The sequence below is a fragment of the Cupriavidus sp. FW305-F7 genome, from assembly GCF_058782875.1.
Genome location: NZ_JBYSYC010000017.1, coordinates 1 through 57,245, shown reverse-complemented (window position 1 = coordinate 57,245; position 57,245 = coordinate 1). Strand labels below are relative to the sequence as shown.

50 protein-coding genes and 4 pseudogenes (1 of these 54 running past the window's edge) are annotated in these 57,245 nt (G+C 65.1%); 33 read left to right on the top strand and 21 right to left on the bottom strand.

All coding sequences use genetic code 11. The features are described 5' to 3' along the window. The 4 genes in view from smc to def are tightly spaced (at most 14 nt apart) and all read left to right on the top strand, a layout consistent with a single transcriptional unit that may run on beyond the window. Positions 1-881, top strand: partial view of a chromosome segregation protein SMC gene (gene smc / locus AC3WL8_RS17535; RefSeq protein ID WP_041227949.1) — the 3' end only. The gene continues 2,635 nt to the left of window position 1, outside the view; only the last 881 of its 3,516 coding nucleotides appear in the window; the start codon falls outside the window, past its left edge; the stop codon is at positions 879-881. Beyond that, positions 878-2,209, top strand: a complete 1,332-nt coding sequence (locus AC3WL8_RS17530) for a cell division protein ZipA C-terminal FtsZ-binding domain-containing protein (RefSeq protein WP_492378493.1) — start codon at positions 878-880, stop codon at positions 2,207-2,209. Before smc ends, AC3WL8_RS17530 begins: the two co-directional genes overlap by 4 nt. A gap of 12 nt (positions 2,210-2,221) precedes the next feature. After that, a complete protein-coding gene (ligA, locus tag AC3WL8_RS17525; RefSeq protein ID WP_492378492.1) occupies positions 2,222-4,351 on the top strand; it encodes an NAD-dependent DNA ligase LigA in 2,130 nt (709 codons plus the stop codon). Positions 4,352-4,365: 14 nt separating this feature from the next. Then, entirely contained in the window at positions 4,366-4,899 is a 534-nt protein-coding gene (def, locus tag AC3WL8_RS17520; protein ID WP_013956965.1) for a peptide deformylase, read from the top strand. 89 nt (positions 4,900-4,988) lie between these two features. Here the strand turns inward: def and AC3WL8_RS17515 are convergent, their stop codons facing one another. The 3 genes from AC3WL8_RS17515 to map all read right to left on the bottom strand — a co-directional run bounded on the left by AC3WL8_RS17515 (position 4,989) and on the right by map (position 10,434). Then, positions 4,989-6,923: a pseudouridine synthase gene (locus AC3WL8_RS17515; protein WP_492378491.1), complete on the bottom strand. Its 1,935-nt coding sequence runs from the start codon at positions 6,921-6,923 to the stop codon at positions 4,989-4,991. 22 nt (positions 6,924-6,945) lie between these two features. Next, complete coding sequence (locus tag AC3WL8_RS17510; RefSeq protein WP_041227946.1) at positions 6,946-9,528, bottom strand: [protein-PII] uridylyltransferase; 2,583 nt, start codon at positions 9,526-9,528, stop codon at positions 6,946-6,948. Positions 9,529-9,615: 87 nt separating this feature from the next. Further along, positions 9,616-10,434, bottom strand: coding sequence for a type I methionyl aminopeptidase (gene map, locus AC3WL8_RS17505; RefSeq protein ID WP_013956962.1), 819 nt, complete (start codon positions 10,432-10,434; stop codon positions 9,616-9,618). Positions 10,435-10,769: 335 nt separating this feature from the next. Here map and rpsB point away from each other — a divergent pair, with 335 nt between their 5' ends. The 16 genes from rpsB (at position 10,770) to AC3WL8_RS17425 (ending at position 26,996) form a co-directional block, all read left to right on the top strand. After that, positions 10,770-11,516 (top strand): 30S ribosomal protein S2, encoded by a 747-nt coding sequence (gene rpsB, locus AC3WL8_RS17500; RefSeq protein ID WP_013956961.1) that lies wholly within the window; start codon positions 10,770-10,772, stop codon positions 11,514-11,516. 296 nt (positions 11,517-11,812) lie between these two features. Further along, positions 11,813-12,691, top strand: a complete 879-nt coding sequence (gene tsf / locus AC3WL8_RS17495; protein ID WP_013956960.1) for a translation elongation factor Ts — start codon at positions 11,813-11,815, stop codon at positions 12,689-12,691. Positions 12,692-12,962: 271 nt separating this feature from the next. Beyond that, positions 12,963-13,673, top strand: a complete 711-nt coding sequence (pyrH, locus tag AC3WL8_RS17490; RefSeq protein ID WP_013956959.1) for a UMP kinase — start codon at positions 12,963-12,965, stop codon at positions 13,671-13,673. 114 nt (positions 13,674-13,787) lie between these two features. After that, entirely contained in the window at positions 13,788-14,348 is a 561-nt protein-coding gene (gene frr, locus AC3WL8_RS17485) for a ribosome recycling factor (RefSeq protein ID WP_013956958.1), read from the top strand. Between the two features lie 44 nt (positions 14,349-14,392). Next, positions 14,393-15,163 carry an undecaprenyl pyrophosphate synthase gene (uppS, locus tag AC3WL8_RS17480; protein WP_013956957.1) on the top strand — a complete coding sequence of 257 codons (771 nt, stop codon included), beginning with the start codon at positions 14,393-14,395 and terminating at the stop codon, positions 15,161-15,163. 36 nt (positions 15,164-15,199) lie between these two features. Next, positions 15,200-16,021, top strand: coding sequence for a phosphatidate cytidylyltransferase (locus tag AC3WL8_RS17475; protein ID WP_013956956.1), 822 nt, complete (start codon positions 15,200-15,202; stop codon positions 16,019-16,021). Positions 16,022-16,032: 11 nt separating this feature from the next. Then, positions 16,033-17,214 (top strand): 1-deoxy-D-xylulose-5-phosphate reductoisomerase, encoded by a 1,182-nt coding sequence (gene ispC, locus AC3WL8_RS17470; protein WP_013956955.1) that lies wholly within the window; start codon positions 16,033-16,035, stop codon positions 17,212-17,214. Positions 17,215-17,321: 107 nt separating this feature from the next. Next, positions 17,322-18,725, top strand: coding sequence for an RIP metalloprotease RseP (rseP, locus tag AC3WL8_RS17465; RefSeq protein ID WP_211979782.1), 1,404 nt, complete (start codon positions 17,322-17,324; stop codon positions 18,723-18,725). A gap of 100 nt (positions 18,726-18,825) precedes the next feature. Then, positions 18,826-21,159, top strand: coding sequence for an outer membrane protein assembly factor BamA (gene bamA, locus AC3WL8_RS17460; RefSeq protein ID WP_013956953.1), 2,334 nt, complete (start codon positions 18,826-18,828; stop codon positions 21,157-21,159). Positions 21,160-21,182: 23 nt separating this feature from the next. Next, positions 21,183-21,710, top strand: a complete 528-nt coding sequence (locus AC3WL8_RS17455; RefSeq protein ID WP_013956952.1) for an OmpH/Skp family outer membrane protein — start codon at positions 21,183-21,185, stop codon at positions 21,708-21,710. A gap of 52 nt (positions 21,711-21,762) precedes the next feature. Further along, on the top strand, positions 21,763-22,854 hold the full coding sequence (gene lpxD / locus AC3WL8_RS17450; RefSeq protein ID WP_153956064.1) for a UDP-3-O-(3-hydroxymyristoyl)glucosamine N-acyltransferase: 1,092 nt from the start codon (positions 21,763-21,765) through the stop codon (positions 22,852-22,854). Positions 22,855-22,865: 11 nt separating this feature from the next. Beyond that, entirely contained in the window at positions 22,866-23,315 is a 450-nt protein-coding gene (gene fabZ / locus AC3WL8_RS17445; protein WP_013956950.1) for a 3-hydroxyacyl-ACP dehydratase FabZ, read from the top strand. A 132-nt stretch (positions 23,316-23,447) separates the two neighbouring features. Next, a complete protein-coding gene (gene lpxA, locus AC3WL8_RS17440; protein WP_013956949.1) occupies positions 23,448-24,251 on the top strand; it encodes an acyl-ACP--UDP-N-acetylglucosamine O-acyltransferase in 804 nt (267 codons plus the stop codon). 12 nt (positions 24,252-24,263) lie between these two features. Beyond that, a complete protein-coding gene (gene lpxB, locus AC3WL8_RS17435) occupies positions 24,264-25,472 on the top strand; it encodes a lipid-A-disaccharide synthase (RefSeq protein WP_013956948.1) in 1,209 nt (402 codons plus the stop codon). Beyond that, the gene (gene rnhB, locus AC3WL8_RS17430) at positions 25,472-26,188 is read left to right on the top strand and encodes a ribonuclease HII (RefSeq protein WP_013956947.1); all 717 of its coding nucleotides are present in this window, start codon (positions 25,472-25,474) and stop codon (positions 26,186-26,188) included. Before lpxB ends, rnhB begins: the two co-directional genes overlap by 1 nt. Before the next feature lie 25 nt (positions 26,189-26,213). Then, positions 26,214-26,996 carry a TrmH family RNA methyltransferase gene (locus AC3WL8_RS17425; RefSeq protein WP_013956946.1) on the top strand — a complete coding sequence of 261 codons (783 nt, stop codon included), beginning with the start codon at positions 26,214-26,216 and terminating at the stop codon, positions 26,994-26,996. A 51-nt stretch (positions 26,997-27,047) separates the two neighbouring features. Here the strand turns inward: AC3WL8_RS17425 and ppsR are convergent, their stop codons facing one another. Then, complete coding sequence (gene ppsR, locus AC3WL8_RS17420) at positions 27,048-27,851, bottom strand: posphoenolpyruvate synthetase regulatory kinase/phosphorylase PpsR (protein ID WP_010809585.1); 804 nt, start codon at positions 27,849-27,851, stop codon at positions 27,048-27,050. 413 nt (positions 27,852-28,264) lie between these two features. On the opposite strand from ppsR, the gene ppsA reads away from it, so the two are divergent. From ppsA to AC3WL8_RS17405, 3 genes are all read left to right on the top strand, one after another. After that, positions 28,265-30,649, top strand: a complete 2,385-nt coding sequence (gene ppsA / locus AC3WL8_RS17415) for a phosphoenolpyruvate synthase (RefSeq protein ID WP_153956063.1) — start codon at positions 28,265-28,267, stop codon at positions 30,647-30,649. Positions 30,650-30,801: 152 nt separating this feature from the next. Beyond that, positions 30,802-31,224: an NfeD family protein gene (locus tag AC3WL8_RS17410; protein WP_013956944.1), complete on the top strand. Its 423-nt coding sequence runs from the start codon at positions 30,802-30,804 to the stop codon at positions 31,222-31,224. 100 nt (positions 31,225-31,324) lie between these two features. After that, positions 31,325-32,257 carry an SPFH domain-containing protein gene (locus AC3WL8_RS17405; protein ID WP_013956943.1) on the top strand — a complete coding sequence of 311 codons (933 nt, stop codon included), beginning with the start codon at positions 31,325-31,327 and terminating at the stop codon, positions 32,255-32,257. A 40-nt stretch (positions 32,258-32,297) separates the two neighbouring features. On the opposite strand, the gene smpB is transcribed toward AC3WL8_RS17405, so the two are convergent. Beyond that, on the bottom strand, positions 32,298-32,750 hold the full coding sequence (smpB, locus tag AC3WL8_RS17400; protein WP_013956942.1) for an SsrA-binding protein SmpB: 453 nt from the start codon (positions 32,748-32,750) through the stop codon (positions 32,298-32,300). Between the two features lie 177 nt (positions 32,751-32,927). Between smpB and AC3WL8_RS17395 the strand changes: the two genes are divergently transcribed. Next, complete coding sequence (locus tag AC3WL8_RS17395) at positions 32,928-33,365, top strand: type II toxin-antitoxin system RatA family toxin (protein ID WP_010809580.1); 438 nt, start codon at positions 32,928-32,930, stop codon at positions 33,363-33,365. Beyond that, a complete protein-coding gene (locus tag AC3WL8_RS17390; RefSeq protein WP_013956940.1) occupies positions 33,352-33,699 on the top strand; it encodes an RnfH family protein in 348 nt (115 codons plus the stop codon). The genes AC3WL8_RS17395 and AC3WL8_RS17390 overlap by 14 nt, the downstream gene beginning before the upstream one ends. A gap of 54 nt (positions 33,700-33,753) precedes the next feature. Here the strand turns inward: AC3WL8_RS17390 and AC3WL8_RS17385 are convergent, their stop codons facing one another. Next, positions 33,754-34,275: a DUF4124 domain-containing protein gene (locus AC3WL8_RS17385; RefSeq protein WP_013956939.1), complete on the bottom strand. Its 522-nt coding sequence runs from the start codon at positions 34,273-34,275 to the stop codon at positions 33,754-33,756. A 203-nt stretch (positions 34,276-34,478) separates the two neighbouring features. Further along, on the bottom strand, positions 34,479-35,438 hold the full coding sequence (locus AC3WL8_RS17380; RefSeq protein WP_013956938.1) for a DMT family transporter: 960 nt from the start codon (positions 35,436-35,438) through the stop codon (positions 34,479-34,481). Between the two features lie 134 nt (positions 35,439-35,572). Between AC3WL8_RS17380 and guaB the strand changes: the two genes are divergently transcribed. The 3 genes from guaB to guaA all read left to right on the top strand — a co-directional run bounded on the left by guaB (position 35,573) and on the right by guaA (position 39,450). Then, entirely contained in the window at positions 35,573-37,036 is a 1,464-nt protein-coding gene (gene guaB, locus AC3WL8_RS17375; protein ID WP_013956937.1) for an IMP dehydrogenase, read from the top strand. 196 nt (positions 37,037-37,232) lie between these two features. Beyond that, entirely contained in the window at positions 37,233-37,856 is a 624-nt protein-coding gene (locus tag AC3WL8_RS17370; RefSeq protein WP_013956936.1) for a hypothetical protein, read from the top strand. Then, the gene (gene guaA, locus AC3WL8_RS17365) at positions 37,831-39,450 is read left to right on the top strand and encodes a glutamine-hydrolyzing GMP synthase (RefSeq protein WP_153956061.1); all 1,620 of its coding nucleotides are present in this window, start codon (positions 37,831-37,833) and stop codon (positions 39,448-39,450) included. The genes AC3WL8_RS17370 and guaA overlap by 26 nt, the downstream gene beginning before the upstream one ends. Before the next feature lie 183 nt (positions 39,451-39,633). Here the strand turns inward: guaA and AC3WL8_RS17360 are convergent. Both AC3WL8_RS17360 and AC3WL8_RS17355 read right to left on the bottom strand, forming a co-directional pair. After that, positions 39,634-41,255 (bottom strand): annotated as a pseudogene (locus tag AC3WL8_RS17360) (rhodanese-like domain-containing protein). A 17-nt stretch (positions 41,256-41,272) separates the two neighbouring features. Beyond that, positions 41,273-41,783 (bottom strand): annotated as a pseudogene (locus tag AC3WL8_RS17355) (tripartite tricarboxylate transporter substrate-binding protein); the annotation flags it as partial. A gap of 264 nt (positions 41,784-42,047) precedes the next feature. On the opposite strand from AC3WL8_RS17355, the pseudogene AC3WL8_RS17350 reads away from it, so the two are divergent. The 3 genes and pseudogenes from AC3WL8_RS17350 to AC3WL8_RS17340 form a co-directional block, all read left to right on the top strand. After that, positions 42,048-42,170, top strand: a pseudogene (locus AC3WL8_RS17350) (Bug family tripartite tricarboxylate transporter substrate binding protein); the annotation flags it as partial. Next, positions 42,115-42,519: a tripartite tricarboxylate transporter substrate-binding protein gene (locus AC3WL8_RS17345; protein ID WP_371827422.1), complete on the top strand. Its 405-nt coding sequence runs from the start codon at positions 42,115-42,117 to the stop codon at positions 42,517-42,519. The pseudogene AC3WL8_RS17350 and the gene AC3WL8_RS17345, both read left to right, overlap by 56 nt. A 76-nt stretch (positions 42,520-42,595) precedes the next feature. Further along, positions 42,596-42,811 carry a tripartite tricarboxylate transporter substrate-binding protein gene (locus tag AC3WL8_RS17340; RefSeq protein WP_492378490.1) on the top strand — a complete coding sequence of 72 codons (216 nt, stop codon included), beginning with the start codon at positions 42,596-42,598 and terminating at the stop codon, positions 42,809-42,811. Between the two features lie 197 nt (positions 42,812-43,008). On the opposite strand, the gene aspA is transcribed toward AC3WL8_RS17340, so the two are convergent. Next, positions 43,009-44,442, bottom strand: a complete 1,434-nt coding sequence (aspA, locus tag AC3WL8_RS17335; protein WP_013956928.1) for an aspartate ammonia-lyase — start codon at positions 44,440-44,442, stop codon at positions 43,009-43,011. 285 nt (positions 44,443-44,727) lie between these two features. On the opposite strand from aspA, the pseudogene AC3WL8_RS17330 reads away from it, so the two are divergent. Next, a pseudogene (locus AC3WL8_RS17330) lies at positions 44,728-45,773 on the top strand (PDDEXK nuclease domain-containing protein). Between the two features lie 422 nt (positions 45,774-46,195). Here the strand turns inward: AC3WL8_RS17330 and AC3WL8_RS17325 are convergent. From AC3WL8_RS17325 to AC3WL8_RS17285, 9 genes are all read right to left on the bottom strand, one after another. Beyond that, positions 46,196-47,212, bottom strand: a complete 1,017-nt coding sequence (locus AC3WL8_RS17325) for a D-cysteine desulfhydrase (protein WP_153956058.1) — start codon at positions 47,210-47,212, stop codon at positions 46,196-46,198. Between the two features lie 107 nt (positions 47,213-47,319). Continuing rightward, positions 47,320-48,045, bottom strand: coding sequence for an amino acid ABC transporter ATP-binding protein (locus AC3WL8_RS17320; RefSeq protein ID WP_013956924.1), 726 nt, complete (start codon positions 48,043-48,045; stop codon positions 47,320-47,322). Between the two features lie 52 nt (positions 48,046-48,097). Then, positions 48,098-48,757, bottom strand: a complete 660-nt coding sequence (locus tag AC3WL8_RS17315) for an amino acid ABC transporter permease (protein WP_013956923.1) — start codon at positions 48,755-48,757, stop codon at positions 48,098-48,100. Positions 48,758-48,838: 81 nt separating this feature from the next. After that, positions 48,839-49,639: a transporter substrate-binding domain-containing protein gene (locus AC3WL8_RS17310; protein WP_013956922.1), complete on the bottom strand. Its 801-nt coding sequence runs from the start codon at positions 49,637-49,639 to the stop codon at positions 48,839-48,841. Positions 49,640-49,686: 47 nt separating this feature from the next. Then, on the bottom strand, positions 49,687-50,865 hold the full coding sequence (metC, locus tag AC3WL8_RS17305; RefSeq protein WP_013956921.1) for a cystathionine beta-lyase: 1,179 nt from the start codon (positions 50,863-50,865) through the stop codon (positions 49,687-49,689). Positions 50,866-50,870: 5 nt separating this feature from the next. Next, positions 50,871-52,097, bottom strand: a complete 1,227-nt coding sequence (locus AC3WL8_RS17300) for a pyridoxal phosphate-dependent aminotransferase (protein ID WP_211979780.1) — start codon at positions 52,095-52,097, stop codon at positions 50,871-50,873. 69 nt (positions 52,098-52,166) lie between these two features. Continuing rightward, positions 52,167-52,400: a DUF6356 family protein gene (locus AC3WL8_RS17295; protein ID WP_013956919.1), complete on the bottom strand. Its 234-nt coding sequence runs from the start codon at positions 52,398-52,400 to the stop codon at positions 52,167-52,169. Positions 52,401-52,530: 130 nt separating this feature from the next. After that, the gene (gene trxB, locus AC3WL8_RS17290) at positions 52,531-53,532 is read right to left on the bottom strand and encodes a thioredoxin-disulfide reductase (protein ID WP_211979779.1); all 1,002 of its coding nucleotides are present in this window, start codon (positions 53,530-53,532) and stop codon (positions 52,531-52,533) included. A gap of 195 nt (positions 53,533-53,727) precedes the next feature. Beyond that, positions 53,728-54,075: a DUF3088 domain-containing protein gene (locus tag AC3WL8_RS17285; RefSeq protein ID WP_211982265.1), complete on the bottom strand. Its 348-nt coding sequence runs from the start codon at positions 54,073-54,075 to the stop codon at positions 53,728-53,730. Between the two features lie 244 nt (positions 54,076-54,319). Here AC3WL8_RS17285 and ftrA point away from each other — a divergent pair, with 244 nt between their 5' ends. Beyond that, on the top strand, positions 54,320-55,330 hold the full coding sequence (ftrA, locus tag AC3WL8_RS17280; RefSeq protein ID WP_153956069.1) for a transcriptional regulator FtrA: 1,011 nt from the start codon (positions 54,320-54,322) through the stop codon (positions 55,328-55,330). A 163-nt stretch (positions 55,331-55,493) separates the two neighbouring features. Here the strand turns inward: ftrA and AC3WL8_RS17275 are convergent, their stop codons facing one another. After that, positions 55,494-56,390 (bottom strand): hydroxymethylglutaryl-CoA lyase, encoded by an 897-nt coding sequence (locus AC3WL8_RS17275; protein WP_153956055.1) that lies wholly within the window; start codon positions 56,388-56,390, stop codon positions 55,494-55,496. Between the two features lie 22 nt (positions 56,391-56,412). Beyond that, on the bottom strand, positions 56,413-57,245 hold an 833-nt coding region (locus tag AC3WL8_RS17270), incomplete at its 5' end, for an acyl-CoA carboxylase biotin carboxyl carrier protein subunit (RefSeq protein ID WP_492378489.1).

The window sequence follows — 57,245 nt, the reverse complement described above, 5'->3', positions numbered from 1 at the left end:
CCGAACTCGATGCGCTGTCGGCACAGCTGCGCCAGCACGACGAGCAGCGCCTGGCCGCCGAGCGCAGCCTGCAGCCGCTGCGCGACCGCATTACCGAGTTGCAGCTCAAGGAACAGGCCGCGCGCCTGAACCAGGAGCAGTTCAGCGAGCAGCTGACCGCGGCCGAGGTGGACGAGGCCGCGCTGGCCGACAAGCTGACCGGCGACCTGAAGCCGTCGTACCTGCAGGGCGAAGTCACGCGCATCAACAACGCCATCAACGCGCTCGGCCCGGTCAACATGGCCGCGCTCGACGAGCTGGCCGCGGCGCGCGAGCGCAAGACCTTTCTCGATGCGCAGTCGGCCGACCTGAACGACGCCATCAACACGCTGGAAGACGCGATCGCCAAGATCGACCAGGAAACCCGCGCGCTGTTGCAGGGCACCTTCGACCAGGTCAACCATCATTTCGGCGAGCTGTTCCCGTCGCTGTTCGGTGGCGGCCAGGCGCGCCTGATCATGACCGGCGAGGAGATCCTCGACGCCGGCGTGCAGGTGATGGCGCAGCCCCCGGGCAAGAAGAACTCGACCATCCACCTGCTGTCGGGCGGCGAGAAGGCGCTGACCGCGATCGCGCTGGTGTTTGCCATGTTCCAGCTCAACCCGGCACCGTTCTGCCTGCTGGACGAGGTGGACGCGCCGCTGGACGACGCCAACACCGAACGCTACGCCAATATGGTGGCGCGCATGTCGGACAAGACTCAATTCGTTTTCATCTCACATAACAAGATTGCCATGGAAATGGCTCATCAACTCATTGGCGTGACCATGCAGGAGCAGGGCGTTTCGCGTATCGTGGCCGTGGATATGGACGCGGCGGTTTCGATGGCGGAGGCAGCATGAAACTGAACATGGACCTGCAGACCGCACTGATCGTCGCGGGCCTGGTTTTCGTGGTACTGGTGTTCGGCTACAACCAGTGGCAGATCCGCAAGGCGCGCCGCCCGCGCGAGCTCAGCCCCGAAGACGACCTGCCGCCGATGCGCGAGCCGGTGGTCGGCCAGAGCACCGCGCCGGAAACCGCCGCGCGCCTGCACGAAGCCGCTGCCGAGCAGGCACCGCGGCGTGAGCCGACGCTTTCCCCGGCGCCGGCCACGGCCGGTGCCGCGGTGGCGACGGGCAACAACCACGCGGCTGCGGCGGCTGCGGCCGCAGCAAGCACCGCGGACGCCGACGATGTCGTCGCCGAGGAAGTGTCCGTCGCGGCCGCCGCGACGCATGCCGAGACCACCGAGGACGAGGCCGAAGCCGAGGCCACTCCGGCCCCGGTACCCGCGCCGGCTCCGGCTCCGGCTCCGGCTCCGGCTCCGCTTGCCGCCGTGCCCGATGGCCAGCCCACGCCGGCCCTGATCGATCCGCTGATCGACTGCATCGTGCCCCTGCACCTGGAGCGCAAGGCCTCCGGTGACCGCATCCTGCCCCTGACCGGCCGGCTGCGCCGCGCCGGCACCAAGCAGGTCCATATCGAGGGCCTGCGCACCGAAGCCAATGCATGGGAGCCGGTCACCGCCGGCCACCAGTACGAAGACCTGCAGGTCGGCGTGCAGCTGGCCAACCGCGGCGGCCCGCTCAACGCGCTGGAGTTCTCGGAATTCATCACCGCGGTAGAGTCGCTGGCCGAGTCGCTCGATGCCTCGGCCGACCTGCCGGACATGAGCGAGACCGTCGCCAATGCGCGCGAGCTGGATGGCTTTGCCGCCGGCTGCGACGTGCAGCTGGGCGTCAACGTGATTTCGGATGGCGCGCCGTGGTCGGCGGCGTACGTGCAGAACGTGGCCACGCAGGACGGGCTGGTGCTGTCGCGCGACGGCACCCGCTTTATCCGCTACCAGGCCAACGCCGAAGGCGTGCAGCGTCCGCTGTTCACGCTGCAGTTCGGCGACACCAACTTCCTGCGCGACGACCTGACCGTCAAGGCCGGCCGCCAGATCACGCTGCTGCTCGACGTGCCGGTGGCCGACCAGGCCGCCAAGCCGTTCAAGACCGTGTGCGAGTACGGCCACACGCTGGCCCAGCGCATGGGCGCGCAACTGGTCGACGACAATATGCGGCCGCTGACCGAGGCCTCGTTCGTCGCGATCTTCAGCCAGCTTGAAACGCTGTACAACAAGCTGGAAGCGCGCGGCATGCCGGCCGGTTCGTTGGTGGCGCAGCGCCTGTTCAGCATCTAGCCGGAGCCTGCCATGACCGCAACACACCGCGGCGCGCAGGCAGATGCCTCCGCGCCCGCCGGCCCCTTGCCGGCCGAAGCTGCCGCCAAGCGCGTGGCCTGGCTGCGCGACGAGCTGGATCGCCACAACTACCAGTACTACGTGCTGGACGCGCCGACCATTCCCGACGCCGAGTACGACGCGCTGTTCAGCGAGTTGCAGGCGCTGGAGCTTGAGCATCCCGAACTGCAGACGCCGGACTCGCCCACCCAGCGCGTGGGCGGCGAGCCGCTGTCGGCCTTCGACTCGGTGCGCCACCGCGTGCCGATGCTGTCGCTCAACAACGGCTTCGCCGACGACGACGTGCTGAACTTCGACCGCCGCTGCGCGCAGGGCCTGGGCCGCACCGCGCCCGCCGCCGGCGAGCAGGACCTGTTCAGCGCCGCCGACGCGGTCGAGTACGCCTGCGAGCTGAAGTTCGACGGCCTGGCCATGTCGCTGCGCTATGAGGACGGCCGCCTGGTGCAGGCCGCCACCCGCGGCGACGGAGAGACCGGCGAAGATGTCACGGTCAACGTGCGCACCATAAAGGCGATTCCGCTGAAGCTGCGAGGCCAGGCTCCCGCCGTGCTTGAAGTGCGGGGCGAAGTCTTCATGTACCGCGGCGACTTCGACAAGCTCAACGAACGCCAGGCCGAGGCCGGCGAGAAGACCTTCGTCAACCCGCGCAACGCCGCCGCGGGCAGCCTGCGCCAGCTCGATCCGCGCATCACCGCCAAGCGGCCGCTGTCGTTCTTCGCCTACGGCCTGGGCGAGCTGCAGGGCGTGGACCGTCCGCCCACCCACAGCGTGATGCTCGACGGCTTTGCCGCGCTGGGCCTGCCGGTGTGCAAGGACCGCGCGGTGGTGAAGGGCGCGCAGGGCCTGCTGGATTTCTACCGCGATATCGGCCAGCGCCGCGACGCGCTGCCGTATGACATCGACGGTGTGGTCTACAAGGTCAACGCACTGGCCGAGCAGGAGCGCCTGGGCTTTGTCTCGCGCGCGCCGCGCTTTGCGCTGGCGCACAAGTTCCCGGCGCAGGAGATGACCACCATCGTCGAGGACATCGAAGTGCAGGTCGGCCGCACCGGCGCAATCACGCCGGTGGCGCGGCTCAAGCCGGTGTTTGTCGGCGGAGTCACGGTGACCAACGCCACGCTGCACAACGAGGACGAGATCCGCCGCAAGGACGTGCATATCGGCGACACCGTGATCGTGCGCCGCGCCGGCGACGTGATCCCGGAAGTGGTCGGCGTGGTGACCGAGCGCCGCCCGGCTGACGCGCGCGCCTTCGTGATGCCGACCGCCTGTCCGGTGTGCGGCTCGCATATCGAGAAGCTCGAGGACGAAGCCATCGCGCGCTGCACCGGCGGCCTGATCTGCGCGGCGCAGCGCAAGCAGGCGCTGCTGCATTTCGCGCAGCGGCGCGCCATGGATATCGAAGGTCTGGGCGACAAACTGGTCGAGCAACTGGTCGACCAGGGCATCGTGCGCACGCCGGCGGATCTGTTCAAGCTGGGCGTGGCCAAGCTGGCCGCGCTGGAGCGCATGGCCGACAAGTCGGCGGCCAATCTGGTGGTGGCGATCGACGCGTCGCGCGAGACCACCATGAACCGCTTTATCTTCGCGCTGGGCATCCGTCATGTGGGCGAAGCCACCGCCAAGGACCTGGCCCGGCACTTCGGCAAGCTCGATGCGCTGATGGCAGCCGACGAAGCGGCTCTGCTGGAAGTGAACGACGTCGGCCCGGTGGTGGCGCAGTCGATCGCGCACTTCTTTGCCGAGCCGCACAACGTCGAGGTCATCGAACAACTGCGCGCCGCAGGCGTACACTGGGCGGAAAGCGAGCCGGTGGCCAAGGCCCCGGCGCCGCTGTCGGGCAAGACCTTCGTGCTGACCGGCACGCTGCCCACCATGTCGCGCGAGGACGCCAAGGAACTGCTGGAAGCCGCCGGCGCCAAGGTGGCGGGTTCGGTATCGAAGAAGACCGACTACGTGGTCGCGGGCGCCGAGGCAGGCAGCAAGCTCGACAAGGCCGAGGCGCTGGGCGTGCCGGTGCTGGACGAGGCCGGCATGCTGGCGCTGCTGGCAGAGGCCGGCGCCGCGCCGGCACAGGAATAACCGGGGAAACAACCATGATCCGCGAGATTCTCAAGATGGGCGATCCGCGCCTGCTGCAGGTGGCGCGGCCGGTGGAGCGCTTCAATACGCCGGAGCTGCGCACGCTGATCGAAGACATGTTCGACACCATGGACCACGCCAACGGCGCCGGCCTTGCCGCGCCGCAGATCGGCGTGGACCTGCAGGTGGTGATCTTCGGCTTCGACCGCAACCCGCGTTACCCGGACGCGCCCACCGTGCCCAAGACCGTGCTGATCAACCCGGTGCTGGAAATGGAGTCCGACGAGATGGAGGACGGCTGGGAAGGCTGCCTGTCTGTCCCCGGCCTGCGCGGCGTGGTGCCGCGCCATCTGCGGCTGAAGTACAGCGGCTACGACCTGATGGGTAACCGCATCGAGCGCGTGGCTGAAGGCTTCCATGCGCGGGTGGTGCAGCATGAGTGCGACCACTTGCAGGGGATCCTGTATCCGATGCGGATCAAGGATTTCAGGCAGTTTGGGTTTACAGAGGTGTTGTTTCCGGATCTGCCGCCGAATAGCGACGATTGACGAGCTGTGCCGCGCGGTATCGAACCCGCGCAAGGCGCAAAAAAACCGGTCCTTGGGGACCGGTTTTTTTGGGTCGGCAAATTCTGGAATCAGAACTTCTCAAACTGCCCCAGGAACCGCCATTTACCCGGCGGCAGATCCCCCAGCACCACGCGTCCCATGCGCACGCGCTTGAGGCCCACCACTTGCAGCCCAACCTGCTCGCACATCCGACGGATCTGGCGCTTGCGGCCTTCGCGCAGCACGAAGCGCAGCTGCTCCTCGTTCTGCCAGCTCACCTTGGCTGGCTTGAGCGGCACGCCATCCAGCGACAGCCCGTGGCGCAGCAGCTCGAGATCATCGGCCGGGAATTCCGCGCTGATATTGCGCTCGACCACGCCCTGCGGCGAGTGCCACACCACACGCACCAGGTATTCCTTCTCGACGGTCGAATCCTCGCCGATCAGCGCGCGCGCGACGCGGCCGTCCTGCGTCAGCACCAGCAGACCGGTTGAGTCGATATCGAGGCGGCCCGCCGGGGCCAGGCTCTTGCGTTGCCACGGGGCGAAGCGCTTGCGCGTGGGGTCGCCTTCCCACTGGTTCTCGGGGGTGAACAGCACCGCGGCCGGCTCGTAGCCGTCTTCGGCCTGGCCGGAGACGTAGCCCACCGGCTTGTTCAGCAGCACCGTGACGCGCTCGCCTTGTTCGGAGCGCGCTTCCTGCATGATCTCGATCTCGGCGTCGGGGCGGATGCGGCTGCCCAGTGCGGTCACGGGCTTGCCGTCTACCAGCACCCAGCCGTGCGGGATCCATTCGTCGGCTTCGCGGCGCGAGCACAGGCCCAGTTCGGACATGCGCTTGGACAGGCGCACCAGGCCGTCGTCGTGGCTGGACTCGGCGCGGGCGGGCTTTTCCTGGCGCGCGGCCGGTGCCTGCTGGCGTGCCGGGCCGGCGGTGCGGATGCGGTCGGCGGCGTCGCTGAAGCGGCGTGCCGGCGCGGTGCCTTCACGGCGGCGCTCGCCCGACGGCGCGGGGCGCGGGCGCTGGTCGTCATCGCCATAACGGCGCGGGCGCGAGTCGGTGCCTTCGAAGCGGCGGGGACGGTTCTCGTCATCGCCATAACGGCGCGGGCGCGAGTCGGTGCCTTCGAAGCGGCGGGGACGGTTCTCGTCATCGCCATAACGGCGCGGGCGCGAATCGGTGCCTTCGAAGCGGCGAGGGCGGCTCTCGTCATCGCCAACGCGGCGCGGATGCGATTCGGCGCCTTCGAAACGGCGGGGACGGTTGTTGTCCTCGCCAGCACGGCGCGGCGGACGCGAATCACCGCCCTCGAAACGGCGCGGCGGGCGCGCTTCGCCGCCTACGAAACGGCGCGGTCGTGCCTCGCCGCGATCGTCGCCAGTGCGGCGCGGGCGGTTGTCGTCGTCGCCAAAACGGCGCGGCGGGCGCGCTTCGCCGCCTTCGAAACGGCGCGGACGTGCCTCGCCGCGATCGTCGCCCGTGCGGCGCGGGCGGTTGTCGTCGTCGCCAAAGCGGCGCGGCGGGCGCGCTTCACCGCCTTCGAAGCGGCGTGGACGTGCCTCACCCCGATCATCGCCCGTGCGGCGCGGGCGGTTGTCGTCGTCGCCGAAGCGCCGCGGCGGGCGCGCTTCGCTGCCTTCGAAACGGCGCGGACGTGCCTCACCCCGGTCGTCGCCATAACGGCGGGGGCGGCTTTCGTCATCGCCGAAGCGGCGCGGACGCGCCTCGCCACCTTCCGGGCGGCGCGGGCGTGCCTGGCGTTCGCCGTCAGCAGGACGCGGCGCGCGGGGTTTGCGCGGCTGGGCTGCGCCGGCCTGCGGTTCGCCCTGGGCCGGACGGCCGCCGGTCTTGCCGCCGGCGCGCTCCTGGGCGCGCTTGATGCCTTCGGAGACGGCTTGCACGCGCTTGCGGTTCAGGTCGGACACCCGCACGGGGCGGGTGCCGGTCTTGCGCGCGGCCGTGCCGGTGTCGCTGGCGGCCTTGATACCTAGCGTCTTGCGCTTCGGCGAATTGCTGTCGGTCATATGTTGATGCTGCCCGCCCGCCTCAGATGGCGAGGGCGGCGAGCAAGTCCTGTTCAAGCTGAATCTGCAATCGGTTGTCGGCAGCCAGGCGGCTGCCGTCGACCAGGAACACGTCTTCGACGCGTTCGCCCAGGGTGTTGATGCGTGCCGTGTGGACGGATACGCGATGCCGTGCCAGTACGCGGGCGATGGCGTACAGCAGGCCGGTGCGGTCGTTGGCGGACAGCGACAGCAGGTAATACTGGCCACGCTCGTCCGGGCGCAGGTCCACGCGCGGCTTGATCGGGAAGCTGCGCGACTGGCGCGACAGCCGCCCCTGCGTGGGTTCGGGCAGTGCGCCTTGCAGGCGCAGCCGCTCGCACAGTTCGTGCTCGACCAGCGCGATGATGTCGCGGTAGTTGCCGCCGTCGCCGGCCATGCCGGGGTCGGTGACCTGGAACGTGTCCAGCGCGTAGCCGTGGCGCGTGGTGTGGATCTTGGCGTCCTGGATCGAGAACGCCTTGCGCTCGAAGTAGCCGCAGATGCGCGCGAACAGGTCGGGCTGGTCCTTGACGTAGACCGCCACCTGCAGGCCTTCGCCGGCGGGGGAGACGCGTGCCTTGACCACCGGCGTGGGGCTGTCCACCTTGTTGTACAGGTGGCGCGTGAGCCAGGCGATATCGTGCGAATCGTGGCGCAGGAAGAAGGCCACGTCGAGCTGCGCCCACAGAGACTTGCCCAGCGCCGGGTCGAAGGCCTTCAGGCGCAGTTCGGAGATAGTGTCCTCCTTGCGCTGCGACCACAGTGAATGCGAATCCACGCGCGCGCCGCCCAGCACGCGCAGCGTGATGTGGTACAGGTCTTCCAGCAGCTTGCCCTTCCACGCGTTCCATACCTTGGGGCTGGTGCCGCGGATGTCGGCCACGGTCAGCAGGTAGAGCGCGGTCAGGTAGCGTTCGCTGCCGACCACGCGGGCAAAGGCGTGGATCACGTCGGGATCGGTCAGGTCCTGCTTCTGCGCCACGTGGCTCATGGTCAGGTGGTGCTCGACCAGCCAGCAGATCAGGTCGGCGTCTTCGCGCGCAATGCCGTGCTGCTTGCAGAAGCGGCGCGCATCCACGGTGCCAAGCTTTGAGTGGTCGCCGCCGCGGCCCTTGGCGATGTCGTGGAACAGCGCTGCCACGCACAGCACCCACGGCTTGTCGAAGCTGGCCATCAGCTGGCTGCAGAACGGAAACTCGTGGGTGTGCTCGACAATGGCGAAGCGGCGCATGTTGCGCACCACCATCAGGATGTGCTGGTCCACGGTATAGACGTGGAACAGGTCGTGCTGCATCTGGCCGACGATGCGGCGGAAGTTGATCAGGTAGCGGCCCAGTACGCTGGTCTGGTTCATCAGGCGCAGCGCGTGGGTGATGCCCTGCGGCTCCTGCATGATGGCCAGGAACAGGCGGCGGTTTTCCGGATCGTTGCGCCAGCCCGCGTTCATCACGGTGCGCGCGTTGTACAGCCCGCGCAGCGTGCGCGGCGACAGGCCCTTCACGCCGGGCGTGCGCTGGTACAGCAGGAAAGTTTCCAGGATCGCGTGCGGGTCGCGTTCATAGACGTCGTCGCTGGTGATCTCCAGCATGCCCTGGCGCTCGACAAACCGTTCGTTGAGCACGCGCGTCACCTGAGACTCGCTCGGGAACAGCATCGCCTCGATGTTCAGCAGCAGCACGCTGTTGAGCTGCGTGACCGCCTTGGCCGCCCAGTAGTAGCGGCGCATCAGCTGTTCGCTGGCGCGCTTGTTGGTGGTCTGGCGATAGCCGAAGGACTCCGCCAGCGCGGTCTGCAGGTCGAATACCAGCACGTCCTGGCGCCGGCCAGCCACCAGGTGCAGGCGCGCGCGGATGGTCTTGAGCAGGCGCTCGTTGCGCGCCAGCTCCTGCGCTTCGCGCTGCGTCAGCAGGCCGCGCTCGAACAGTTCTTTCCAGCTGTCGCCCAGGCCCGCCGCCTTGGTCATCCACAGGATCACCTGCAGGTCGCGCAGGCCGCCCGGGCTTTCCTTGCAGTTGGGCTCGAGCGCGTAGGGCGTGTCCTGGTATTTGGCGTGGCGCTGGCGCATTTCCAGCAGCTTGGCCTGGAAGAACGCTGCCGCGTCCAGGTCGGAGAGGTAGCGCGTGCGCATCGACTCGAACAGCTTGCGGCTGCCGGTCAGCAGCCGCGCCTCCAGCAGCGAGGTCTGGATGGTGACGTCCTGCCGCGACTCGCGGATGCAATCGTCCACGGTGCGCACCGAAGAGCCGATCTCCAGCCCAAGGTCCCAGCACAGGCCGATAAAACGCTCCAGGCGCCCGGTGGTGTCCTGGTCGGGCTCGGCGGGCAGCAACAGCAGCACGTCGACGTCGGAGTAGGGCAGCAGCTCGCCGCGGCCGTAGCCGCCCACCGCCACCAGCGCTGCGCCCGCGGGCATCTCCAGGCCGCGCCAGGCTTCCACCAGCGCGGCGTCGACAGCGCGGCGCAGCCGCGTGATCAGCGTGCCGACGTTGGCGCTGAGGTTGAAGTCGGCAAACAGCGCCTGCTTGTCGGCTTTGAGCTTGTCGCGCACGCGCGCGGCAAGCAGCAGTTCCGGCGTGGTGTCCATGGAGATGGCGGGCTCGGGGAGCGGGTTGGTGGGCACGGCTGGAAAAAGAAAGGCGCCCGGTCAGGCGCCCCTGGCTTCGGTGCGGCCTCAGGCCGCGACGGAATCGGTGATAAAGGCCGGCGGTGCCGGGCTCCCGGCCGATACCGTAAGGACCTCGTAGCCGGTTTCCGTGACCAGCACGGTGTGCTCCCACTGCGCCGACAGGCTGCGGTCGCGGGTCTTGACCGTCCACTGGTCGGGCATGGTGCGGATATCGCGCTTGCCGGCGTTGATCATCGGCTCAATGGTAAAGATCATGCCGGCCTTGATCTCGGCGCCGGTGCCCGGGCGGCCGTAGTGCAGGATCTGCGGGTCTTCGTGGAAGTTCTTGCCGATGCCGTGGCCGCAGTACTCGCGCACCACGCTGTAGCCGGCGGCTTCGGCGTGTACCTGGATGGCGTGGCCGATGTCGCCCAGGCGGGCGCCGTGGCGAACCTGCGCGATACCCTTCCACATGCATTCATAGGTCACCTGCGACAGGCGCTTGGCCAGGATCGAGCCCTCGCCGACGATGAACATGCGGCTGTTGTCGCCGTAGTAGCCTTCCTTGGTGATGACCGTGATGTCCAGGTTGATCGCGTCACCGTTCTTGAGCACGCGATCGCCCGGAATGCCATGGCAGATCACGTCGTTGACCGAGGTGCAGATCGCGCCGGGGAAGGGCGGATAGCCGGGGGGAGCATAGTTCAGGCACGCCGACACGGTGCCCTGCACTTCACGCATGTAGGCGTGGCACAGGCGGTCGATTTCGCCGGTGGTGATACCTGGCTGGACGAAGGGCGTGATGTAGTCGAGGACCTCGGACCCAAGGCGGCAAGCCACGCGCATCTGGGCGATGTCTTCGGCGGTGTTCAGGTGAATGCTCATGCTGCGTCGCCAAAAAAGTGATGGCGAGGCCACTGGCCGCGCCGAAATCGAAAGGTCAATGTAGGATTATCGCACCATCGGGGCCAGATCGCAGCCTGAGCGCGGCCGTCGCGGGCTGAGTCCGTAGGGCGCCAGGGCACCGGGCGGCTTGAGCGGGCCGCACTTTTGTTGCTACAATAGCAGGCTGACTTGGTTGCGGCGCAGCATTGCGTGCGCCAGGCCGGAATTTTGCAGGATATTCCTGTTGCTGTTTGAAATCGCTGGCCCGCCTATCCGGGGTGTTCCTTTTCAGGAATGTCGGGGCGGGCTTCAGACCTAACCCTTTGGAGATTTACATGTCCGTTACCATGCGCGAAATGCTGGAAGCCGGTTGCCACTTCGGCCACCAGACCCGCTTCTGGAACCCGAAGATGGCCCCCTTCATCTTCGGCCATCGCAACAAGATCCACATCATCAACCTCGAAAAGACGTTGCCGATGTTCCAGGACGCAATGAAGTACGTGCGTCAGCTGGCAGCCAATCGCGGCACCATCCTTTTCGTGGGTACCAAGCGCCAGTCGCGCGAAATCCTGGCTGAAGAAGCTGGCCGTGCCGGCATGCCCTATGTCGACGCCCGCTGGCTCGGCGGCATGCTGACCAACTTCAAGACGGTCAAGATCTCGATCAAGCGCCTGAAGGACATGGAAGCCGCCAAGGAAGCCGGCGCGCTGGACACCATGAGCAAGAAGGAAGCGCTGATGTTCGAGCGCGAGATGCTGAAGCTGGAAAAGTCGATCGGCGGCATCAAGGACATGGGCGGCGTGCCAGACGCGATCTTCGTGGTGGACGTCGGCTACCACAAGATTGCCGTGACCGAGGCCAACAAGCTGGGCGTGCCGGTGATCGGCGTGGTTGATACCAACCACTCGCCGGAAGGCATCGACTACGTGATCCCGGGTAACGACGACTCGAGCAAGGCCGTGGCCCTGTACGTGCGCGGCGTGGCCGACGCGATCCTGGAAGGCCGTGCCAACGCTGTGCAGGAAGTGGTTGAAGCCGCTCGCGGCGGCGACGACGAATTCGTCGAAGTGCAGGAAGGCTGATTGCCCGCCGCCTGATTGCCGGAAAGGAACCCGCTAGCGCGCATCGTCACCGCACGACAGACAAGCAACGCTTGCCGCCCGTCACCACGGGCTGCGCGCAAGGCGAAAGCCGGGGTACGCCGGCAGCCGGGCAAGAAGGGCAATAAAAAGGGGGCACATCTGGCGCCCCCTTTTTTTGAATTTGAATTGTTGTCACCCGCCGCAGGCAGTATCTGCCGCGGGTGTGCTGTAGACCCACCGACCGGGTGCCGCAGGCGACTGCCGGCAGCCGGCGTGAACCATTCAAGGAGTGACAAATGGCGGCAATTACCGCAAGCATGGTTGCAGAACTGCGCGCGAAGACCGACGCGCCGATGATGGAATGCAAGAAGGCCCTGACCGAGGCCGACGGCGACCTGGACAAGGCCGAAGAGCTGCTGCGCGTCAAGCTGGGCAACAAGGCCAGCAAGGCCGCGTCGCGCGTGACCGCTGAAGGCGTGGTCGCATCGTTCATCGACGGCACCACCGGCGTGCTGGTCGAACTGAACTGCGAGACCGATTTCGTCTCCAAGAATGACGACTTCCTGGCTTTCTCGGCCAAGGTTGCCGAACTGATCGCCAAGCAGAACCCGGCCGACGTGGCCGCCCTGTCGGCGCTGGAAATCGACGGCGTGAGCGTTGAAGCCACCCGCACCGCCCTGATCGGCAAGATCGGCGAGAACCTGACGATCCGCCGCTTTGCCCGCTACGCCAACGGCGGCAAGCTGGTGTCGTACCTGCACGGCACCCGCATCGGCGTGATGGTCGAGTTCGATGGCGACGAAGCCGCCGCCAAGGACGTGGCCATGCACGTGGCCGCGATGAAGCCGGTGTCGCTGTCGGCCGAGCAGGTCCCTGCCGAGCTGATCGCCAAGGAGCGCAGCATTGCCGAGCAGAAGGCTGCCGAGTCGGGCAAGCCGGCCGAAATCGTCGCCAAGATGGTCGAGGGTTCGGTGCAGAAGTACCTGAAGGAAGTCTCGCTGTTCAACCAGCCGTTCGTGAAGAACGACAAGCAGACGGTTGAGCAGATGCTGAAGGCCGCCAACACGACCGTGAAGGGTTTCACCCTGTTCGTGGTGGGCGAAGGCATCGAGAAGAAGCAGGACGACTTCGCCGCTGAAGTGGCCGCCCAGGTGGCCGCTGCCCAGAAGGGCTGATGTCCGGGGCGCCGCGGACTGCCCGTTCGGGCTGGTCCGGGCGCCTATAATGCCGCAGGGGCGCCGTAAGGTGCCCCTCTGCATAAGTAGTGCGACGCTGCGCATGCCGCGTTGCACCGCAGCAGCCAGTTTCCGTGGTGGTCCGGCAGTCCGGGGCACCCCGAAAACCGGCTTTCTTCCGCCGGCGGCACGAGGATCCGTGCCGCCGGCGCCAAAACATACGTCTCAAGATCGTCTCAACCGAGCGATTTGCTCCTGTCCGAGGGTGAACATGCCAGCCTACAAGCGCGTCCTTCTGAAACTGTCCGGTGAAGCCCTGATGGGCGAAGATGCCTTCGGCATCAACCGCTCCACCATCGAGGCGATGGTGAACGACATTGCCGAGATCGTGAAGCTCGGCGTGCAGGTCGCGGTGGTCATCGGCGGCGGCAACATCTTCCGCGGCGTCGCCGGCGGCGCCGCCGGCATGGACCGCGCCACCGCGGACTACATGGGCATGCTGGCCACCATGATGAACGCACTGGCGCTGCAGGACGCGATGCGCCACGCCAATATCGAAGGCCGCGTGCAGTCCGCGCTGCGCATGGACCAGGTGGTCGAGCCCTATATCCGCCCGCGCGCGATCCGCCAGCTGGAAGAGGGCAAGGTGGTGATCTTCGCCGCCGGCACCGGCAACCCGTTCTTCACCACCGACACCGCCGCCGCGCTGCGCGGCTCCGAGATCGGGGCGGAGATCGTGCTCAAGGCCACCAAGGTGGACGGCGTGTACACCGCCGACCCGAAGAAGGACCCCAGCGCCACGCGCTACACCACCATCACCTTCGACGAGGCCATCTCCCGCAACCTGCAGGTGATGGACGCCACCGCCTTTGCGCTGTGCCGTGACCAGAAGCTGCCGATCAAGGTGTTCTCGATCGTCAAGCCGGGCGCGCTCAAGCGGGTGATCCTGGGCGAGGACGAGGGTACCCTGGTGCACGTGTGAGTCGGGCGCCGGATGCCGCGCTGCAACGCTGGTATCCGGCCGGGCAAAGAGTAGAATGATTCATTTTCGATCCCCGCCAGGGGGATCATGGTTGGCTGATTTCCGGAGGTAAAAATGAGCGTCGCCGACACAAAGAAGAGCGTCGAGCAAAAAATGCAGAAGTCGATCGAAGCCTTCAAGGCCGATCTGGCGAAGATCCGCACCGGCCGTGCCCACACCGGCCTGCTCGACCATGTTCAGGTGGACTACTACGGCTCGATGGTTCCCATCAGCCAGGTCGCGGCAATCGGCCTGGCCGATGCGCGTACCATCACGGTGCAGCCCTGGGAAAAGAAGATGGTGGGCGCGGTCGAGAAGGCCATCCGCGACTGCGACCTGGGCCTGAACCCGGCCACCATGGGTGAAGTGATCCGCGTGCCGATGCCCGCACTGACCGAAGAGCGCCGCAAGGAGCTGACCAAGGTCGTCAAGAGCGAGGCCGAGGGCGCCAAGATTGCCGTGCGCAACCTGCGCCGCGATGCCAACGAGCAGTTCAAGAAGCTGGTCAAGGACAAGACCATTTCCGAGGACGACGAGCGCCGCGGCCAGGACGAAGTGCAGAAGCTGACCGACAAGTACGTGGCCGAGATCGACAAGATGGTCGCCGAGAAAGAGAAGGAGATCATGACGGTCTGACCCCGTCCCGGCATGGCCGGGGCAGTCAACGACAGTCTGCCATCATGCAGCACATCAGTTCAACGCTCGACGTACCCGATACCTCCTACGTCCCCCGCCACGTTGCCATCATCATGGACGGCAACGGCCGCTGGGCGACCCAGCGGCACCTGCCACGCGTTGCCGGGCATACCCGGGGGCTGGACGCGGTGCGTGCGGTGGTGGAAGCCAGCGCCGCCCGCGGCGTGCAGTTCCTGACGCTGTTCGCCTTCAGTTCTGAGAACTGGCGGCGCCCGGCGGATGAGGTCTCGTTCCTGATGCGGCTGTTCATGATGGCCCTGCGGCGCGAAGTGGTGAAGATGCACGCCAACAACATCCGGTTGCGGGTGGTGGGCGACCTGGACCGCTTCAGCCCCCGCATCCAGCAGATGATCCGCGATGCCGAGGCGCGCACGGCCGGCAACACCGGCCTGACCGTGACCATCGCCGCCAACTACGGCGGCCGCTGGGACCTGCTGCAGGCCATGCGCAAGATGCTGGCGCGCTCGCCCATGCTCGACCCGGCCTCGATCGACGAATCGGTGCTGGCGCCGCACCTGGCGATGGCCTATGCGCCGGAGCCGGATCTCTTCATCCGCACCGGCGGCGAACAGCGCATCAGCAATTTCCTGCTGTGGCAGTTGGCGTATTCCGAGCTGTATTTCACCGACGTTTTCTGGCCGGATTTCGACGCCGCGGAACTGGACAAGGCCTTCGCCTCGTACCGCCAGCGCGAACGCCGTTTCGGCCGCACCAGCGCACAGCTGGTCGCCCCGGGACTATCGGGTACCGCCTGACCCTGGCAACTCCAACCTCTCACGGGACTGCAGCGCATGCTCCTCACCCGCGTCATCACCGCCCTGTGCCTGTTGCTGCTGATCCTGCCAATCCTGTTCCTGGCGCCGCCCGCGGCACTGGCCGGGCTGGTGGCCGTGATCGTGCTGCTGGCCGGCTGGGAATTCGGCCGCCTGATCGGGCTGCGCGGGCCGTGGCCCTATGTCTATGCGCTGGCGTGCCTGATCGCGGCCATTGCCTGGCATGACCTGCCGCTGCGCCACGCCATCACCTGGCTGCTTGAAGCCGCGGTGGTCTGCTGGGGCGTCGCGGTGGTGCTGCTGGCGCGCGGCGTGCGCACCGCGACGCCGTCGTTTACCGCCCTGGGCGCGGTGCTGGGGCTGGTGATGCTGCCCGCGTTCGCCCATGCCACCATGATCCTGCGCGGCGCCGGCATCGGCGTGCTGCTGACCGCGGCCGTGCTGGTGTGGGCGGCCGATATCGGCGCGTATTTCACCGGCAAGGCCATCGGCCGGCGCAAGCTGGCGCCTGGCATCAGCCCGGGCAAGTCCTGGGAGGGCGCCATCGGCGGCTGGCTGCTGGCGCTGGTGATCGGCCTGGCGCTCGCCGCCACCCATGCCTTTGCACCGACGTGGTTCTCCGCGATGGGAGATCGTGGCGGCCTGGCCTATGTGGCGGTGCTGACCACGCTGCTGGTCGCGGCGAGCGTGGTCGGCGATCTGTTCGAATCGCTGCTCAAGCGCCAGGTTGGCAAGAAGGACAGCAGCCGGCTGCTGCCCGGCCATGGTGGCGTGCTGGACCGGATCGACGCCTTGCTGCCAGTGTTCCCGCTGGCGGCCCTGATGCTGATTTTTCTCTGAAGCCGTCTGCTATGCATCGCATTACCATCCTGGGCGCCACCGGCTCCATTGGCGAAAGCACGCTCGACGTCATCAGGCGCCATGCCGACCGCTATGCGGTGCATGCGCTGACCGCCCACCGGCAGGTGCGCAAGCTGGCTGAGCAGTGCATTGAATTCCGCCCGGCCCGCGCCGTGGTGGGGACCGCAGAGGCAGCGCGCGAACTGGAAACGCTGCTGCGCGAGGCCGGCGTGAAGACCGAGGTCAGCCACGGCGAAGCCGCGCTGGAATCCGTGGCCGCCGATGCGCAGACCGATGCGGTGATGGCCGCCATCGTCGGCGCCGCCGGCCTGCGCCCGACGCTGGCGGCAGCACGTGCCGGCAAGCGCGTGCTGCTGGCCAACAAGGAAGCGCTGGTGATGTCGGGCCGCATCTTCATGGATGCGGTGCGCGAGCACGGCGCCACGCTGCTGCCGATCGACAGCGAGCACAACGCCATCTTCCAGTGCCTGCCGGCCGACGATCCGCGCTACGGCCGGGGCGTCGCCAAGGTGCTGCTGACCGCGTCGGGCGGGCCGTTCCGCACGCGCGACCCGGCCACGCTGCACGATATTTCCCCCGACCAGGCCTGCGCCCATCCCAACTGGGTCATGGGCCGCAAGATCTCGGTCGACTCCGCCACCATGATGAACAAGGGCCTCGAGGTCATCGAGGCGCACTGGCTGTTCGGTGCCCCCGCCGAGCGCATCGAGGTACTGATCCATCCGCAGAGCATCGTGCATTCGATGGTGGCCTACACCGATGGCTCGGTGCTGGCGCAGCTGGGCAACCCGGACATGCGCACGCCGATCGCCTATGGCCTGGCATATCCGGAACGGATCGACGCGGGCGTGACGCCGCTCGACCTGACGGTGGCCGGAGGCTTGCACTTCGAGAAGCCGGACCTGGTGCGCTTCCCGTGCCTGGGCCTGGCTTTCGATGCACTGCGCGCTGGCGGGGTGGCGCCAGCGGCACTCAATGCGGCCAACGAGGTGGCGGTCGAGGCATTCCTGGGCGGCAAAGTGCGCTTCACGGACATTGCCGGCATCGTCCGGCAGGTGCTGGAGGCGGCACCTCAAGGGCCTGCCGATACGCTCGAAGCGGTGCTGTCAGCCGACGCGCTGGCGCGCGAGGCGGCACGCGCCAGCGTGGCCGCCCTGGCTGCGAACCGCTGATGCGGCGGGGCGGCTTGCCGCATCTGCGACAATAGCGGCTGCGGCGGCCCCGGGTCCCCCGGGGGCCGGCGCGCCCGTCCAGCCATCGTTACCGACGTCCCGACTCCATGCAAACCGTACTCGCTTTCATCGTTGCCTTGTGCGTGCTCATCTATGTGCACGAAATGGGGCACTACCTCGCCGCGCGCGCCTGCGGCGTGAAGGTGCTGCGTTTCTCGATCGGCTTCGGGCGGCCCTTGGTGCGCTGGATTTCGAAGAGCCGCGACCGGACTGAATGGACGGTGGCGGCGATCCCGCTGGGCGGCTACGTCAAGATGCTGGACGAGCGCGAGGTCGACCCCGAGCGCGATACGCCGATCGACCCGGCCGACCTGCCGCGGGCTTTCAACCGCCAGCCGGTCGGCAAGCGCTTCGTGATCGTGGCGGCCGGCCCGCTGGCCAATTTTGCGCTGGCAATCGTGCTGTATTTTGCGCTCTTTGCCGGCGGCATGCGCGAACCCGTGCCGGTGGTGGCCGCGCCCGCGGCCGGCACCATGGCGGCGCAGGCCGGCATGCGCGAAGGCGACCGGGTGCTGTCGCTGACCGCCAATGGCCATACCGAAGCGGTGCGCTCCTGGAATGACCTGCGCATGGCCGTATTCGCCGAGGGCTTTGGCGATACGCGCGCCGTGCTGCGCGTACGGGGCGCCGACGGGACAGAGCGCGACGTCACGCTGCCGCGCCTGCCCAATACCGGCGGCAATCCCGAACAGGATCCGCTGGCCACGCTAGGCCTGAACCTGAAAGGCGGGCCGGTGACGATTACCGAGGTGCTGCCGGACTCGGCCGCCGAGCGCGCCGGACTGAAACAGGGCGACCGCATCGTTGCCTGGCAGGGCAGCCCGCTCACGCAGGCCAGCGCGCTGATCAAGGCGGTGCGCAGCCAGCCCGGCCAGACCGTGACACTGGGCATCGAGCGCGACGGCAAGCGCCTGGACGTGCCGGTGACGCTCGACACCGCCGTGGCGCGTGATGGCGCCAAGGACGCGAGCGGCGCCACCCCGGCGCCGGCGGGCAAGCTCGGCGCGGCGCTCAGCCAGGCCGTGCAGATGGAAACCGTGCGCTACCGGCCGGACCAGGCACTGGCGCGCGCGGCCGGCCAGGTCTGGGACACCAGCGCGCTCTCGCTCAAGCTGCTGGGCAAGATGCTAGTGGGGCAGGCTTCGCTGCAGAACCTGAGCGGTCCGCTGACCGTGGCGGACTACGCGGGGCGTGCCGCAAACCTTGGCCTGCAGGCCTTTGTCAGCTTCCTGGCATTGGTCAGCGTAAGCCTTGGAGTACTCAATTTGTTACCCATTCCGGTTCTGGATGGGGGGCATTTGCTGTATTATTGCGTGGAATTTTTGACTGGCCGGCCCGTCCCAGACCACTGGCAGGCAATGCTGCAGAAGGTTGGCATCGCCTGCATCTTGCTCCTGACTTCGCTCGCTTTGTTCAATGACGTCAGCCGAATGTTTCTGGCGAACGGCTAGAAACGTGTGTCGGCAAGGGGGCGGTGGTGTCGTCGGGCACCGTCGCCAGGGACGCCATTTGCCAGGCGCAGTCCAATAAGGCATCGGAGCGCAATCCTGGATGGAATCAAAGAGGGGATCAACATTGATCAGACATAAGCGCATTTCGCTGGGCTTGCTGGCGAGTGCCGTTATTGCAGCCTGGAGCCCGGCGGGCTGGGCTGCCGATCCGTTCGTCGTCAAGGACATCCGCGTTGAGGGCCTGCAACGCGTCGAGCCGGGTACCGTTTTCGGCTACCTGCCGGTGCGCGTCGGTGAAACCTTCACCGACGACAAGGGCGCCGACGCCATCCGTGCCCTCTACAATACCGGCTTCTTCAAGGACGTGCAGATCCGCGCCGAGGAAGGCGTGCTGGTGGTCCAGGTCGAAGAGCGGCCGGCGATCTCGCAGCTCGAATTCGTCGGCATCAAGGAATTCGACAAGGACACGATGCGCCGTTCGCTGCGTGCCGTTGGCGTAGCCGAAGCCCGTTACTACGACAAGGCACTGATCGACAAGGCCGAGCAGGAGCTCAAGCGCCAGTACGTCGCGCGCGGTTACTATGCGGCCGACGTGCAGACCACGATCACGCCGGTGGACCGCAACCGCGTCTCGGTCGTGTTCAACGTCGAAGAGGGCCCGGTCGCCAAGATCCGCCAGATCAATATCGTCGGCAACAAGGCTTTCAAGGAAGGCGCGCTGCGCGACGAGATGCAGCTGTCCACGCCGAACTGGCTGTCCTGGTACACCAAGAACGACCTGTATTCCAAGCAGAAGCTGACCGCCGACCTGGAAGCGCTGCGCTCGTTCTACCTGAACCGCGGCTACCTGGAGTTCGCGATCGAATCGACCCAGGTGTCGATCACGCCGGACAAGAAGGACATCTTCCTGACGCTGAACATCAAGGAAGGCGACCAGTACAAGGTGTCCGACGTGCGCCTGGCGGGCGAGCTGCTCGGCAAGCAGGAGGAAATGGAAAAACTGCTGCAGCTGAAGAAGGGCGATATTTTCTCGTCCGAGAAGCTGACGCAGAGCACCAAGGCCATCACCGACCTGCTGGGCACGTACGGCTACGCGTTCACCACCATCAACCCGCAGCCGCAGATCGACAAGGAAAAGCGTGAAGTCGCGCTGACCCTGATGGTCGACCCGGGCCGCCGCGTCTACGTGCGCCGCGTCAACGTGGTGGGCAACAGCAAGACCCGCGACGAAGTGGTGCGCCGCGAGATGCGCCAGATGGAAAGCTCGTGGTTCGACAGCGAGAAGCTCACGCAGTCGCAAGCCCGTATCAACCGTACCGGCTACTTTACCGACACCAACATCACCACCGAAGACGTGCCGGGCGCGCCCGACCAGGTCGATGTGAACGTCAACGTGACTGAAAAGCCGACCGGCCAGATCAGCCTGGGCGTGGGCTTCTCGTCCACCGACAAGCTGGTGCTGCAGGCCGGCCTGCGCCAGGACAACGTGTTCGGCTCCGGCACCAGCCTGGGCCTGGACGTGAACACCGCCAAGTCGTTCCGGACCATCGCGCTGACGCAGTACGACCCGTATTTCACGGTGGACGGCATCAGCCGCTCGACCGACATCTACTACCGTACTTCGCGCCCGCTGTACTACACCGGTGACCAGGACTACAAGATCGTGTCCGCTGGCGGCGGCTTCAAGTTCGGCGTGCCGTTCTCGGAAGTCGATACGGTGTTCTTCGGCATCGGCTACGAACGGACCCAGGTGTATACGTCGGTCAACACGCCGACCCAGTACACCGACTGGCTGAACAAGATCGGCAAGCAGAGCGGCGACGGCATCAACAACTTCCCGTTCACCATCGGCTGGGCACGTGACCGCCGCGACAGCGCGCTGGTGCCAACCAAGGGCCCGTACACCCAGGCCAACCTGGAAGTCGGCCTGCCGGGCGGCGATACGCAGTACTACCGCGCCAGCGTGCAGCAGCAGTACTTCTATCCGATCTCGAAGTCCTTCACGCTGGCACTGAACGGCGAAGTCGCTTATGGCCACGGCTATGGCAACACCCCTTTCCCGGTGTTCAAGTACTTCTACGCTGGTGGTATCGGCTCGGTGCGCGGCTACCAGACCAGCACGCTGGGCCCGAAGGACCAGAACGGCAACCCGGTGGGCGGTGCCTCGAAGATGATCGGCAACGTCGAGTTCATCTTCCCACTGCCGGGCTCGGGCGTGGACCGCACGCTGCGCCTGTTCACGTTCTTTGACTTCGGTAATGTCTACCAGGAAGGCCAGCCGCTGAGCTTCAGCGAGCTGAAGTACTCGACCGGCTTTGGCATGTCGTGGTTGTCGCCGATTGGCCCGCTGAAGATCAGCATGGGCTTCCCGCTCAAGCGCGACACCAATGACAAGGTCCAGCGCTTCCAGTTCCAGATCGGCACGGCATTCTGATTCTGATAAAGGATCTGTTTCAAATGATTACAACATCCAAACTGGTCAAATCCCTGGGCGCCGCCGCGCTCGCCACGGCTGCCATCTGCGCCGCGGTGCCGGCCTCGGCCCAGGAGGCGCGCATTGCCGCCGTGAACTCCGAACGCATCCTGCGCGACTCCCAGCCGGCCAAGGCTGCGCAGGTCAAGCTGGAGCAGGAATTCTCCAAGCGCGACCGCGAGCTGCAGGACATGGCCCAGAAGATCAAGGGCATGGCCGACAAGCTCGACAAGGACACGGCCGTGCTGGCCGACTCCGACCGCCAGCGCCGCCAGCGCGAAGTGGCTGACATGGACCGCGAGTTCCAGCGCAAGCAGCGCGAGTTCCGCGAGGACCTGAACCAGCGCCGCAATGAAGAACTGGCACAGGTGCTGGAGCGCGCCAACCGCGTGATCCGCCAGCTGGCCGAGCAGCGCAAGTACGACCTGATCGTGCAGGAAGCGGTGTACGTGAACCCGCGCATCGACATCACCGACGACGTGATGAAGGCGCTGAACGCCGGCGCCCGCTAAGGCGCACCGGTTCTCACGTTCTTTCGTCTTTCGTTTTTTAGGAAGTACCGCCATGCAGACACCCACACTGGGTCAGCTCGCCACCGAGAACGGCGCGCAGGTTGTGGGTGACCCCGACCTGGCGATCGTCGGCCTGGCTCCCCTGGACCAGGCCGGACCGGGCGAGCTCTCGTTCCTGTCCAATCCGCTCTACCTGCAGCAGGCGCTGGATTCGCAGGCCGGCGCCGTGATTGTCTCGGCAGCCGACCTCGAGCGCGTTCGCGCCGAGGGCAGGGCGGACGGCCGCAACTGGCTGGTGGCGCGCAATCCCTACGTATGCTTTGCCCGCGTGGCGCAGCGTTTCGACCGCGCCGCCAACACCGATACCCGCACCGGCATCGATCCGCGCGCGACCGTGGCGCCCGACGCGGTGGTGCCGGCTTCGTGCTACATCGGCCCCAACGTGGTCATCGAGCGCGGCGCGCGCCTGGGCGAGCGGGTGCGCATCCTGGCCAACGGCTATGTCGGCGCGCAGGTAGAGATCGGCGACGATTCGCTGCTCTATGCCAATGTTTCGGTCTACCACCATTGCGTGGTCGGCGCCCGCGCAATCCTGCACAGCGGCGTGGTGATCGGCGCGGACGGCTTTGGCTTCGCGCCGGACATCAGCGCAACCGGCGTGGAATACGTAAAGATCCCGCAAACGGGACGCGCGGTGCTGGGCAATGACGTGGAGGTCGGCGCCAATACGGCAATCGACCGCGGCGCCATGGCCGACACCGTGATCGAGGACGGCTGCAAGATCGACAACCAGGTCCAGATCGCGCATAACGTGCGTGTCGGGGCCCATACGGTGATCGCAGGCTGCGCCGCGGTATCGGGCAGCACGCGCATCGGGCGCTTCTGCGTGATCGGCGGGGCCGCCAATTTTTCCGGCCACCTGAATATTGCCGACCGCACCACGGTGTCGGGCGGCACCTCGATCACCAAATCCATTACCAAGCCCGGGGGGCATTTCACCAGCGTCTTCCCGTTCCTGCCGCACGGCGAGTGGGAACGCAATGCAGCCATCGTGCGCGGCCTGACCAGGCTGCGCGAACGGGTGGTGGCGCTGGAACGCCGCCTGCGCGGCCAGGCCGCCGGGTCCCAACCCTCACAAGACTAAGAGAAATCATCATGACCGCAGCCGACATCGACATTCGCAAGATCCTCAAGCTGCTGCCGCATCGATATCCGATGCTGCTGGTCGACCGCGTGCTGGAGTTCGATCCGCAGAAGCGCATCAAGACGCTGAAGAACGTCACCATGAACGAGCCGTTCTTCCAGGGCCATTTCCCGGGCCATCCGGTGATGCCTGGCGTGATGATCCTGGAAGCGCTGGCGCAGTCGGCCGGCCTGCTGACCTTCGGCGCCGACATGGAGCGCAAGGAAGACGCGCTGTACTACTTTGTCGGCATCGACGGGGCCCGCTTCAAGCAGGTGGTGTACCCGGGCGACCAGTTGCACATGAACGTGACAGTCGAACGCTATATCCGCGGCATCTGGAAGTTCAAGGCGTTCGCCACGGTGGACGACAAGGTGGCCTGCGAGGCCGAGCTGATGTGCACCGTGAAGCAGGCCGAGTGAGGCCGAGCACGGCCCGCGGCACCGCCGCAGGCCGTCCGCCGCGCCCCGATTGACGGGTGCGAGCGGCCCGGACGGGAACCTTTGCCCCGTGCATGGGCCCATCCTTCACCAGACACACCAGAGGACAGACGTATGACGCAAATCCATCCCACCGCACTGGTTGACCCGAAGGCAGAGCTGGCATCCGACGTGACCGTCGGCCCGTTCTCCATCGTTGGCGCCAATGTGCGGATCGGCAGCGGCACCCGGATCGGCTCGCATACGACGGTCGAGGGTTACACCACGATCGGCGAGGGCAACACGATCGGCCCTTACGCATCGGTCGGCGGCGTGCCGCAGGACATGAAGTACCGCAACGAGCCGACCCGGCTCGAGATCGGCGACCGCAACACCATCCGCGAATTCACCACGATCCACACCGGCACGGTGCAGGACCGCGGCTTGACCAGTCTCGGCAACGACAACTGGATCATGGCCTACGTGCATATCGCGCATGACTGCACGGTCGGCAACCACACGGTGTTTTCCAGCAACGCGCAGATTGCCGGCCACGTTGAAGTGGGCGACTGGGCGATCCTGGGCGGCATGAGCGGCGTACACCAGTACGTGCGCATCGGCGCCCATGCGATGCTGGGTGGCGCCTCGGCGCTGGTGCAGGACGTGCCGCCGTTCGTGATCGCCGCCAGTGACAAGAGCGGCAACAAGGCCACGCCGCACGGTGTCAACGTCGAGGGGCTGCGCCGCCGCGGCTTCGACGCCGGCCAGATCGCCGCGCTGCGCCAGGCCTACAAGCTGCTTTACAAGTCCGACCTCAGCTTCGACGAGGCGCGCAACGAGATCGTGGCCTTGCTGGGCCAGGCTGATGCAGGCACTGCGGCGCCGCTGCAGGCGTTTGTCGACTTCCTTGCCGCCACCCAGCGCGGCATCGTACGCTGAGGCCGGACCGCAATGGTCGACGCCGCAATTCGGGGTGGCTTGCCCACGGGCAACGGTAGCGCCGCGGACCAGCGCGGCACCATCGCCATGGTGGCCGGCGAGGCCTCAGGCGACCTGCTGGCATCGTTGATGATGGGCGGGCTGCAGTCCCGCCTGGGCGATACGGTCGAGTACGCCGGCATCGGCGGCAAGCGCATGATGGCGCAGGGCTTCACCTCGCGCTGGCCGATGGAAACATTGTCGGTCAACGGCTATGTCGAGGTCCTGGGCTCGCTGCGCGAGATCCTGGCCACGCGGCGCGCGGTGCGCGACTGGCTGCTGGCCAATCCGCCGCAGTGCTTTATCGGGGTTGACGCCCCGGACTTCAATTTCGGCCTGGAAGTGCCGCTGCGCCGTGCCGGCATCCCTGTGGTGCATTTTGTCAGCCCGTCGATCTGGGCCTGGCGCGGCGGGCGCATCCGCACCATCGCGCGCGCGGTGGACCACATCCTGTGCCTGTTCCCGTTCGAGCCCGAGATCTACGCCAAGGCCGGCATTCCCGCCACCTACGTGGGCCATCCGCTGGCCGATGTGATCCCGATGGTGCCTGACGTCGCCGGGGCGCGCGCCGAGCTCGGCCTGCCCGCCGGGCACCGGGTGGTGGCGGTGCTGCCGGGCAGCCGCCAGTCCGAGGTGCGCAACCTTGGCGCCACCTTCTTTGCGGCGATGGCGCAAATGCAGCGCATGGACCCGAACCTGGCGTTCGTGCTGCCGGCGGCGAGCGCGCCGCTGCGCGCCATTATCGAAGCGCTGCACGCGCAGTATCCCGAACTGCGCCTGACCATCGTCGACGGCAAGTCGCACCAGGCGATGGAAGCTGCCGACGTGGTGCTGCTGGCCAGCGGCACCGCCACGCTGGAAGCGGCGCTGTACAAGAAGCCCATGGTGATCTCGTACAAGGTGCCCTGGCTGACCGCGCAGATCATGAAGCGGCAGGGTTACCTGCCGTACGTGGGATTGCCTAATATCCTTTCAGGGCGCTTCGTCGTGCCGGAACTGCTGCAGGACGATGCCACGCCCGAGGCGCTGGCCCGCGAAACGCTGCTGCAGCTCAACGACGAGGGCAACACCGCCTTCCTCTACGAGCATTTCACCCGCATGCACGAGACGCTCAAGTGCAATACCGCGCAACTGGCCGCCGATGTGGTGGTGGACCTGATGCACAGCCGGGGGACCGTCTGATGGCGCGCCGCGATGCTGAATCGCCGCAGATGGGGCTGGATCTTGCCCCGGCCGCTGCCGCCGTGCAGCGCCTGTGCGGCGTCGATGAAGCGGGCAGGGGACCGCTGGCCGGGCCGGTCTATGCCGCCGCCGTGGTGCTGGATCCGAAGCGTCCGATCCGCGGCCTGGCTGACTCCAAGATCCTGACCGCCGCCAAGCGCGAACAACTCTACGACAAGATCTGCGAACGCGCGCTCGGCTGGCATATCGCCTTCGCCACGGTCGAGGAGATCGACACACTCAACATCCTGCACGCCAGCATGCTGGCAATGCAGCGCGCCGTGCAGGGACTGGCCGCCAGCGGCATCGTGCCGGACCTGGTCCAGGTCGACGGCAACCGCTGCCCGCGGGTGCCGTTCCCGGTGGAAGCCATCGTCAAGGGCGATGCGCTGGTCAGGGCGATCTCGGCCGCGTCGATCCTGGCCAAGGTGGCGCGCGACCGCGAACTGATGTTGCTGCACGAGCGCTATCCGCAATACGGCTTCGATTCGCACGTCGGCTATGGCACGCCGCAGCACCTGGCCGCGCTGGCTGAGTTCGGCGCCACGCCGCACCACCGCCGTTCGTTTGCGCCCGTGCGCGAGGCGCTGGAACAGCGGCCCATGTTCACCGGCATGACCGCAGTGGCCGAAGTGACTGAGGTCACCGCCTCGGTTTCGGTCACGGTCGTGCAGTGAAGCGCACCTACCTCATCCCCGCATCGTGAAGCACGTCACCTCGCGCGACAACGCGCTGTTCAAGCATTTGAAGGCCTTGGCCACTTCCACGCACCAGCGCCGCAAGGCCGGGCAGTCGCTGCTCGACGGCGTGCACCTGGCGCAAGCCTACGTCGCCGCACGCGGCCAGCCCGTCACCTGCTTGGTGTCAGAGCGCCACTATGACCACGCCGAGGTGGCGCCAGTGCTGGCGCTGATCGAGGCCGAGCGCGTGGTTGTGCTGGCCGATGCACTGTTCACGCAGATCAGCGGCGTGGTCAATGGCATCGACCTGATGCTGGTGATCGAGACGCCGGTCGGCCACCTGCCGGCGCGCATCGAACAAGACTGCATCATCCTGGACGGGGTGCAGGATGCCGGCAATGTCGGGTCGATCCTGCGCAGCGCCGCTGCCGCCGGCATCCAGCATGCCTTCCTTGCCACCGGCTGTGCCTTTGCCTGGTCGGTCAAGACGCTGCGTGCCGGCATGGGTGCCAACTTTCACCTGAATATCGTCGAGCACTGCACGCTTGAGTCGCTGGCGCCACGCCTTGCGGTGCCGCTGCTGGCGACTTCGTCGCATGCCGATGCCGCGGTATTCGACACCGATCTGCGCGGGCCGGTGGCCTGGGTGGTCGGCAATGAGGGGGCAGGGGTCAGCGACGGCTGGATGGCTCACGTCACGCGCAAGGTGGGCATCCCGCAACCGGGCGGGCTGGAATCGCTGAATGTGGCGGCGGCGACCGCGATCTGCCTGTTCGAGGCAGTGCGCCAGCGGCGTGCCGCCTGAGGCTGCGCCGGCAGCGCAAGAAGAAAGCGGCCTGAACGGCCGCTTTTTGCTTTAGTAGTTGTCGCGATCGACCTTGATCTCCTGCAGGATCGTGGTCGCGATCTCTTCAATCGATTTGTGCGTGGAAGAGAGCCATTTGATGCCTTCGCGCCGCATCATCGCCTCGGCCTCGTTGACCTCATAGCGGCAGTTTTCCAGCGCTGCATACTTGCTGCCGGGGCGGCGCTCGTTGCGGATCTCGGTCAGGCGCTGCGGATCGATCGACAAGCCGAAGATCTTCGGCTTGAACGCGTACAACGCCGACGGCAGCCGGCCGCGCTCGAAATCGTCGGGAATCAGCGGGTAATTGGCTGCCTTCAGCCCGTATTGCATGGCCAGGTAGAGGCTGGTCGGGGTCTTGCCGCTGCGCGACACGCCCACCAGGATCACATCGGCTTCTTCCAGGTTCTTGTGTGACTGGCCGTCATCATGCGCCAGCGAGAAGTTGATCGCCTCGATCCGGTTCTTGTAGGCCTCGGTGTCCGCATTCTGGTGGAAGCGGCCGATGGCATGGGTGGACTTCAGGCCCAGTTCCTTCTCAAGCGGCTCAATGAAAGTCTGGAACATGTCCAGGATCATCGCCTTGGCGCGGCGCAGTGCCTTATTCGCTTCCTGGTTGACCAGCGTGGTGAAGACAATGGGCGGCACGCCTTCGTTGTGGAATGCCTCATTGATCTTGCCGACGGCGATATGTGCCTTTTCGGGGGTATCGACGAAGGGCATGCGCACCTTGCGGAAGCGCATCTCGAACTGGGCCAGGATCGAGTGACTGAACGTCTCCGCCGTGATGCCGGTGCCATCCGAGACGATGAACACGGTGCGGACCGCAGGGCGTTCGCTGGCCTGGGGTGCGTGAGCGGAGGGGGATTCAGGCTGCGTTCCAGGCTGGGACCCGGGTGTCGCCGTTCCGGGCGCTTCTGGCAGGGACATGGGGATGGCGCACATGGGGATGGCGCGTTAATAAATAGATTCAATCTTCCGCAGAAAAGTGCGGCGCAGCACGGTAGAATAGCGGCGATCTTTTCGCTAAGCAATTCTGCGGGGTGCACGCGCGTGCAACAAACAGCCTCGGAATTGTCGACAATGTGCGCTACGCGATGAGAGCCGTAGCGCCAGGTCCGCAGCGCCAGTTCGGGGTTGCTTAGCCAAGCGATCATTGGTCCGGGAACAGAACATCAACAACATACCGGCCATGCGCAACAAGTTTTCTACTTTGTTTTGAGGCTCTCATGACTAACCAGGCAGATAACGGCGCCTATGTGCTGCCGTTCGAGCAGTTGCGCATGGCTGACGTGGAAATCGTCGGCGGCAAGAATTCGTCGCTGGGCGAGATGATCTCCCAGCTGGCGGAAGCCGGCGTCCGGGTTCCCGGCGGCTTTGCCACCACCGCGCTCGCCTTCCGCGACTTCCTTGCCCACAACAACCTGACCGAGCGCATTTCCCAGCGCCTGAAGACTCTGAACGTCGACGACGTCAAGGCTCTGGCCGAGGCCGGTGCCGAGATCCGCGAGTGGGTCGCCTCCGCGCCGTTCCAGCCGCGCCTGGAGCAGGAAATCCGTGAATCCTACGCCCGCGTGGCCGAGCGCGAAGGCGCCGAGGCCTCGTTCGCCGTGCGTTCGTCGGCCACCGCCGAAGACCTGCCCGACGCCTCGTTCGCCGGCCAGCAAGAGTCCTACCTGAACGTCAGCGGCATCGACGACGTGCTCGACAAGATCAAGCACGTGTTCGCCTCGCTGTACAACGACCGTGCCATTTCCTACCGCGTGCACAAGGGCTTTGCCCATGATGTGGTGGCGCTGTCGGCCGGCATCCAGCGCATGGTGCGTTCGGACCTGGCTTCTTCGGGCGTGATGTTCACCATCGACACCGAATCCGGCTTCCCCGACGTGGTCTTCATCACCTCCAGCTACGGCCTGGGCGAAACCGTGGTGCAGGGCGCGGTCAACCCGGACGAGTTCTACGTCTTCAAGCCGACGCTGCAGGCCGGCAAGTACCCGATCATCCGCCGCTCGATCGGCTCCAAGCTGATCAAGATGGAATTCACCAAGCCGGGCGAAGCCGGCCGCGTCAAGACCGTCGACGTGCCCACCGAACTGCGCAACCGCTACTCGATCACCGACGACGACGTGACCGAGCTGGCCAGGTACGCGATGATCATCGAGAAGCACTATGGCCGTCCGATGGACATCGAGTGGGGCAAGGACGGCAAGGACGGCAAGATCTACATCCTGCAGGCGCGCCCGGAAACGGTGAAGAGCCAGTCCGCCGGCAAGGCCGAGCTGCGCTTCAAGCTCAAGGGCACCGCGCCGGTGCTGACCAGCGGCCGCGCCATCGGCCAGAAGATCGGCACCGGCCCGGTGCGCGTGATCAACGACCCGTCCGAGATGGAGCGCGTGCAGCCCGGCGACGTGCTGGTGGCCGACATGACCGACCCGAACTGGGAGCCGGTGATGAAGCGTGCCTCGGCCATCGTCACCAACCGTGGCGGCCGTACCTGCCACGCGGCCATCATCGCGCGTGAACTGGGCGTGCCGGCCGTGGTCGGCTGCGGCGACGCCACCGACGTGCTGAAGGACGGCACGCTGGTGACGGTGTCGTGCGCCGAAGGCGACGAAGGCCGCATCTACGACGGCCTGCTGGAAACCGAAGTGACCGAAGTCCAGCGTGGCGACATGCCGGAAATCGATGTCAAGCTGATGATGAACGTGGGCAACCCGCAGCTGGCGTTCGACTTCGCGCAGATCCCGAACTGCGGCGTCGGCCTGGCCCGCCTGGAATTCATCATCAACAACAACATCGGTGTCCACCCGAAGGCCATCCTTGACTACCCGCAAGTCGATGCCGACCTGAAGAAGGCCGTGGAAAGCGTGGCCCGCGGCCATGCCAGCCCGCGCGCGTTCTACGTCGACAAGCTGGCCGAGGGCATCGCCACCATCGGCGCGGCCTTCTACCCGAAGCCCGTGATCGTGCGCCTGTCGGACTTCAAGTCCAACGAGTACAAGAAGCTGATCGGCGGTTCGCGCTATGAGCCGGACGAAGAAAACCCGATGCTGGGCTTCCGCGGCGCCTCGCGCTACATCGCCGACGACTTCGCCGAAGCGTTCGAGATGGAATGCAAGGCCATGAAGCGCGTGCGCGACGAAATGGGCCTGACCAACGTCGAGATCATGGTGCCGTTCGTGCGTACGCTGGGCCAGGCTGCCAAGGTCATCGAGCTGCTGGCCAAGCACGGCCTGAAGCGCGGCGAGAACGGCCTGCGCATCATCATGATGTGTGAAGTGCCGTCCAACGCGATCCTGGCCGAAGAGTTCCTTCAGTACTTCGACGGCTTCTCGATCGGTTCGAACGACCTGACGCAGCTGACGCTGGGCCTGGACCGCGATTCGGGCATGGAACTGCTGGCCAAGGACTTCGACGAACGCGATCCGGCAGTGCGGTTCATGCTGTCGCGCGCCATCGAGGCGTGCATCCGCCTGAACAAGTATGTCGGCATCTGCGGCCAGGGTCCTTCGGACCATCCGGACTTTGCCGAGTGGCTGGCCAAGGAAGGCATCAAGTCGATCTCGCTGAATCCGGACTCGGTGGTCGAGACCTGGCAGAAGCTGGCTTCCTGAAGCATTTGACGTCACAATAACCATATTGCCGGCGCCTTCTGGCAGCCGGCAGGCACCGGCCCTGCGTCAGGTGTTGCTACTGCCCCGCAGACGCTGAAAGGCGCTGCGGGGTTTTTACTTTTCGGGATCTCTCTGGACGAACGGGGGCTTGGATGGCGTACTACATCTGGTTCGTGGCTGCGGTCGCGCTGGTGATCATCGAGCTGAACACCGGCACCTTTTACCTGCTGATGGTGGCGGTGGGGCTGGCTGCCGGCGGCGTGGGAGCCCTGCTGGGGTTGTCGCCGGCCGCGCAGACGCTGGTGGCCGCGCTGGTCGCGGCGGTGCTGATCGCCGGGCTGCGCCGTACCCGCTTTGGCAAGCTGCGGCGCGGCAACGCCGCTGCCGATCCCAACGTCAATCTCGATATCGGCGAGGAGCTCGACGTGCCCGGCTGGGACGCCAACGGGCGCGCCCGCGTGCCGTACCGCGGCGCTGACTGGACCGTGGAGCTGGCGCCCGATTGTGCCGCCGCGCCAGGCCGCTACCGCATCGTCGCGGTGCGCGGCAGCACCCTGGTCGTGTCTCCCCGCTGAAACCCTGTCTTATTGCGCGGCGCGGCAATTGCTGCGCCGCGATCCGCCTGCCGCCGCCTGGCGGCTCCGTACTGCTGTCTTCTGTCTGGAGGGTCGTTACATGCTCGCATTTCAGCTTGGTTTGTTGCCGCTGATCATCCTCATTGCCGTCATCGTGCTGATTGCCAAGGGCATCAAGATCGTGCCGCAGCAGCATGCCTGGGTGCTCGAGCGCCTCGGCCGCTACCATGCGACGCTGACGCCGGGGTTGTCGATCGTGGTGCCGTTCGTCGACCGCGTCGCGTACAAGCACGTGCTCAAGGAAATCCCGCTGGACGTGCCCAGCCAGGTCTGCATCACCAGGGACAACACGCAGCTGCAGGTCGATGGCGTGCTGTACTTCCAGGTCACGGACCCGATGAAGGCATCGTATGGATCGAGCAATTTCGTGGTCGCGATCACGCAGCTGTCGCAGACCACGCTGCGCTCGGTGATCGGCAAGCTGGAGCTCGACAAGACCTTCGAGGAGCGCGAGTTCATCAACCACAGCGTGGTCAACGCGCTGGATGAGGCTGCCGCCAACTGGGGCGTCAAGGTGCTGCGCTACGAGATCAAGGACCTGACCCCGCCCAAGGAGATCCTGCACGCGATGCAGGCGCAGATCACCGCCGAGCGCGAAAAGCGCGCGCTGATCGCCGCGTCGGAAGGCAAGCGCCAGGAGCAGATCAACCTGGCCACGGGCGCGCGCGAGGCGGCGATCCAGAAGTCAGAGGGCGAGCGGCAGGCCGCCATCAACAGGGCGCAGGGCGAGGCGAGCGCGATCCTGGCGGTGGCCGAGGCCAATGCGCAGGCGATCCAGAAGATCGGCAATGCAATCCGCACCGAAGGTGGCATGGATGCGGTCAACCTGAAGGTGGCCGAGGAATACGTGGCTGCGTTCGGCAACCTGGCCAAGCAGGGCAATACGCTGATCGTGCCAGGCAATCTGGGCGAGATGAGCAGCATGATCGCGTCCGCCCTGCAGATCGTGAAGGGGCAGCAGAAGGCTGCCTGAAGGGACTGACGGACACGCCGCGGCAGCGCGGCGCCGGGGCTCAGTCTTTGGCGTCGCCCTTCATGATGCGGGCCTTCTCGCGCTGCCAGTCGCGCTGCTTCTCGGTCTCGCGCTTGTCGAACTGCTTCTTGCCCTTGGCCAGGCCGATCTCGCATTTGACGCGGCCGCGCGTGTAGTGCAGGTTCAGCGGGACCAGCGTGTAGCCGCGCTGCTCGACCTTGCCGATCAGCTTCTTGATCTCGTCGGCCTTGAGCAGCAGCTTGCGGGTGCGCACCGGGTCGGGATTGACGTGGGTGGAGGCGCTTTGCAGCGGGCTGATATGGGCGCCGATCAGGAACATCTCGGCGTCGCGCACCACCACGTAGCCTTCCTTGATCTGCACGCGGTTGGCGCGGATCGCCTTGACTTCCCAGCCTTCCAGCACGATCCCGGCCTCATATCGCTCTTCGATGAAGTAGTCGAAAAAGGCCTTTTTGTTGTCTGCGATGGTCATGCGTGCGGGTGGGGGAACAATGAGTGGAATCCGGTCGGATCGCTGCAGTGCCGCATGGCGAGGTGCCGCCATGCGCCAGCGTCGGCTAAAATTGGCATTTTAGCAAACCAGCCCCGGTACCGGTTCATGCTGCCGCGCGTTGCGCACGGCATGGCCGGAAGCCAGATTGCCCACTACATGGCAGACGTCCATAAATCCGTGCTGCTCGGCTACTCCGCCGCGCAGATGTACGACCTGGTCACGCGCGTGGAGGACTATCCCAAGTTCCTTCCATGGTGCGGTGGCGTGGAGGTGTTCGAGCAGACCGATACTATGCTCGACGCCAAGATCCATATCCACTTCAAAGGGATCCAGCAGTTCTTCCACACCCGCAATACGCAGGAACGCCCCACCCGCATCGACATGACCTTTGCCGACGGGCCGTTCAAGACCTTCAACGGCGCGTGGCGCTTTACGCCACTGCGCGAAGACGCCTGCAAGATCGAATTCCACCTGCACTATGAGTTTTCCAGCCTGCTGCTGGAAAAAATCATCGGCCCGGTCTTCAGCATGATTGCCAATACCTTTGTCGACGCCTTCGTCAAGCGGGCCGAGGTGGTATATGTCGCCAACTGACGCTGGCGCGGGGACGGTGCATATCGCGGTCTGCTATGCGCGGCCCGATACCGTCTTCCTGAAGGAGATCGACGTGCCGGCCGGCACCACGATTGCCGCGGCGATCGTCGGCTCCGGGCTGCAGCAGGCCTGTCCGGAGGTGGACCCGTCGACCATGCGGGTGGGCATCTTCGGCAAGCTCAAGACGCCGGAGACGGTGGTGCGCGAAGGCGACCGCGTGGAGGTTTACCGGCCCTTGACCGCCGATCCCAAGCAGGCACGCCGCAAGCGGGTGCAGAAGCAGCGCGCGGGCGGCACGCGCGAAGGCCAGAAGTGGTTGCGCGGCAGCGGTTGAGCCGAGCCTGCCACGCATGCAAACGGGGCCGATGCGCCCCGTTTTTCTTTGACTTCAGCTGCAGTTCTTTTCGAGGCTGGCGTTGGTCTTGAGCATTTCGGCCTGGCGCTGGTCGCTGTTCAGGTGCTGCAGCGAGCCGTCCGGACCCGCCACCGCGGCGCGCATGCCTTGCTGCAGGCCGTTGGCGTAGCTGCGCAGCTGGGCGCAGCGGGCCTCGCGCTCAGCCGCCTCGCTTTCCCTGCGGGCCTCTACGGTGGCGGCTTTCAGGCTGGCCTCGCGGCGCTTCTGGAAGGCTTCTTCGGGCGTCGGCGCCGGGGCCGCGGCGGGCTTGGCCGCGGCTTTGGCCGGAGCGGGGGCAGCAGGGGCGGGCGCCGTGGCATTGGCGGCCTCCACCGGCTGGAACTCGCCGGCAAAGCGGCCCGGCGCACGCAGCACCTTGGCTGCCGCCGCCGACGGCGGCACGTCGCTGTAGACCATGCGGCCGTTGGCGTCGCGCCATTGCCAGTAGGCAAGGGCCTGGACGGGAACGGCGAGAGTGGCGGCGGCAAGCAGGCACAGCGCGGACGATCGTTTCATGGCGAGGCGTCTTAAAGTGACTCGGAAGTAACTGGTGCGGCTGGAATCGTGCTGGGCCGCCGGCTGCGCGCATGGCGATGTCGCGGCAGGACAGCCGCGGCGATGGCTTGGCGCCCGCCTGGTATCAGGTGCGTAGCGCCGGTTTGACCCTGGTAAAGCTGTTGTTCGTGGCGTGTGTGATCCCCGCGCCATCGTTCGCTAGTCTACGCAGACTTGTCGGTGGCGTGCAAGCGCACCGACCAGGCCACGCCGACCATCAGCAGCACAATGGCGGCGATTTCCAGCGGCCGCGGCCAGCGGTGATCGAAGACAAAGCCGTAGGCCAGCGCGAACAGCGTCTCGAACACGATCATCTGGCCCGACAGCGTCAGCGGCAGGCGCCGGCTGGCAATATTCCACAGGTTGTTGCCGATCAGCGACGCGCCCAACGCCACCGCGGCATTGACCATCCAGAACCACTGCCAGTCACGGCCGCTGTCGCCCGCGGTCAGCGTGTCGCCCGCCAGCAGCCAGCCGATCACGGCGAGCACCGCCGACACCGCGCCGGTCGACAACCCGTACAGCGCCGACCATTCATTACCGCTGTATTGCGGGTTGCGCTGCAGGTAGCGTGCGTTATCGACCGCGTAGAGCGTCCAGCAGACCAGCGCGCCGGCTGCGCAGCAAACGCCGGCCAGTTTCTGCCAGACTGGCCGGACTGCCGCACCGGCCGCCGCCGCGTGGGCGCTCTGGCCGCCGCCGAACAGGTCAATGTTGATGCATGCGATGCCGGCCACCACCACCAGCAGCGGCCACATCAGCCGCGACAGTGGCACGGCGCCGTGGTCGCGCCGGCCCATGATGGTGACCGAGATCGGCAGGATGCCGATGATCAGGGAGGTGGGGCCCACCCCGGCGAGCTGCACGCCGAAGGCCAGCAGCACGTAGTAGAGCAGGTTGCCGGTGAAGGCCTGGCGCAGCAGCGCCACGCAGTCCGCCCGGGTCAGCTTGCGCGCGATGCGCTTCATCAGCGGCAGCGCGGCCACGAAGGCGACCAGCCCATAGGCCAGGTAGCGGCCGATGGCCAGCTCCCACGGCGAGAACACGGGCAGCAGCTTGGGGGCGATAAAGACCATGCCCCAGAAGGCGCCTGCCAGCAGCCCGCACAATACGCCGATTCCCATGCTTCGGTTCGCCCGAGTAAAAACCGACGAGCATAGCAGACCGCTTGCAGGAAAGCCCGCAGGAAAGCCCGTTGCAGTGCATCAGCAAAGCGCGCATTCCTGTATAATTCGGTTTTGCGCCTAGAGGATTTGCTATGCGTCTTGTCCAGAAAGCACTCACATTCGATGACGTGCTGCTCGTACCGGCCTATTCGGCCGTCCTTCCCCGGGATGTCTCCCTCCGCACCAGCCTGACCCGCTCCATTGAACTGAACATCCCGCTGGTATCCGCGGCGATGGACACAGTGACGGAAGCCCGCCTGGCGATTTCCATGGCGCAGGCCGGCGGTATCGGCATCGTCCACAAGAACCTGAAGCCCGCCGACCAGGCCCGCGAAGTTGCGCGCGTCAAGCGCTATGAGTCGGGCGTGCTGCGTGATCCGATCACCATTTCGCCGGACATGAAGGTCCGCGATGTGATCGCGCTGTCGCAGCAACATGGCATTTCCGGCTTCCCGGTGCTGGAAGGCAAGGCCGTGGTCGGCATCATCACCAACCGCGACCTGCGCTTCGAGGAAGAGCTCGACGCCCCGGTGCGCGCCAAGATGACGCCCCGCGAAAAGCTGGTGACCGTGGCCGAAGGCGCGACGCTGGAAGAAGCCAAGCGCCTGATGAACCGCCACCGCCTTGAGCGCGTGCTGGTGGTTAACCAGGCCTTCGAGCTGCGCGGCCTGATCACGGTGAAGGACATCCAGAAGGCCGTGGACAATCCGCTGGCCAGCAAGGACGACCACGGCCAGCTGCGCGTAGGCGCCGCGGTCGGCGTGGGCCCGGACAACGACGAGCGCGTCGAACTGCTGGTCAAGGCCGGCGTCGACGTGATTGTGGTGGATACGGCGCACGGTCATAGCCAGGGCGTGCTGGACCGCGTCCGCTGGGTCAAGCAGAACTTCCCGCAGGTGCAGGTGGTTGGCGGCAATATCGCCACCGGCGATGCCGCGCGTGCGCTGGTCGAGCATGGCGCCGACGGCGTCAAGGTCGGCATCGGCCCGGGTTCGATCTGCACCACGCGTATCGTTGCCGGCGTGGGCGTGCCCCAGATCACGGCGGTTTCCAACGTGGCCGAAGCCCTCAAGGGCACCGGCGTGCCGCTGATCGCTGACGGCGGCGTGCGCTACTCCGGCGATGTGGCCAAGGCCCTGGCGGCCGGCGCCCACACCGTGATGATGGGCGGCATGTTCTCGGGTACCGAGGAAGCACCGGGCGAAACGTTCCTGTTCCAGGGCCGTTCGTTCAAGAGCTACCGTGGCATGGGTTCGGTGGGTGCGATGAAGGATGGCGCGGCAGACCGCTACTTCCAGGAAGACAACACCGCCAACGTCGACAAGCTGGTCCCCGAAGGCATTGAGGGCCGCGTGCCTTATAAGGGCTCGGTGATGGCGATCATCCACCAGCTGACCGGCGGCGTGCGTGCCTCGATGGGCTATTGCGGCGGCAAGTCGATTGCCGACTGGCACGAGAGCGCCCAGTTCGTCCAGATCACGGCAGCCGGCATGCGTGAATCGCACGTGCACGACGTGCAGATCACCAAGGAAGCGCCGAACTACCATATCGACTGACGCGCAGCGGCTGCGCCCGTCGCCTCGCGGCGGTGCGCGGCCGCAAGATCGTCGGGGCGAGGGCGCATTGCCGCGGGCGGCGCCTTCGCCTGACCGGAATGCCATCCGGCCCGGCCGCTCGCCACGCCGGTGTTGCCTGAAGGTGGGCCACACCAGCCGGCCGCACCATCGGCCAGGCCCATGACGAGGAGCGCCAATGAAGGTATTGCTGCGAGCCGTGCTGTTTTTTGATGCCCTGGTGGATTTGATGCTGGGCATCCTGCTGTTGATGTCCCCGTTCACCACGCTGTATGCGGCGCTGCAGTTGCCGCAGCCGCAACCCGCCCTGTTCGGGCAGCTGCTGGGCGTGGCACTGGTCGGCCTGGCCGTGCTGCTGTGGCAGGCAACATTCAACGGCCAGCTGACAGTGCCAGTGGCGCGCACGGCCGGCTATGTGAACCTGGCCAGCGCAGTGCTGATCATTGCCTGGATGGTGTTCATGGAACTGCCGCTGGTCGGCGCGGGCAAGATCTGGCTGCCGGTGATGGCAGTGGTGCTGGCGTTTTTCGCGCTGGTGCAGATTCCCGCTTCCAGGCGCGTGCGCAACCGCGAAAGGCAGCTGAAGGCCGAGCGCGCACTGCAGGAACAGGAAAACAAGAAGGAAGTCCGCAAGGAACCCGGCGTCGCCCCCGCGGCGCGCCCAACGAATACCCCAGAATTCCGGCGCGAGCCGGTCATCACGCCGCCGCCGGGCTATGGCCCCGGCACGGAAGTCGTGGCCGAGCCCATCCCGGAAGACACGCCATCGGCCCATCATGCACGACAAAATCCTCATTCTTGATTTCGGCTCGCAGGTCACGCAGCTGATCGCCCGCCGCGTCCGCGAGGCGCACGTCTATTGCGAGATCCACCCGAACGACGTCTCCGACGACTTCGTCCGCGAGTTCGCCCCCAAGGCCATCATCCTGTCGGGCAGCCACGCCAGTACCTATGAAGACCACCAGCTGCGCGCGCCGCAGGCCGTGTGGGACCTGGGCGTGCCGGTGCTGGGCATCTGCTACGGCATGCAGACTATGGCCGTGCAGCTGGGCGGCAAGGTCGAGTGGAGCGATCACCGCGAATTCGGCTACGCCGAGGTGCGCGCCCATGGCCACACCAACCTGCTCAAGGACATCGAGGATTTCCGCACGCCGGAAGGCCATGGCATGCTCAAGGTCTGGATGAGCCACGGCGACAAGGTTGCCGGCCTGCCGCCGGGCTTCAAGCTGATGGCCTCCACCCCCAGTTGCCCGATCGCCGGCATGGCCGACGAGGCGCGCGGCTACTACGCGGTGCAGTTCCACCCCGAGGTCACGCATACCGCCAAGGGCCGTCAGATGCTGGAGCGCTTCGTGCTCGGCATCGCTGGCTGCAAGCCTGACTGGGTCATGCACGACCATATCGCGGAAGCCGTCGCCAAGATCCGCGAGCAGGTCGGCGATGAAGAAGTCATCCTGGGCCTGTCCGGCGGCGTCGACTCGTCGGTGGCCGCGGCGCTGATCCACCGCGCCATCGGCGATCAGCTCACCTGCGTGTTCGTCGACCACGGCCTGCTGCGCCTGGACGAAGGCAAGATGGTGATGGACATGTTCGCCGGCCGCCTGCACGCCAAGGTCGTGCATATCGATGCTTCCGATCAGTTCCTCGGCCACCTGGCCGGCGTGACCGATCCCGAGCAGAAGCGCAAGATCATTGGCCGCGAGTTCGTTGAAGTGTTCCAGGCCGAGGCCAAGAAGCTGACCAACGCCAAGTGGCTGGCGCAGGGCACGATCTATCCGGACGTGGTGGAGTCGGGCGGCACCAAGACCAAGAAGGCCACCACCATCAAGAGCCACCACAACGTCGGCGGCCTGCCGGAGACGCTGGGCCTGAAGCTGCTGGAGCCGCTGCGCGACCTGTTCAAGGACGAAGTGCGCGAGCTGGGCGTGGCTCTGGGCCTGCCGCCGGAAATGGTCTACCGCCACCCGTTTCCGGGCCCGGGCCTGGGCGTGCGCATCCTGGGCGAGGTCAAGCGCGACTACGCCGACCTGCTGCGCCGCGCCGATGCCATCTTCATCGAAGAATTGCGCAAGACCATCGCCACCGAACAGGACGCCGCCGCGGGTCTGTGCGAGCCGGACCAGGTCGGCAAGAGCTGGTACGACCTGACTAGCCAGGCCTTCGCCGTGTTCCTGCCGGTCAAGTCCGTGGGCGTGATGGGCGACGGCCGCACCTACGACTACGTCGTCGCGCTGCGCGCGGTGCAGACCACCGACTTCATGACCGCGCACTGGGCACATCTGCCGTATGCGCTGCTGGGCCGTTGCTCGAACCGGATCATTAACGAAGTACGTGGCCTGAACCGGGTTGTGTATGACGTGTCGGGGAAACCGCCGGCGACGATTGAGTGGGAGTGAGGGGCAGGGATTTCGTCATCTTGCTGCTACGGCAATACCGGCCGTGACAGTAGCGATCAATCTCGGAAGCCAGGTTTCATGCGTGTTCGCGGGAATATGTAGGTCTCGTGGAAAGAGTAGGCGTCCGGCCAGCCCCTCCACAGACCTGCTATCCCGAACGCCGGCTCGACCGGCAGGTTGGGGCTAGTCGCGCCCAGACGCGGCAATGCGGAACACACCCAGCTCATCCGGCGCGCACTGCGCGATCAGCCCGGTTTCCCACGCCAGGTAGGCGCGGGCTGCGTCCCGGTTGCCCTCGTGGCGGTCGTGCACGAAGAACAGGTAATCGATGCGCGCTTTGGCTGGCAGCGGCTCGAGCGCAGCCGCTTGCGGCAGCCCGGCTGATTGCCAGGTGGCATAGCCATTGTCGGTGTGGTACACGTGCCGATAGCCCGCCTCAAGCAGATCCCCGCCCGCAAGTATTGCCATGTCTGGCTCGCTGGCGATCAGAACCACAGGATCGGCATGCGCTACGCCAAGCGCCCGCAGTTGTTGCAGCAGCCGCGGCCGGATCGACCAGACCGCGCCAGATGCATGACCGCGCTCAGATGCCGAGCTCTCGCGCAGGTCGATGATAGCTAGGCACTGGGCTGCGATGTGCAGCGCTTGCAGCAGGTCGGCGTTGAGCACGGGCAGGGCGGTAGTGACCTCCACCTTTGGTCGCGCGCGAACCTGCAGCGAGGCCTCCACGCCATCGGCAAGCACGGCGGTCTCATAGCCAAGCTGGTGCAACCAGCTGGCAACCACCGGCGCGCGCACGCCGTCGTCGTCGAACACAATGACGCGGCTGCCGCGCACCCCGATATAGCGATCCGTTGCCTGCACCAGCTGTCCGCCGGGCGCATGCACCGCGCCATCGATCGTACGCCGGGCAAATTCGTCGGCGGAACGGATATCGAAGAGGTAGGTGGTGCGGTGCGCATCATGCAGCCATTGCTGTGCCTGCGCGGTCGACAGCGAGGGCAGGCCAAAGCGCTCTGCAGCAGCCTGACGGAGCGCTCGCGCGCCGCGGCGAGCACCGGCGCCGAAGGCACGGCGACAGTGAAGCGGTCGCTGCCATGCTCCAGCGCATGGCCTGCCAGATACCAGCCCTGCGTGCCGTTCTCCAGCGCCAGTACCGGATTGGGCAGGCCCAGGTTCAGCAGCGTCTGGGCGCCGATGATGCTGCGCGTGCGCCCGGCGCAATGCACCACCACGGGCGTGTTCGGATTGGGCAGCAGCGCGGGCAGCCGCAGCGCAAGGTCGCCGTTGGGGCAGCTCAGCGCGCCCGGGACGGTCATCTTGCGGTGTTCTTCCTCGGAGCGGCCATCCACCAGCACGAAGCTCTCTCCGGCGGCACGGCGCGCTACAAGGTCGTCGGCGCTCAGGCGGGGCGTGTGCTGGATGTGCTCGACCAGCTCGCCAAACGTCTTGGAGGGTACGTTGACTCCCTTGAACAAGGTATAGCCGGCGGCAGCCCAGGCGGGTGCGCCGCCGTCGAGCACTGTCACGTTCAGGTAGCCAAGATCGGCGAGGCGCCGCGCTGCGTGCGACGCCACGGGATTTTCCACGTCGCCATCGTCGAACAGCACGATGCGTTCCGCACGGCGCGGTGCCAGCTGGCCGACTTCAAGCTCAAGGCGGCTGTAGGGCAGGGGCACGGCGAAGAACGGATGGCCTTCGCCGTACTGGCCGTGCTCGCGAACGTCGAACAGGGCTAGCGGCTGCCCGTCGTTGAGCCAGCCGCGCAGCGTGGCGGCGTCGATGGCATGGGTCATGTCAGTCATTTGGGTTCCAGTGGTTATCAGCGCAGCGCGATGCCCGATGCGGCGATCACCGAGGCGTAACGGGGCAGGTCGCGCGCCAGCGTTGCATCCAGCTCCTGCGCCGACGAGGCGACTACGACATAGCCAGCGTCTTCCAACTGGCCGCGGGTGGCGGGTGCGTGCAGCACCGCCGCGACATCGCGGCTGATGCGCTCGACCACAGCAGCCGGAGTTGCCGCATGCGCGAGCAGTCCTTGCCAACTCTCCACGGCAAAGCCCGTGGCGCCGGCTTCGGCAAGCTTGGGAACCTGCGGCAGTGCTTTGGAGCGATAAGGTGTCGTGACCGCGAGCGCGGATAAGCTTGCCGGCGCGTACATAGTCGGTCACCGCTGCCAGCGTGATCAGCGTGGCGTCGATATGGCCGCCGAGCAGGTCCACGGTAGCCGGCGCACCGCCGGCATACGGGATGTAGTTGACCTTTAAGCCAAGCTGGCGCGACAGCATTTCATGCGCGATGTGGGCGATGCCGCCATTGCCGGGCAGCCCGAGCACTGACCAGAAACCGAACCAATCCGATTGACAACGGAAGTCATATCAGTATCAGTGCGGCGCTGTTGGAAGCGCCAAGGGAGGCGTTCGCCTTGTGGGCGCCGCTGCAATGCTGTTTGCCGCAATGTGGGCGGCCAATCCGGCAAACGCTCAACCGGGGCGGACGCCCACTAAACCGATTCGGCTGGTCGTGCAGTATGCGCCAGGCGGGGGAACGGATGTACTCGCCCGCCTTGTCGTGGCACGCATTGGTATCAACCCATCGTGGTGGAGAACCGGCGGGGTCCCAACGGCGTGATTGGTGCCAATGTCACTCATGCATCGCCGCCGGATGGATACACGTTGCTGTTTGCGGCCGCCGACTCTATTTCAGTCGCACCGTATATTCACAAGAAGGTCGTCCAGTTTCAGCCCAATGGCTTCCGGCCCCGTTGCTCCCGTAGCCAAGATGGGCTTCGTTCTGGGGAGTCGTCCGGATGCCGAGACCAGGACTGTCCAGGACATCGTCGCGAAGGCAAAAACCAGCTCACTTTCCTGTGGTCATTGGGGACCGGGGAGCATGGCGCAAATGGGCATGGAATTGCTCAAGACCAAGGCGCACATCAACAAAATGCTCGAAGTGCCGTTCGGCGGCGCGGCACCCGTCATGACGGCTGTCATGGGTGGCATTCATTCCCACACCTTTGGTGGTCGCCAACAAGGCCAAACTGTGGCTCTATGCACTGGGATCTCCTGAGCGCTTCCCGTCAATCAAGGAGGTTCCTACGCTCACCGAAAGTGGCTATGCAATCGACGCTGACACCTGATTTGGCGTGCTCGCTCCGCCAAATACGCCGCAAGTGGTTGTTGATGTCATCCAGGCGCAGGTGACTCGCGCCACGTCCCAGCCAGAGTTCCGTGCGCGCCTCGCCGACATGGCTTATACGCCAATCACGATTAACCCCAAGAAGTTCGGTGAATTTGTCCAGGCTGAGGATCAACGATGGGGCGCGGCTGTCAAGGCGGCAAGGATACGGATTGAGGAGTAGCGGGTGTGCGCTGAACGCCATCTGGCATACGCGATGCTATGCCGCCGGCTAGCGCCCCGCCGCATAGCAGCCGCGTATGCTGCGCTGAGCCATACGTGCGGGCGATATCCGTGTGCAAAGGCCATGGCTTGGCATGCTCGCGCGCCCTACGGCTTACTGTTCCAGCCGATCCGGTGCCGCTCCTGCGTGGCTTCATGTCATCGGACAAACGACTTCCCATGCAAGTCCAGCGGCACCGGCTGGGTCAGCGTCTCGGGGCGCAGGATGCGGTCAAGTTCCTCTTTCGACAGCAGGCCCTTACGCAAGACGATTTCATAGACGCTGCCGCCTGTTGCGTGCGCTTCCTGCGCAACGGCGGTTGCGTTGGCATAGCCGATGTAGGGGTTGAGCGCCGTCACGATGCCGATCGAGTTCTCGACAGTGGCGCGCAGCCGGTCGGCATTCGCGGTGATGCCTTTGACGCAGCGCTCGGCGAGCGTCAGGCAGCCGTTGCGCAGATGGCTGACGCTCTTGAACAGGCTGTGCGCGATGATCGGCTCGAACGCATTGAGCTGGAGCTGGCCGGCCTCGGCCGCAAAGCTGACGGTGACGTCATTGCCGATGACTTCGAAGGCGATCTGATTCACGACTTCGGGGATCACCGGATTAACCTTGCCGGGCATGATGCTGGAGCCGGCCTGCATCGGCGGCAGGTTGATCTCCCCCAGGCCAGCGCGCGGGCCGCTGGATAGCAGCCGCAAATCGTTACATGTCTTCGATAGCTTCACGGCAACGCGCTTCAACACACCGGAGAGCTGCACGAACGAGCCGCAGTCCTGCGTGGCCTCGATCAGATTGGGTGCGGTTTCCAGCGGAATGCCTGTGATCTCGCGCAGGCGCCGCAGCACCACGGGCGCATACGACGGATGCGCGGTGATGCCGGTGCCGATTGCGGTGGCCCCAAGGTTGATCTCGCAGATCAGCATCGCGGCTTCGCGCAGGCGCGCCTCGTCTTCTCCGAGCATCACGGCGTAGGTGCTGAATTCCTGGCCGAGCGTCATCGGCACGGCATCCTGCAGCTGAGTGCGGCCCATCTTGATGATGTGAGCGAACTCGTCGGCCTTCGCCTCGAAGGCCCGTCGCAGCACCGCCATGGCGTCGACAAGACCGGCGATACCGAACCACGTAGCGACCTTCAGCGCGCTCGGGTAGACATCGTTGGTGCTCTGGCCGATGTTGACGTGCTCGTTCGGGTGCAGGTGCTGGTACTCGCCCTTCTGATGGCCGAGCAGTTCGAGCGCGCGGTTGGCGATCACCTCATTGGCGTTCATGTTGGTCGAGGTGCCGGCGCCGCCCTGAATGACATCGACGACAAACTGGTCGTGCAGCTTCCCGGCAATCAACTCCTGGCAGGCGCCGACGATCGCGTCGCAGCGCGCCTTGTCGAGCAGGCCCAGCTCATGGTTGGCCTGCGCCGCGGCCTGCTTGATCGCAGCCAGCGCCTTGATCAGCTCTGGGTAGATGGAGATCGGGGTGCCTGTGATAGGGAAATTCTCGACGGCGCGCAACGTATGTACGCCGTAGTAGGCCTGGACAGGGACTTCACGGTCACCCAGGAGGTCATGTTCGGTTCTGAAGAGTCCGGCAGTCATGGTTACGCTCCTCGCGTAAGTTGGTTTTAGCACTGCTGCCGGAGTCTAGGGAATCGGCCGCACCTGCAACACGTTCGATGCCAAGATTTCATGGGGTGTCGCGGCGCAGTGCATGATTATGCAGAAATGGCATGACCGGGGTTCGATTCTGCCGGTAGCCTGCGAAGCTGCCAGGGCAATCTGATAGCAAGTTTCGTAAGCGGCGTATTCTTCGTGATGATTTCGTAGCGGCCCTGAACGGGTGCTCTATACTGCCCCCATTGCGTCTTCTCCGCCTCTGCTGCCATGGCTTCGTTACCGCTGCCTCCCGACTACGCCGATTGGCTCACTTCGCTAAAATCTCGCATCGGGCGCGCCCAGCAACGCGCGGCGGTGGCGGTCAACCAAGCCTTGGTCGCGCTGTACTGGGATATTGGCAAGGAAATTCTTGAGCGGCAGGCGAGACAGGGCTGGGGTGCCAAAGTATAGAGCGTTTGGCGCAGGATTTGCGGCAAGCATTTCCCCAAATGAGCGGACTGTCGCGCTCCAACCTGATGGCAATGCGCGCCTTCGCCGAGGCGTGGCCGGATGCAGCAATTGTCCAACAGCTTGTTGGACAATTGCCTTGGGGGCACAACCAGGTGCTGCTGCAAAAGCTCAAATCGGAGGAGCAGCGGCAGTGGTACGCGCGGCAGGCACTCGCGCACGGCTGGTCCCGCGCGGTACTACTGGCGCAGATTGACACCCGCCTGATCGACCGGGCGGCGCAGGCGCCAAACAACTTTGCCGCCCAACTGCCTTCGCCGCAGTCTGATTTGGCGCGGGCCACACTCAAGGATCCTTACGTCTTCGATTTTTTGAGCTTGCGTGCCGACGCGACGGAGCGGGACTTGGAGGCAGCGCCGGTGGAACACATAACTCGTTTCCTACTCGAGCTCGGGGCCGGCTTCGCCTATGTCGGCCGACAGGTTCACCTCGAAGTGGGTGGCGATGACTTCTACCTTGATTTGCTGTTCTATCACCTCAAGCTCCGCTGCTATATCGTCATTGAACTGAAGACAGGTGCCTTTAAGCCCGAGTATGCAGGTCAGATCAGTTTCTACCTGTCGGCGGTTGATGCCCTGATGAAAACCGAGGCCGACCATCCCACCATCGGGCTGCTGTTGTGCCAGGAGCATAACCGGCTGGTGGTCGAGTACGCGCTGCGCGGCATGGGGAATCCGATAGGCGTAGCCCAGTACCAGTTCGTTGCGGAACTCCCCATTGAACTTCAAGAGAGCCTGCCGAGCGTCGAAACGCTGACGCAAGAACTAGGGCTGGACGTTCGGCTGGAGGAGGGCGACTCAGTATGAGAACGGCCCAGCCTTGCGGTTGGGGAAAACGGTCACCGCAATCGAGACGCTGGTAAGACCAGCGTGAGTGAACCTATTGGTCGGCGGAGCGCGGACAGGGCGCTGGACTTCCTGTATCGTTTGAGCTGATTGACAATGGTGTCGCCAGAGTCGTCGCCCCGCAAATCGTTCCATCTCCCGTGCCAGCAAATGCTCTGCGCGCTTGACGGTAAAAGCGACGGTAAGGCCCCAAGTTGATCACAGCCAATCCCTTTACCTACGCGGGTTTAAGGGGCCTATTGATGATGGAGTGGGAGTGACGTTGTAGTTCGCTTTTCATCAAGCATATAGGGCGCCCTCGAGGCGCCTTGTCTCTTGGCTCCGCGCTTCGCGTTGCCGCGGCGGGGCTGGGCGGTGGTGTCGACTCCCCCTCCGTCCCCGCTTCAGTCCCTCGGGCCTGTGTTGATTGCATTGCGATACGCAAACAACGCCGGCGCACCACCGGTATGCAGGAACAACACCGGGCCAGCCGAAGCAAAACGCCCGCGCGCGACGCCATCGAGCAAGCCAGCCATCGCCTTCCCCGTATAGACGGGATCGAGCAACACACCTTCGGTACCTGCCAGGATGCGGATGGCCTCCAGCCCCGCCTGGTTGGGCTCACCATAGCGAGGTGCGAAGTACTCGTCCCACAGCTCGACCTTCAGCCCTGCCGGCACCTCGACATCGAGCAGTGCGGCAGTCCCTTCAATCAGCCCAGCCACCTTCGGAACTTGCGCGGCGACGCTGCGCGACACGGTAACACCGACGACCGGTGTATCCGGCATCGCGTGTGCGAGCGCCAACGCAAGCCCGCCATGGGTTCCGGCACTGCCGGACGCCAGCACGACCGCCGAGAACGCAAGACCCATCGCCTCGGCTTGCTGCGCCAGCTCCAGCCCGGCACGTACATACCCCAATGCCCCCAGCGGATTGGACCCGCCGATCGGGATGACATACGGCTTGTGCCCCTCGCCACGCAGCCGTTCCGCAAGGGCCTGCAACTGTGCGTCGGCGTTGTCGAGACTGGTAACCGGCTCGGCCTGTGCGTCGAACAAATCGAGCAGCAGGCGGTTGCCGCTGTGCAGGTAGTCGCCGTCTGCCGTGCCGGTCGGGTTTTCCAGCAACGCGCTGCAGCGTAGCCCAAGACGGGCCGCCAGCGCGGCCGTCTGCCGGACATGATTCGACTGTATGGCTCCGGCCGTTACCAGCGTATCGGCGCCCTGGCGCAAGGCGTCAGCCGCCAGGAACTCAAGCTTGCGCAGTTTGTTTCCGCCAAACGCAAGTGGTGTGGTGTCATCCCGCTTGACGTAGATATCGCGCCCGACCATCCCGGACAGGCGGTCAAGCTTTTGCAGGGGCGTGGCCGCGCCGACCAGATCGAGGCGGGAGAAAGCGGCAAGGCGATCCGAGATCTTCATGATTTCAACTTTGGGGGAGGTGGACCAGGACGGGGCGGCGGCGGTCGTTGTCAGCGGGGACCTTGATCGCCCCCGACCGCCCCCGCCTTCATGCAAGCGGGTGTGAGTCAATGCAGGATCTTTGCGAGGAATTCCTTAGCGCGGGCCGATTTCGGGTCGCCGAAGAAGGCGTCCTTGCCGGCATCCTCGACGATGGCGCCGCCATCCATGAAAATTACGCGGCTGGCGACCTTCTTCGCGAACCCCATTTCATGGGTGACGCAGATCATCGTCATGCCCTCGCGCGCCAGTTCGACCATGACGTCCAGCACCTCATTGATCATTTCGGGATCGAGCGCCGATGTCGGTTCGTCGAACAGCATGGCGATCGGATCCATCGACAGCGCGCGTGCAATGGCAACGCGCTGTTGCTGCCCGCCCGAAAGCTGCCCGGGGTATTTCCGCGCATGCGCTTTCAGGCCGACGCGCTCGAGCAGGCGCATGCCGTTCTCCTGTGCTTCCTCATTGCGGCGTTTCAACACTTTGACCTGGGCCAGAGACAGGTTGTCGAGAATGGACAGATGCGGGAACAGCTCGAAATGCTGAAACACCATGCCAACCCGCGCACGCAACTGGGCGAGCTTGATCTTCGGATCGCCGACCATCACCCCGTCCACACTGATCCGGCCCTGCTGAAACGGCTCGAGGCCGTTGACGGTTTTGATCAGCGTGGATTTTCCTGATCCGGAAGGGCCGCAGATGACCACGACCTCGCCTTTTTCTACCTGGGTGCTGCACGCATCAAGCACCTTGAACTGACCGTACCACTTCGATACGCCTTCGAGCGCGATCATCGTTTTGTCTCCTACTTGCAGATTGCTTTCTTCGGGTTTCCGACCCGTTGGATCAACGCGTCACAGGCAGTGTCAGACGCGCCTCGAGGCGACGCTGTGCCCATGACAATCCGGTGCTGAACAGCCAGTAGATCGCTGCTACCGACAGATACAAGGGAAGCGGCTGGAACGTTGATGCGATGATTTCCTGGGACGACCTGAGCAACTCGGTCACGGTGATGACTGACACCAGCGACGTATCCTTGATCAGGCTGATGAGCGTGTTGCCGAGGCTTGGCACGGCGAGCCGCAAGGCCTGCGGGCAGACGATGTAACGCAGCGTCTGCAGATGGCTCAGCCCGAGGCTATGCGCGGCGCTCCATTGCCCTCTGCCGATACCGAGAATCGCGCCGCGCATGCTTTCCGACAGGTACGCGCCGGCATTGGCCGTGAGGGTAAGAATGCCGGCGCTGGTGGGGTCCAGGGAAATGCCGAGGTCTGGCAGGCCATAGTAGACGACGAACATCTGCACCAGCAGCGGCGTGCCGCGCATGACACTGACATAGGTGCGGGCAATGCCGCCGAGGATCGGACTTGTGCTGATACCCATGATGGCGACCACGATCCCGACCAGCAGGCCGAACACCATCGACGCCAGGGCAAATTTCACGGTGATCACCGCTCCGTGCAGGAGTACCGGCGATGCATGAATAACTAGATCAAGAGATTCCATGATTCGATCCGTAGAAGTGGCCGCGTGGCCGGCCAGGCCGATGCCTGCAGCGATGGCAGGAGCCGGCCGGCGTGGCAGCGATTACTGGGCGACGGGTCTGCTGGCGTCGGTACCCAACCACTGGATGGACAGCTTGCGCAACGTGCCCTCCTGCTGCAACGCGTTCAGTGCGTCGTCAATGGCCTTGGCAAACTTGGGATTGCCCTTGCGGAACGGGATGCCCATCTCAAGCTTCGTGCCTGCAAGCAGCGCGCCCGTGCGTAGCGGCATCTTGGAGTTCTTGATCAGGTATGGCAGCATCAGGCGGTCATTGAGGGCGGCATCGATGCGCCCGGCAGCCAGGTCACGCAGGTTTTCCGACGTACCCGGATAGGTCTGCACCAGGATACCCGGCACGGATTTCGCCAGTTCGGCATAGTTGCTGCCCAGCGTGACGCCGACGGATTTTCCCTTCAGCTCCTCAAGCGAATTGAACTCGCGCTTGTCATTGTTGCGCTGAAGTACCTGGACCGCGGAATAGACGTATGGCTGGGTAAAATCCAGAGCCTGGCGGCGCGCCGGCGTGATGCCCACCTGGTTGACGATGACGTCGAACTTGCCGGCTTGCAGGCCGGCAATGATGCCACTCCACTCGGTGGTGACGAACTGGACCTTGAGCCCCATCTTGTCGGCCACGGCTTTGGCTACGGCCACGTCAAAGCCGTCGAGCTGACCGTCGCCATTGCGATAGCCAAAGGGTGGGTAAGTGCCCTCCATGCCGACTTTCAGGACACCGCTGACTTTGACCGAATCCAGCAGATCTTCAGCGTGCACGGCGGGCGCCGTGAGATTCAGGAGGGTCGCGATGCACGCGCTTTGCAACAGCAACTTCAGGGATTTCATGTCTTGTCTCCAATGTAGGAATAGGTATTTTTTTTTGAAGGGCAACGCTACTGCACGGCAAGTCTGCGGAACGCGGCTTCCAGATCGGCGATCAGATCCTCCTTGGCCTCAAGGCCCACGTGCAATCGAAATGCCTGGCCGGCATACGGCCAGGCGGCTGCGGGGCGCTCCTCCCTGGGATCGAAGGGCATCACCAGACTCTCGAATCCGCCCCAGGAAAAGCCCAGGCGGAACAGCTTCAGGTCGTCGATGAAGGCACGGAACGCCTCACGCCCATATCCGGGCTTGAGTACGACGCTGAACAATCCTGAAGCCCCCGTGAAATCCCGACGCCAAAGGGCGTGGCCCGGCGCACCAGTGAGCCCGGGGTGCAACACCTGGGCCACCTCCGGGCGGCCCGCGAGCCAATCGGCAATTGCCAGTCCGCTACGCTGATGCCGCTCAAGGCGCACGGCCATCGTGCGCAAGCCCCGCTGCGCGAGATAGACGTCGTCCGGGCCCGCGTGCTGGCCAGTGGCGAAGACATAGTCGCGCACGGTGCTCCATGACTCACGGTTGGTCGTGATCACACCCATCAAGGCGTCCGAATGCCCAACGATGTATTTCGTCCCCGCATGCACGGAGACGTCCACGCCGTGTTCAAATGGCTTGAAGAACAAGGGCGTGGCCCACGTGTTGTCGATGACGACGACCGCGCCATGCCGGTGTGCGACCTTCGCAATGGCAGGAATGTCCTGCATTTCGAACGTCTGCGAACCCGGTGACTCTGCGAACACGAGCGTCGTGGTCGGACGGAACAAGGCCGCGATGTCGGACCCAAGCGTGGGGTCGTAGAACGTCGCTGACACGTTGCAGCGGGCCAGTACCGTTTCGACGTAGTGGCGCGTCGGACCATAGACGCTGTCGCTCACCAGGATGTGATCGCCGGCTTTGACGAATGCCATGATGGCGCTCGTACACGCCGCCAGGCCGGACGACACCAACAGCGAACGGTGCCCGCCTTCGAGCCGCGCCAGGGCGTTCTGCAAGGCGAAAGTGGTCGGCGTGCCTTTGCGGCCGTACCACATGACATCCGTGTCGGCGCCCGACATGGCACGCCCGCGCGCTTCCATGTCGTCGAGATTGCGAAACGTCACGGTCGACGCATGGAAAACCGGCGGATTGACGACGCCGCCGAAATCGTCCGGATCGATCACGCCGTGCGAGAGGTAGGTATCGGGGGACATCCGGATTACCCTCGCATGGCGCTGTTGACCATGTCACCCAGTCGCTCCAGTCCCATGCGGAGATTGGGCTCGGGCGGGCCGAACGAGAAGCGCACCCAGCTTGCGTCGATGTACTCGGTCGCGCGCCGGTTGCCCGGATTGACGTCGAAGAACCTGCCGGGCACGGTCATGACCTTGCGCTTGAGACCCTCCGTAAAGAAGGTGTCCGCGGTGTTCAGCGGCGCGGGCAGCCGATGTACGCGGCCCCAGAGATAGAACGTGCCGTTGCCAGGGCATGGGATCTCGACACCCATGTTGGTCAGCGCGTCCAGCATGATGCGGCGCTTCCTGGCGAACATCTTCCGCAATGCGGACGTTTCCTGATCCGCGCGGTCGTGTTGCAGCGCTTGCACGGCAAGCCGTTGCACGATCGTCGGCGGGCCGCCGTCGATGGCGCTTGCGGCACGGCTGATCATGTCGATCACCTCGGTCGGCCCCACCACCCAGCCGACGCGCAGTCCGGGGTAACGATGATTCTTCGTCAAGCCGTCGACGATGACGACCGGGTCCGTTTCCACGTCCTCGACGAACTCGGCGGCAGATACCGGCTTGTCAGCGGGGGCATGGCCATCTTCGAACACGAAGTGAGAATAGAACTCGTCGAGCAGCATCCAGCAGCCCGTGTTGCGCGCCGCCGCCACATACTGTGCCAGTGCTTCACCACGTACCACGGCCCCGGTGGGGTTGTTGGGATTGCTCCACAGCAGCGCGTCCAGCTCTTCCCTTGCGATCAGTTCCTCGAGCGCCTGCGCCGGGATGGCAAAGCCGTCTTCGGGCCCCACGGGCAGCGTGACCGGCGTGAAGCGATGGCGGTGGTAAGCGATCAGATCTTCGTAGGCGGTGTAGTCGGGCACGACGTGGCCCAGACGAATTTCGCCCAGGGTGGCGAGCAGGCGCGACAGCGCAAGCCGCCCGCCGGACGCAATCGCGACATTGTCCTTCGTGTACTGCGATGCCTTGCCGCGACGATAGCGACGGTTGTAATCGTCCGCGACCGCCTGACGCAGCGCATCGATGCCGCCGACCGGCCCGTAGGCGCAATCGGCCACGTCGAACTGCAGTGAGGCCAGCCGTTCCGGCGCGCCTGCCATGGGCCCGATTTCAGGCTGCCCCTGGCCGAGGTTGCACCAGTCGGGATGACCGTTGCGGAAGCCGAGCTTGACGGCTTCGTGAACGACGTGAATCACGCCCATATAGGGGACCTGGCGTAGCAGGGAAGACGCTAGTGAGCTTGTCATGTTGTTGTCGAAGGGGGGGCTTGTTTATCGGTGACGCGACGCCACGCGGTTGCGATGGGTGACCATGCGCTCATGCAGCCGAGAGATCGTGTTGCTGCCTGTGGCGACGAAGAGAAAAGGCAGCATGCCGTGCACGAGCGCCGCCATCGATGCGAACAGCATCGACGCGCCAAATGAAAACGACGACGACATATGCTGCAGATAGCTCTCGCCAACCGATGCCGGGTGCTCTTGGAAGAGCCGGAATATTGTTCTCATGGTGGGGGCGTAATCCGGTATTGCGCATCGTCCGATCCTGGATTGGAAAGCCGGCTTCGCGCTGTTTGTGAGAGAAATCATAGTGTTCGATCTCTGCAAAAGGCTTCCAAAGGTACCCACCATCTCGCTTCTAATTAGAAAAATTTTCTACTGGGATAGTGCAATGTAGAAATTCAGGCTCCGGCGTACTTTCCAGGTATCGCTGCGCATCGAGCGCGGCCATGCAGCCCGTGCCGGCGCTGGTGATCGCCTGCCGATAGATGTGGTCCTGCACGTCGCCTGCCGCGAACACGCCCGGCACACTCGTACCCGTGGCGTTGCCCGAAAGGCCGCCGTTGGTGACGATGTAGCCATTCGTCATCTCGAGCTGGCCTCTGAAGAGATCGGTGTTCGGCTTGTGGCCGATGGCGATGAAAACGCCTTGCAGTGCGAGTTCGGTGGTCTCGCCGGTTTGCGCATGCCTGATGCGCAGGCCGGTCACGCCGGCCTCGTCGCCATTCACTTCGTCGAGCACGTGGTTCCATTTGATCTCGACAACACCTTGCTTCGCCTTCTCGAGCAGACGGTCGACCAGGATCGGCTCGGCGCGGAACTTGTCGCGGCGGTGGATCACCGTGACCTTTTTCGCGATGCCAGCCAGATACAGCGCTTCCTCGACCGCCGTATTGCCGCCGCCAACCACGGCTACATGCTGCTGCTGGTAGAAGAAGCCGTCGCAGGTCGCGCAAGCGGACACGCCGCGGCCCATGAAGGATTCCTCGGACGGCAGACCGAGATACTGTGCGGACGCGCCTGTCGCGATGATCAGCGCGTCGCAGGTGTACTCGCCGGATTCTCCGATCAGGCGAATCGGCTTCCCGTCGAGCTTTGCCGTGTGGATGTGGTCGAACAGGATCTCGGTGTTGAAGCGCTCCGCGTGGTCGAGAAAGCGCTGCATCAGCTCTGGGCCCTGCACCCCCGTTGCATCCGCCGGCCAGTTTTCGACATCGGTCGTGGTCATCAACTGGCCGCCTTGCGCCAGGCCCGTGACGAGCACCGGCGACAAGTTGGCGCGCGCTGCATAGACGGCGGCGGTATAGCCGGCAGGGCCGGAACCGAGAATCAGGACCTTGGCGTGCTTGGGCGAAGACATTGGAGAATCCATAGCTTATTCAAGAGACTTCAGGCGATTGCCGGAAGCGATTACTGAGCAGGTTCGAAGTCGAGGCCCGCCACGCATGGGCACCGCCAAAGTTGCGGCAGGCGATGCCGCCAATCGCAATGGTTGCGATCGGCGCGCGGGGCTGCATGGAAGGCCTCTTCACGCATGAGCCGGGTTGGCCTGTGGTCAGGAGGCGGGATGCGCCACACCGTACTGCGACGACAGGTATCGACGGATATGGTCGGGCGAATCGATAAAACGCGTCTGGCCGCTCACGTGAATCTCCACACCGTCATCGACCGGCGCGCGCCCGTCGCCGAGCACCAGGACGGGGGCGGACTGGTTCGCCTCGCCGATCAGTTCGACAATTGCCATGCGAGGGCGGGGCGCATCGATGTATTCGACATCCACTTCATTGCGCAACTGCGGGAAGAAGCCGAGCAGGCCTTCAACGGCAACGGAATCTCCACAATAGAACGGACCTTCCGAGCCTGAAAAAAAGCCGGGGCGAAGCATGAATAGTTTGTCTTTCACTTTCACTCTCTCTGCGGGTTGAAATTGCTGGCGGACGCGCGTCGCTTGCCGTATCGCGAACCACCGACCACAGGATAAGCAGTGCAAATAGACCCCACCAGTGGCACGAACGACAATTTGCGTAAGGATCGTGCCAACTTGATGCGAGTGGCGGCGAGCAGGATCGCAGCACACGCAACAGACATGGGGGAGGGTCTTGCTAGACGCAGAGCAGATGGGGCAAAATCAATCGCTGGTGGCATCAATGCCCATTTCCGTCCATATCGTGCCAAAGACCAAATCACAGTCGTCTGTCAATGCAGGACTGGTTGCCGTCGTCGTGTATGACGGCCTGAGCCTCTTTGAGTATGGCTGCGCCGTTGAAGTGTTCGGTCTGCCAAGACCTGAAATGGGCGACAGCTGGTACCGCTTCACGACCTGTTCCGCCGAATCGGGGAGGTTGCGCGGCTCGGGTGGCATCCAGGTACACGCTGACGGTGGCCTCGAACTCCTGGCCAAAGCGAAGACCATCATCATTCCGGGGTGGCGCGGTATCGAAGCGGACGTCCCGCCGGAACTTTGCCGCGCGTTGAGGAAGGCGAACAAACGCGGGGCGCGCGTCATGTCAATCTGCACGGGCGCCTTTGTCCTGGCGGCAGCGGGGCTGCTCGACGGAAAGCGTGCGACTACGCACTGGCGCCATGCCGCAGCACTCGCGGCGCGATATCCGGACGTCCACGTGGAAGCGGACGTGCTCTACGTCGATGCCGGCGATGTCCTCACGTCTGCCGGCAGTGCGGCGGGAATCGACTTGTGCCTCCACCTGATTCGCCGGGACCTTGGCCCGCGCGCAGCCAATCAGGTCGCGCGCCGACTGGTCATGCCACCCCACCGCGAAGGCGGGCAGGCCCAATATATCGACGAGCCGGTCTCAAAGCGTAGCGGCTCTTCGCTGGCACCCTTGGTGGACGCGGTGCGCGCCACATTGGACGAGGGCTGGTCGATTGTCAGAATGGCAAGGCAAACGGCGATGAGTGCCCGAACCTTTCAGCGGCACTTTGTCAGTACGATGGGGATGCCGCCAGGGGAATGGCTGCTTACCGAGCGCCTGGGCCGGGCCAGGACGTTGCTTGAAGAGACCGATTTGTCCGTGGATGAAATCGCGGTGCAAGTCGGCTTTGGTGCTGCAGCCACATTGCGCAATCATTTCCGGACTCGGCTTGGAACCAGCCCGGGTTACTACAGGCGACGGTTCAGCGCATCCGAGGCACACTGATTACCCACGCGGCTTCGGACGACCTGTTGATGATGGAGTGGGAGTGAAATCGGGTCCTTCGGGGACTATCGGCCACGATAGAATAGCTGGTGTGACGTGCGGCTGACGACATGGGTGCGGCCTCGCTTGCCCGAACCCACGTATTTGTTGCCTGAAACGAGTACTAGCTCGCCTGGTTCGCTGACAGCGTGCTTCTTGCGCCACGGTTGCCGACGGCCCTGGAAATGAACTCCCCGATCTGCGCTACCTTGCCGGCATCGATCCCGGTTTCGACGCCCAGGTTCTGCATCATCCGGAGAAGCGCTTCGGTAGCGACATTTCCGGTGGCGCCCTTGGCATAAGGGCAACCGCCAAGCCCGGCCACGGACGAATGGAAGATGCGAATGCCCACCTCAAGGCTGGCCCGGACATTGGAGAGGGCGTGGCCATAGGTGTCGTGGAAGTGTCCCGACAGCCGCTCTAATGGAAACTCCGTCGAAGCCGCTCGCATGACTTCCTGAACCTTGTCAGGTGTACCCACGCCGATCGTATCGGCAATATCGATCTCGTCGCAGCCCAGCTCGCGCATGCGCCGCACCAGATCAACAACCGCTCCGACCGGCACGTCCCGTTGATAGGGACAGCCCAGCGAGCAAGACACGCTGGCACGCAGGCGTATACCTCTCTCCTTCGCTGCAGCCGCGACAGGCTCAAAGCGGGCCATCGACTCGGCGATCGAGCAATTGATGTTCTTCTGCGAGAACGCTTCACTGGCAGCGCCGAAGATGACGACCTCATCGGCGCCGGCAGCCAGTGCCGCGTCCAGGCCCTTGATGTTGGGGGTGAGTGCGGAGTAAAGCGTGCCAGGGCGCCGTCTGATACGCGCCATCACTTCCGCGCCGTCGGCCATCTGGGGCACCCACTTCGGCGACACAAATGATGCTGCCTCGATATTGGTGAAGCCTGCGTCGGTCAGCTGGTCGATCAATGCGACCTTGATCTCGGTCGGCACTAACGCCTTCTCGTTCTGCAGGCCATCGCGTGGACCGACTTCCACGATCTTGACTTTGTCTGGTTGCATTGCCGGAAATCTCCCCACGATATCAGGCTTCAAACGCGAGGAGCTGCGACCCTTCAGCCACTTGCTCGCCAACCCCATAGAGCACTTCACTGACCACACCATCAGCCGGCGCGCTGATGGTGTGCTCCATCTTCATTGCCTCCATCACCAGCAGCGGGGCCCCGCGCGTCACGATGCTGCCCGCCTCGACCATCACGGCAATGACCTTGCCGGGCATCGGCGCGGTCAGCTTGCCGTCTTCGCTTTCAGCCTCGCCAGCGTGCGCCAGGGGGTCGAGCCAGGTCAGGCTTACGTGACGACCGGCATGGAAGGCATGAAACACCTCGCCGTCGGCATGCACTTGGCCGTGCGCGTGGCGCGTACCGAGGTCGACGCGGATCTCATCTCCCTGGCAGTTGCAGGCGAAGGACACAACCTGGTTTGCGTAGATCAGCGTGCTGCCGCGTGCATCGGTGTTCAGCGTCACCTCCAGCACCTGCTCGCCATAGCCGAAGCGCAGCGTGCGCGACACGCCGCCGTTCAGCCGCCACGCGCCGCCATGGGTCCACGGCGAATGCTGGTCGGCGGCGTCGATGCGGCGCTCGCGCGTCTCGCGGTCGAGCAGCGCGGCCACCGCCAGCGCAATGACTTCCAGGCCGACCGGGGCGGCAGGCGGGAACAGCGTGGCTTCGTTGCGCTCGATCAGCCCGGTATCGAGATCGGCGGTGCGGAACGCCTGCGACGACACCAGCCGCTGCAGGAAGGCCACGTTGGTCGACAGCCCCACCACGTGATACGACGCCAGCGCCTGGCGCATGCGCGCCAGCGCCTCGTCGCGGTCCTTGCCCCAGACGATCAGCTTGGCGATCATCGGGT

Bases quoted from the DNA above. Each gene is read 5' to 3' on its own strand.
- AC3WL8_RS17530 (WP_492378493.1), top strand. From the start codon at position 878: ATGAAACTGAACATGGACCTGCAGACCGCACTGATCGTCGCGGGCCTG.
- ligA (WP_492378492.1), top strand. From the start codon at position 2,222: ATGACCGCAACACACCGCGGCGCGCAGGCAGATGCCTCCGCGCCCGCC.
- def (WP_013956965.1), top strand. From the start codon at position 4,366: ATGATCCGCGAGATTCTCAAGATGGGCGATCCGCGCCTGCTGCAGGTG.
- AC3WL8_RS17515 (WP_492378491.1), bottom strand. From the start codon at position 6,923: ATGACCGACAGCAATTCGCCGAAGCGCAAGACGCTAGGTATCAAGGCC.
- AC3WL8_RS17510 (WP_041227946.1), bottom strand. From the start codon at position 9,528: ATGGACACCACGCCGGAACTGCTGCTTGCCGCGCGCGTGCGCGACAAG.
- map (WP_013956962.1), bottom strand. From the start codon at position 10,434: ATGAGCATTCACCTGAACACCGCCGAAGACATCGCCCAGATGCGCGTG.
- rpsB (WP_013956961.1), top strand. From the start codon at position 10,770: ATGTCCGTTACCATGCGCGAAATGCTGGAAGCCGGTTGCCACTTCGGC.
- tsf (WP_013956960.1), top strand. From the start codon at position 11,813: ATGGCGGCAATTACCGCAAGCATGGTTGCAGAACTGCGCGCGAAGACC.
- pyrH (WP_013956959.1), top strand. From the start codon at position 12,963: ATGCCAGCCTACAAGCGCGTCCTTCTGAAACTGTCCGGTGAAGCCCTG.
- frr (WP_013956958.1), top strand. From the start codon at position 13,788: ATGAGCGTCGCCGACACAAAGAAGAGCGTCGAGCAAAAAATGCAGAAG.
- uppS (WP_013956957.1), top strand. From the start codon at position 14,393: ATGCAGCACATCAGTTCAACGCTCGACGTACCCGATACCTCCTACGTC.
- AC3WL8_RS17475 (WP_013956956.1), top strand. From the start codon at position 15,200: ATGCTCCTCACCCGCGTCATCACCGCCCTGTGCCTGTTGCTGCTGATC.
- ispC (WP_013956955.1), top strand. From the start codon at position 16,033: ATGCATCGCATTACCATCCTGGGCGCCACCGGCTCCATTGGCGAAAGC.
- rseP (WP_211979782.1), top strand. From the start codon at position 17,322: ATGCAAACCGTACTCGCTTTCATCGTTGCCTTGTGCGTGCTCATCTAT.
- bamA (WP_013956953.1), top strand. From the start codon at position 18,826: ATGGAATCAAAGAGGGGATCAACATTGATCAGACATAAGCGCATTTCG.
- AC3WL8_RS17455 (WP_013956952.1), top strand. From the start codon at position 21,183: ATGATTACAACATCCAAACTGGTCAAATCCCTGGGCGCCGCCGCGCTC.
- lpxD (WP_153956064.1), top strand. From the start codon at position 21,763: ATGCAGACACCCACACTGGGTCAGCTCGCCACCGAGAACGGCGCGCAG.
- fabZ (WP_013956950.1), top strand. From the start codon at position 22,866: ATGACCGCAGCCGACATCGACATTCGCAAGATCCTCAAGCTGCTGCCG.
- lpxA (WP_013956949.1), top strand. From the start codon at position 23,448: ATGACGCAAATCCATCCCACCGCACTGGTTGACCCGAAGGCAGAGCTG.
- lpxB (WP_013956948.1), top strand. From the start codon at position 24,264: ATGGTCGACGCCGCAATTCGGGGTGGCTTGCCCACGGGCAACGGTAGC.
- rnhB (WP_013956947.1), top strand. From the start codon at position 25,472: ATGGCGCGCCGCGATGCTGAATCGCCGCAGATGGGGCTGGATCTTGCC.
- ppsA (WP_153956063.1), top strand. From the start codon at position 28,265: ATGACTAACCAGGCAGATAACGGCGCCTATGTGCTGCCGTTCGAGCAG.
- AC3WL8_RS17410 (WP_013956944.1), top strand. From the start codon at position 30,802: ATGGCGTACTACATCTGGTTCGTGGCTGCGGTCGCGCTGGTGATCATC.
- AC3WL8_RS17405 (WP_013956943.1), top strand. From the start codon at position 31,325: ATGCTCGCATTTCAGCTTGGTTTGTTGCCGCTGATCATCCTCATTGCC.
- smpB (WP_013956942.1), bottom strand. From the start codon at position 32,750: ATGACCATCGCAGACAACAAAAAGGCCTTTTTCGACTACTTCATCGAA.
- AC3WL8_RS17395 (WP_010809580.1), top strand. From the start codon at position 32,928: ATGGCAGACGTCCATAAATCCGTGCTGCTCGGCTACTCCGCCGCGCAG.
- AC3WL8_RS17390 (WP_013956940.1), top strand. From the start codon at position 33,352: ATGTCGCCAACTGACGCTGGCGCGGGGACGGTGCATATCGCGGTCTGC.
- AC3WL8_RS17385 (WP_013956939.1), bottom strand. From the start codon at position 34,275: ATGAAACGATCGTCCGCGCTGTGCCTGCTTGCCGCCGCCACTCTCGCC.
- AC3WL8_RS17380 (WP_013956938.1), bottom strand. From the start codon at position 35,438: ATGGGAATCGGCGTATTGTGCGGGCTGCTGGCAGGCGCCTTCTGGGGC.
- guaB (WP_013956937.1), top strand. From the start codon at position 35,573: ATGCGTCTTGTCCAGAAAGCACTCACATTCGATGACGTGCTGCTCGTA.
- AC3WL8_RS17370 (WP_013956936.1), top strand. From the start codon at position 37,233: ATGAAGGTATTGCTGCGAGCCGTGCTGTTTTTTGATGCCCTGGTGGAT.
- guaA (WP_153956061.1), top strand. From the start codon at position 37,831: ATGCACGACAAAATCCTCATTCTTGATTTCGGCTCGCAGGTCACGCAG.
- AC3WL8_RS17345 (WP_371827422.1), top strand. From the start codon at position 42,115: ATGGATACACGTTGCTGTTTGCGGCCGCCGACTCTATTTCAGTCGCAC.
- aspA (WP_013956928.1), bottom strand. From the start codon at position 44,442: ATGACTGCCGGACTCTTCAGAACCGAACATGACCTCCTGGGTGACCGT.
- AC3WL8_RS17325 (WP_153956058.1), bottom strand. From the start codon at position 47,212: ATGAAGATCTCGGATCGCCTTGCCGCTTTCTCCCGCCTCGATCTGGTC.
- AC3WL8_RS17320 (WP_013956924.1), bottom strand. From the start codon at position 48,045: ATGATCGCGCTCGAAGGCGTATCGAAGTGGTACGGTCAGTTCAAGGTG.
- AC3WL8_RS17315 (WP_013956923.1), bottom strand. From the start codon at position 48,757: ATGGAATCTCTTGATCTAGTTATTCATGCATCGCCGGTACTCCTGCAC.
- AC3WL8_RS17310 (WP_013956922.1), bottom strand. From the start codon at position 49,639: ATGAAATCCCTGAAGTTGCTGTTGCAAAGCGCGTGCATCGCGACCCTC.
- metC (WP_013956921.1), bottom strand. From the start codon at position 50,865: ATGTCCCCCGATACCTACCTCTCGCACGGCGTGATCGATCCGGACGAT.
- AC3WL8_RS17300 (WP_211979780.1), bottom strand. From the start codon at position 52,097: ATGGGCGTGATTCACGTCGTTCACGAAGCCGTCAAGCTCGGCTTCCGC.
- AC3WL8_RS17295 (WP_013956919.1), bottom strand. From the start codon at position 52,400: ATGAGAACAATATTCCGGCTCTTCCAAGAGCACCCGGCATCGGTTGGC.
- trxB (WP_211979779.1), bottom strand. From the start codon at position 53,532: ATGTCTTCGCCCAAGCACGCCAAGGTCCTGATTCTCGGTTCCGGCCCT.
- ftrA (WP_153956069.1), top strand. From the start codon at position 54,320: ATGCCCATTTCCGTCCATATCGTGCCAAAGACCAAATCACAGTCGTCT.
- AC3WL8_RS17275 (WP_153956055.1), bottom strand. From the start codon at position 56,390: ATGCAACCAGACAAAGTCAAGATCGTGGAAGTCGGTCCACGCGATGGC.